Origin of the sequence: Citrobacter sp. S55_ASV_140, assembly GCF_018919505.1 — a bacterium.
In the GTDB taxonomy this organism is placed as follows: domain Bacteria; phylum Pseudomonadota; class Gammaproteobacteria; order Enterobacterales; family Enterobacteriaceae; genus Citrobacter; species Citrobacter werkmanii.
Genome location: NZ_JAHLQZ010000004.1, coordinates 1 through 56,359 on the forward strand (window position 1 = coordinate 1; position 56,359 = coordinate 56,359).

Annotated in this window: 59 protein-coding genes and 1 pseudogene (1 of these 60 cut by a window edge); 24 read left to right on the plus strand and 36 right to left on the minus strand. The window is 51.5% G+C overall.

Annotation, left to right across the window (positions count from 1 at the left end; translation table 11 throughout):
• The first annotated feature begins 89 nt into the window (after window positions 1–89).
• The 4 genes from KQJ18_RS01385 (at window position 90) to KQJ18_RS01400 (ending at window position 4,794) form a co-directional block, all read left to right on the plus strand.
• Window positions 90–1,259, plus strand: coding sequence for an ABC transporter substrate-binding protein (locus KQJ18_RS01385; protein WP_129694904.1), 1,170 nt, complete (start codon window positions 90–92; stop codon window positions 1,257–1,259).
• On the plus strand, window positions 1,232–2,767 hold the full coding sequence (locus tag KQJ18_RS01390) for a thiamine ABC transporter permease (protein WP_216421272.1): 1,536 nt from the start codon (window positions 1,232–1,234) through the stop codon (window positions 2,765–2,767). The genes KQJ18_RS01385 and KQJ18_RS01390 overlap by 28 nt, the downstream gene beginning before the upstream one ends.
• Complete coding sequence (locus tag KQJ18_RS01395; RefSeq protein WP_085049508.1) at window positions 2,767–3,399, plus strand: ATP-binding cassette domain-containing protein; 633 nt, start codon at window positions 2,767–2,769, stop codon at window positions 3,397–3,399. The genes KQJ18_RS01390 and KQJ18_RS01395 overlap by 1 nt, the downstream gene beginning before the upstream one ends.
• Before the next feature lie 87 nt (window positions 3,400–3,486).
• Entirely contained in the window at window positions 3,487–4,794 is a 1,308-nt protein-coding gene (locus tag KQJ18_RS01400; RefSeq protein WP_185655735.1) for a sulfurtransferase, read from the plus strand.
• A gap of 44 nt (window positions 4,795–4,838) precedes the next feature.
• Here the strand turns inward: KQJ18_RS01400 and KQJ18_RS01405 are convergent, their stop codons facing one another.
• Window positions 4,839–5,462, minus strand: coding sequence for a CDP-alcohol phosphatidyltransferase family protein (locus KQJ18_RS01405; protein WP_069324283.1), 624 nt, complete (start codon window positions 5,460–5,462; stop codon window positions 4,839–4,841).
• The gene (locus tag KQJ18_RS01410) at window positions 5,455–6,024 is read right to left on the minus strand and encodes a carboxymuconolactone decarboxylase family protein (RefSeq protein ID WP_069324284.1); all 570 of its coding nucleotides are present in this window, start codon (window positions 6,022–6,024) and stop codon (window positions 5,455–5,457) included. Before KQJ18_RS01410 ends, KQJ18_RS01405 begins: the two co-directional genes overlap by 8 nt.
• 79 nt (window positions 6,025–6,103) lie before the next feature.
• On the opposite strand from KQJ18_RS01410, the gene KQJ18_RS01415 reads away from it, so the two are divergent.
• A complete protein-coding gene (locus KQJ18_RS01415; RefSeq protein ID WP_170973238.1) occupies window positions 6,104–6,517 on the plus strand; it encodes a pyrimidine (deoxy)nucleoside triphosphate diphosphatase in 414 nt (137 codons plus the stop codon).
• Here KQJ18_RS01415 and KQJ18_RS01420 read toward each other — a convergent pair.
• A complete protein-coding gene (locus KQJ18_RS01420) occupies window positions 6,477–6,752 on the minus strand; it encodes a YnjH family protein (protein ID WP_038640091.1) in 276 nt (91 codons plus the stop codon). The genes KQJ18_RS01415 and KQJ18_RS01420 overlap by 41 nt on opposite strands.
• A 237-nt stretch (window positions 6,753–6,989) precedes the next feature.
• Between KQJ18_RS01420 and gdhA the strand changes: the two genes are divergently transcribed.
• Window positions 6,990–8,333, plus strand: coding sequence for an NADP-specific glutamate dehydrogenase (gdhA, locus tag KQJ18_RS01425; RefSeq protein WP_038640089.1), 1,344 nt, complete (start codon window positions 6,990–6,992; stop codon window positions 8,331–8,333).
• Window positions 8,334–8,422: 89 nt separating this feature from the next.
• On the opposite strand, the gene topB is transcribed toward gdhA, so the two are convergent.
• From topB to KQJ18_RS01440, 3 genes are all read right to left on the minus strand, one after another.
• Window positions 8,423–10,369, minus strand: a complete 1,947-nt coding sequence (topB, locus tag KQJ18_RS01430) for a DNA topoisomerase III (protein WP_038640087.1) — start codon at window positions 10,367–10,369, stop codon at window positions 8,423–8,425.
• 4 nt (window positions 10,370–10,373) lie between these two features.
• Complete coding sequence (gene selD / locus KQJ18_RS01435) at window positions 10,374–11,417, minus strand: selenide, water dikinase SelD (protein WP_199980039.1); 1,044 nt, start codon at window positions 11,415–11,417, stop codon at window positions 10,374–10,376.
• Window positions 11,418–11,533: 116 nt separating this feature from the next.
• The gene (locus tag KQJ18_RS01440) at window positions 11,534–12,085 is read right to left on the minus strand and encodes an NAD(P)H nitroreductase (protein WP_038640085.1); all 552 of its coding nucleotides are present in this window, start codon (window positions 12,083–12,085) and stop codon (window positions 11,534–11,536) included.
• A 174-nt stretch (window positions 12,086–12,259) separates the two neighbouring features.
• Here KQJ18_RS01440 and sppA point away from each other — a divergent pair, with 174 nt between their 5' ends.
• Window positions 12,260–14,116, plus strand: coding sequence for a signal peptide peptidase SppA (gene sppA / locus KQJ18_RS01445; protein ID WP_216421274.1), 1,857 nt, complete (start codon window positions 12,260–12,262; stop codon window positions 14,114–14,116).
• On the opposite strand, the gene KQJ18_RS01450 is transcribed toward sppA, so the two are convergent.
• Both KQJ18_RS01450 and KQJ18_RS01455 read right to left on the minus strand, forming a co-directional pair.
• Window positions 14,113–15,204, minus strand: a complete 1,092-nt coding sequence (locus KQJ18_RS01450; RefSeq protein ID WP_038640083.1) for a helix-turn-helix domain-containing protein — start codon at window positions 15,202–15,204, stop codon at window positions 14,113–14,115. The two genes, sppA and KQJ18_RS01450, sit on opposite strands and share 4 nt — an antisense overlap.
• Complete coding sequence (locus tag KQJ18_RS01455) at window positions 15,201–16,136, minus strand: DMT family transporter (RefSeq protein ID WP_253297433.1); 936 nt, start codon at window positions 16,134–16,136, stop codon at window positions 15,201–15,203. Before KQJ18_RS01455 ends, KQJ18_RS01450 begins: the two co-directional genes overlap by 4 nt.
• Before the next feature lie 200 nt (window positions 16,137–16,336).
• On the opposite strand from KQJ18_RS01455, the gene ansA reads away from it, so the two are divergent.
• On the plus strand, window positions 16,337–17,353 hold the full coding sequence (gene ansA, locus KQJ18_RS01460) for an asparaginase (RefSeq protein ID WP_038640081.1): 1,017 nt from the start codon (window positions 16,337–16,339) through the stop codon (window positions 17,351–17,353).
• Window positions 17,354–17,361: 8 nt separating this feature from the next.
• Window positions 17,362–18,006: a bifunctional nicotinamidase/pyrazinamidase gene (gene pncA, locus KQJ18_RS01465; protein ID WP_121528951.1), complete on the plus strand. Its 645-nt coding sequence runs from the start codon at window positions 17,362–17,364 to the stop codon at window positions 18,004–18,006.
• Between the two features lie 37 nt (window positions 18,007–18,043).
• Here the strand turns inward: pncA and KQJ18_RS01470 are convergent, their stop codons facing one another.
• The 8 genes from KQJ18_RS01470 to KQJ18_RS01505 form a co-directional block, all read right to left on the minus strand.
• Window positions 18,044–19,402, minus strand: a complete 1,359-nt coding sequence (locus tag KQJ18_RS01470; protein WP_216421275.1) for an MFS transporter — start codon at window positions 19,400–19,402, stop codon at window positions 18,044–18,046.
• 140 nt (window positions 19,403–19,542) lie between these two features.
• Window positions 19,543–20,301 carry a DeoR/GlpR family DNA-binding transcription regulator gene (locus KQJ18_RS01475; RefSeq protein ID WP_032943120.1) on the minus strand — a complete coding sequence of 253 codons (759 nt, stop codon included), beginning with the start codon at window positions 20,299–20,301 and terminating at the stop codon, window positions 19,543–19,545.
• Between the two features lie 135 nt (window positions 20,302–20,436).
• Entirely contained in the window at window positions 20,437–21,420 is a 984-nt protein-coding gene (locus KQJ18_RS01480; RefSeq protein WP_216421276.1) for an aldo/keto reductase, read from the minus strand.
• Between the two features lie 9 nt (window positions 21,421–21,429).
• The gene (locus tag KQJ18_RS01485) at window positions 21,430–22,377 is read right to left on the minus strand and encodes a sugar kinase (protein WP_137350552.1); all 948 of its coding nucleotides are present in this window, start codon (window positions 22,375–22,377) and stop codon (window positions 21,430–21,432) included.
• A gap of 4 nt (window positions 22,378–22,381) precedes the next feature.
• Window positions 22,382–23,218 carry a ketose-bisphosphate aldolase gene (locus KQJ18_RS01490; protein WP_137347180.1) on the minus strand — a complete coding sequence of 279 codons (837 nt, stop codon included), beginning with the start codon at window positions 23,216–23,218 and terminating at the stop codon, window positions 22,382–22,384.
• A gap of 20 nt (window positions 23,219–23,238) precedes the next feature.
• Window positions 23,239–24,282, minus strand: a complete 1,044-nt coding sequence (locus tag KQJ18_RS01495; protein ID WP_069324293.1) for an NAD(P)-dependent alcohol dehydrogenase — start codon at window positions 24,280–24,282, stop codon at window positions 23,239–23,241.
• 17 nt (window positions 24,283–24,299) lie between these two features.
• A complete protein-coding gene (locus tag KQJ18_RS01500; protein WP_085049516.1) occupies window positions 24,300–25,679 on the minus strand; it encodes an MFS transporter in 1,380 nt (459 codons plus the stop codon).
• Between the two features lie 26 nt (window positions 25,680–25,705).
• Window positions 25,706–26,782 carry a zinc-binding dehydrogenase gene (locus tag KQJ18_RS01505; protein WP_085049517.1) on the minus strand — a complete coding sequence of 359 codons (1,077 nt, stop codon included), beginning with the start codon at window positions 26,780–26,782 and terminating at the stop codon, window positions 25,706–25,708.
• Between the two features lie 295 nt (window positions 26,783–27,077).
• Here KQJ18_RS01505 and KQJ18_RS01510 point away from each other — a divergent pair, with 295 nt between their 5' ends.
• Complete coding sequence (locus tag KQJ18_RS01510; protein ID WP_216421279.1) at window positions 27,078–28,331, plus strand: glycoside hydrolase family 18 protein; 1,254 nt, start codon at window positions 27,078–27,080, stop codon at window positions 28,329–28,331.
• A 94-nt stretch (window positions 28,332–28,425) separates the two neighbouring features.
• On the plus strand, window positions 28,426–28,770 hold the full coding sequence (yajD, locus tag KQJ18_RS01515; protein WP_038640066.1) for an HNH nuclease YajD: 345 nt from the start codon (window positions 28,426–28,428) through the stop codon (window positions 28,768–28,770).
• A gap of 43 nt (window positions 28,771–28,813) precedes the next feature.
• On the opposite strand, the gene KQJ18_RS01520 is transcribed toward yajD, so the two are convergent.
• Window positions 28,814–29,089 carry a YeaC family protein gene (locus KQJ18_RS01520; protein ID WP_003030693.1) on the minus strand — a complete coding sequence of 92 codons (276 nt, stop codon included), beginning with the start codon at window positions 29,087–29,089 and terminating at the stop codon, window positions 28,814–28,816.
• A 42-nt stretch (window positions 29,090–29,131) separates the two neighbouring features.
• Entirely contained in the window at window positions 29,132–29,545 is a 414-nt protein-coding gene (msrB, locus tag KQJ18_RS01525) for a peptide-methionine (R)-S-oxide reductase MsrB (protein ID WP_006684886.1), read from the minus strand.
• Between the two features lie 341 nt (window positions 29,546–29,886).
• Between msrB and gapA the strand changes: the two genes are divergently transcribed.
• Window positions 29,887–30,882, plus strand: a complete 996-nt coding sequence (gapA, locus tag KQJ18_RS01530; RefSeq protein ID WP_003030697.1) for a glyceraldehyde-3-phosphate dehydrogenase — start codon at window positions 29,887–29,889, stop codon at window positions 30,880–30,882.
• A 198-nt stretch (window positions 30,883–31,080) separates the two neighbouring features.
• Window positions 31,081–31,965: a D-hexose-6-phosphate mutarotase gene (locus tag KQJ18_RS01535; RefSeq protein WP_087857699.1), complete on the plus strand. Its 885-nt coding sequence runs from the start codon at window positions 31,081–31,083 to the stop codon at window positions 31,963–31,965.
• 62 nt (window positions 31,966–32,027) lie between these two features.
• On the opposite strand, the gene KQJ18_RS01540 is transcribed toward KQJ18_RS01535, so the two are convergent.
• The 4 genes from KQJ18_RS01540 to KQJ18_RS01555 all read right to left on the minus strand — a co-directional run bounded on the left by KQJ18_RS01540 (window position 32,028) and on the right by KQJ18_RS01555 (window position 34,984).
• Entirely contained in the window at window positions 32,028–32,882 is an 855-nt protein-coding gene (locus KQJ18_RS01540) for an aldo/keto reductase (RefSeq protein ID WP_204577986.1), read from the minus strand.
• A 180-nt stretch (window positions 32,883–33,062) separates the two neighbouring features.
• Entirely contained in the window at window positions 33,063–33,413 is a 351-nt protein-coding gene (locus KQJ18_RS01545; protein WP_042308899.1) for a hypothetical protein, read from the minus strand.
• A 10-nt stretch (window positions 33,414–33,423) separates the two neighbouring features.
• A complete protein-coding gene (locus KQJ18_RS01550) occupies window positions 33,424–33,666 on the minus strand; it encodes a hypothetical protein (protein ID WP_038640050.1) in 243 nt (80 codons plus the stop codon).
• Window positions 33,667–34,237: 571 nt separating this feature from the next.
• Window positions 34,238–34,984, minus strand: coding sequence for a MipA/OmpV family protein (locus KQJ18_RS01555; protein ID WP_038640047.1), 747 nt, complete (start codon window positions 34,982–34,984; stop codon window positions 34,238–34,240).
• A 433-nt stretch (window positions 34,985–35,417) separates the two neighbouring features.
• Between KQJ18_RS01555 and yeaG the strand changes: the two genes are divergently transcribed.
• The 5 genes from yeaG (at window position 35,418) to KQJ18_RS01580 (ending at window position 41,614) form a co-directional block, all read left to right on the plus strand.
• Window positions 35,418–37,352: a protein kinase YeaG gene (gene yeaG / locus KQJ18_RS01560; RefSeq protein WP_038640044.1), complete on the plus strand. Its 1,935-nt coding sequence runs from the start codon at window positions 35,418–35,420 to the stop codon at window positions 37,350–37,352.
• 202 nt (window positions 37,353–37,554) lie between these two features.
• Window positions 37,555–38,838, plus strand: coding sequence for a YeaH/YhbH family protein (locus KQJ18_RS01565; RefSeq protein ID WP_085049522.1), 1,284 nt, complete (start codon window positions 37,555–37,557; stop codon window positions 38,836–38,838).
• A gap of 154 nt (window positions 38,839–38,992) precedes the next feature.
• Window positions 38,993–40,483, plus strand: a complete 1,491-nt coding sequence (gene dgcJ, locus KQJ18_RS01570) for a diguanylate cyclase DgcJ (protein WP_087857702.1) — start codon at window positions 38,993–38,995, stop codon at window positions 40,481–40,483.
• A 44-nt stretch (window positions 40,484–40,527) separates the two neighbouring features.
• A complete protein-coding gene (locus tag KQJ18_RS01575; protein ID WP_038640035.1) occupies window positions 40,528–41,031 on the plus strand; it encodes a YbaK/prolyl-tRNA synthetase associated domain-containing protein in 504 nt (167 codons plus the stop codon).
• 136 nt (window positions 41,032–41,167) lie between these two features.
• A complete protein-coding gene (locus tag KQJ18_RS01580) occupies window positions 41,168–41,614 on the plus strand; it encodes a DUF441 domain-containing protein (RefSeq protein WP_085049524.1) in 447 nt (148 codons plus the stop codon).
• Here KQJ18_RS01580 and KQJ18_RS01585 read toward each other — a convergent pair.
• A pseudogene (locus KQJ18_RS01585) lies at window positions 41,597–42,389 on the minus strand (helix-turn-helix transcriptional regulator); the annotation flags it as partial. The gene KQJ18_RS01580 and the pseudogene KQJ18_RS01585 sit on opposite strands and share 18 nt — an antisense overlap.
• Before the next feature lie 99 nt (window positions 42,390–42,488).
• Here KQJ18_RS01585 and KQJ18_RS01590 point away from each other — a divergent pair.
• Window positions 42,489–43,676 (plus strand): CynX/NimT family MFS transporter, encoded by a 1,188-nt coding sequence (locus KQJ18_RS01590; RefSeq protein WP_150344944.1) that lies wholly within the window; start codon window positions 42,489–42,491, stop codon window positions 43,674–43,676.
• Window positions 43,677–43,713: 37 nt separating this feature from the next.
• On the opposite strand, the gene KQJ18_RS01595 is transcribed toward KQJ18_RS01590, so the two are convergent.
• Window positions 43,714–44,421, minus strand: coding sequence for a CTP synthase (locus KQJ18_RS01595; protein WP_087857705.1), 708 nt, complete (start codon window positions 44,419–44,421; stop codon window positions 43,714–43,716).
• 198 nt (window positions 44,422–44,619) lie between these two features.
• On the opposite strand from KQJ18_RS01595, the gene KQJ18_RS01600 reads away from it, so the two are divergent.
• Window positions 44,620–44,967, plus strand: a complete 348-nt coding sequence (locus KQJ18_RS01600; RefSeq protein WP_137347171.1) for a DUF488 domain-containing protein — start codon at window positions 44,620–44,622, stop codon at window positions 44,965–44,967.
• A 7-nt stretch (window positions 44,968–44,974) separates the two neighbouring features.
• Here the strand turns inward: KQJ18_RS01600 and KQJ18_RS01605 are convergent, their stop codons facing one another.
• A complete protein-coding gene (locus tag KQJ18_RS01605) occupies window positions 44,975–45,226 on the minus strand; it encodes a DUF333 domain-containing protein (protein WP_087857707.1) in 252 nt (83 codons plus the stop codon).
• Window positions 45,227–45,412: 186 nt separating this feature from the next.
• Here KQJ18_RS01605 and KQJ18_RS01610 point away from each other — a divergent pair, with 186 nt between their 5' ends.
• Genes KQJ18_RS01610 through yoaJ form a run of 3 tightly spaced genes read left to right on the plus strand, consistent with a single transcriptional unit; the run spans window position 45,413 to window position 46,661 of the window.
• Window positions 45,413–46,438: a sensor domain-containing diguanylate cyclase gene (locus tag KQJ18_RS01610; RefSeq protein ID WP_087857708.1), complete on the plus strand. Its 1,026-nt coding sequence runs from the start codon at window positions 45,413–45,415 to the stop codon at window positions 46,436–46,438.
• A gap of 47 nt (window positions 46,439–46,485) precedes the next feature.
• Window positions 46,486–46,584, plus strand: a complete 99-nt coding sequence (locus KQJ18_RS01615; RefSeq protein ID WP_038640017.1) for a YoaK family small membrane protein — start codon at window positions 46,486–46,488, stop codon at window positions 46,582–46,584.
• Window positions 46,585–46,586: 2 nt separating this feature from the next.
• Entirely contained in the window at window positions 46,587–46,661 is a 75-nt protein-coding gene (yoaJ, locus tag KQJ18_RS01620; RefSeq protein ID WP_099530266.1) for a protein YoaJ, read from the plus strand.
• Between the two features lie 48 nt (window positions 46,662–46,709).
• Here the strand turns inward: yoaJ and KQJ18_RS01625 are convergent, their stop codons facing one another.
• Window positions 46,710–46,958 carry a GlsB/YeaQ/YmgE family stress response membrane protein gene (locus KQJ18_RS01625; RefSeq protein WP_216421281.1) on the minus strand — a complete coding sequence of 83 codons (249 nt, stop codon included), beginning with the start codon at window positions 46,956–46,958 and terminating at the stop codon, window positions 46,710–46,712.
• Between the two features lie 362 nt (window positions 46,959–47,320).
• Between KQJ18_RS01625 and fdhF the strand changes: the two genes are divergently transcribed.
• Window positions 47,321–49,468: a formate dehydrogenase subunit alpha gene (gene fdhF, locus KQJ18_RS01630; protein WP_038640011.1), complete on the plus strand. Its 2,148-nt coding sequence runs from the start codon at window positions 47,321–47,323 to the stop codon at window positions 49,466–49,468.
• 52 nt (window positions 49,469–49,520) lie between these two features.
• On the opposite strand, the gene KQJ18_RS01635 is transcribed toward fdhF, so the two are convergent.
• From KQJ18_RS01635 to KQJ18_RS01680, 10 genes are all read right to left on the minus strand, one after another.
• Window positions 49,521–50,165, minus strand: coding sequence for a hypothetical protein (locus tag KQJ18_RS01635; RefSeq protein WP_085049529.1), 645 nt, complete (start codon window positions 50,163–50,165; stop codon window positions 49,521–49,523).
• 218 nt (window positions 50,166–50,383) lie between these two features.
• Entirely contained in the window at window positions 50,384–50,566 is a 183-nt protein-coding gene (locus tag KQJ18_RS01640) for a DUF1869 domain-containing protein (protein ID WP_003832433.1), read from the minus strand.
• Between the two features lie 3 nt (window positions 50,567–50,569).
• Window positions 50,570–50,932, minus strand: coding sequence for a DUF1971 domain-containing protein YeaR (gene yeaR, locus KQJ18_RS01645; protein ID WP_121528941.1), 363 nt, complete (start codon window positions 50,930–50,932; stop codon window positions 50,570–50,572).
• A 173-nt stretch (window positions 50,933–51,105) separates the two neighbouring features.
• Entirely contained in the window at window positions 51,106–51,744 is a 639-nt protein-coding gene (gene leuE / locus KQJ18_RS01650; RefSeq protein ID WP_032940118.1) for a leucine efflux protein LeuE, read from the minus strand.
• 138 nt (window positions 51,745–51,882) lie between these two features.
• Entirely contained in the window at window positions 51,883–52,533 is a 651-nt protein-coding gene (gene zinT / locus KQJ18_RS01655; RefSeq protein WP_216421288.1) for a metal-binding protein ZinT, read from the minus strand.
• An 88-nt stretch (window positions 52,534–52,621) separates the two neighbouring features.
• Window positions 52,622–53,212 carry an ATP-binding cassette domain-containing protein gene (locus KQJ18_RS01660; protein ID WP_121528939.1) on the minus strand — a complete coding sequence of 197 codons (591 nt, stop codon included), beginning with the start codon at window positions 53,210–53,212 and terminating at the stop codon, window positions 52,622–52,624.
• Window positions 53,196–53,990 carry an ATP-binding cassette domain-containing protein gene (locus KQJ18_RS01665; RefSeq protein WP_087857710.1) on the minus strand — a complete coding sequence of 265 codons (795 nt, stop codon included), beginning with the start codon at window positions 53,988–53,990 and terminating at the stop codon, window positions 53,196–53,198. Before KQJ18_RS01665 ends, KQJ18_RS01660 begins: the two co-directional genes overlap by 17 nt.
• Complete coding sequence (locus tag KQJ18_RS01670; RefSeq protein WP_069324310.1) at window positions 53,984–54,796, minus strand: ABC transporter permease; 813 nt, start codon at window positions 54,794–54,796, stop codon at window positions 53,984–53,986. The genes KQJ18_RS01665 and KQJ18_RS01670 overlap by 7 nt, the downstream gene beginning before the upstream one ends.
• Window positions 54,786–55,760 (minus strand): ABC transporter permease, encoded by a 975-nt coding sequence (locus KQJ18_RS01675; RefSeq protein WP_085049564.1) that lies wholly within the window; start codon window positions 55,758–55,760, stop codon window positions 54,786–54,788. The genes KQJ18_RS01670 and KQJ18_RS01675 overlap by 11 nt, the downstream gene beginning before the upstream one ends.
• Window positions 55,760–56,359, minus strand: the 3' portion of a protein-coding gene (locus KQJ18_RS01680; RefSeq protein ID WP_087857711.1) for an ABC transporter substrate-binding protein. It continues 987 nt past the right edge of the window; only the last 600 of its 1,587 coding nucleotides appear in the window; the start codon falls outside the window, past its right edge — the gene reads right to left on this strand; it ends in the stop codon at window positions 55,760–55,762. The genes KQJ18_RS01675 and KQJ18_RS01680 overlap by 1 nt, the downstream gene beginning before the upstream one ends.

The window sequence follows — 56,359 nt, forward strand, 5'->3', positions numbered from 1 at the left end:
CGTGGTGATTGCAGTAGCAAGAAGCCTTTACCTGGAGCGTCAACGGAAAAAAACCTGAGACATACGCCATTTTTAGCAATGGAGATATTATGCGTTACTGCTTATTGTGCCTGAGTTTGCTGCTCTGCCCGCTGGCGGCTTTTTCCCAGGACGCCAGCTGGCAGCAAATCAAAAATGACGCCCGCGGTCAGACGGTATGGTTCAATGCCTGGGGTGGCGATAACGCCGTTAACCAGTATCTCGACTGGGTTAGCGGTGAGATGAAAACGCACTATGCCATTAACCTGAAAATTGTGCGGCTGGCGGATGCCGCCGACGCCGTTAAACGCATCCAGACCGAGGCGGCGTCCGGGCGAACAACCGGCGGATCTGTCGACTTATTGTGGGTAAACGGTGAAAACTTCCGCACATTAAAAGAAGCGGGTCTGCTGCAAACCCAGTGGGCGCAGGCGTTACCTAACTGGCGCTATGTTGATACCCGGAAACCGGTCAGTGAAGACTTTGCCATCCCCACGGAAGGGGCAGAATCGCCATGGGGCGGCGCACAGCTAACCTTCATTGCCCGGCGCGATCTCACCGCCCAGCCGCCGCAATCCCCGCAGGCGTTGCTTGAATTTGCGCAGGCGCACCCTGGCACAGTTACCTACCCGCGCCCGCCAGACTTTACCGGAACGGCTTTTCTCGAGCAGTTGTTGATTATGCTCACCACGGAACCGCAAGCATTGAAAGTTGCGCCCGATGCCGCCACATTCGCCAACGTTACCGCTCCGTTATGGCATTATCTTGACGCTCTACACCCTTCACTATGGCGTGAAGGCAAAGATTTTCCTCCCACGCCTGCGCGGATGGATGCGTTGCTGAATACCGGTACGCTGCGCTTATCATTGACCTTTAACCCAGCCCACGCGCAGCAAAAAATGGCCAGCGGCGAATTGCCTAAAACCAGCTATAGTTTTGGTTTCTCACAGGGCATGATCGGCAACGTGCATTTTGTCACTATTCCGGCAAATGCTCGCGCCAGCGCCGGAGCAAAAGTCGTGGCAAACTTCCTGCTTTCTCCCGAAGCGCAGTTGCGTAAAGCTGACCCTGCTATCTGGGGAGACCCTTCGGTGCTTGATCCGCAAAAACTGCCAAACGAACAGCGTAACGCACTGCTGGCGTATACCCCGCAAGGACTCCCTGCCGTGCTGCCAGAACCACATGCTGCCTGGATAAATGCACTGGAACAAGAATGGCTACGCCGCTACGGTACGCATTAATTCTGTTGCTGTGGGGCATCATGACGGCAGTTTATCTGCCGCTGGTGCCAGCAACGTTCTCTCTGCTAGCCCCAGCGCTTCGCACCACGCACTGGCTGGCGCTCTTTGACGATCCTCAACTCTCGCAGGCGTTGCTGGCAACGCTGGTTTCCGTAAGCCTCGCGGCTCTGGGTGCCCTGACCATTACGCTGTTGGCGATCCTCTTTTTGTGGCCTGGCGCTGGCTGGGCGCGATTGTGCACGCGCCTGCCCTTGCTGCTGGCGATCCCGCACGTCGCATTCGCGACCAGCATGCTGTTGATTTTTGCCGAAGGCGGCATGCTCTGGCAGTGGCTGCCCTTTCTCAACTCGCAACTGGACCGCTATGGGGTTGGGCTTGGCATAACGCTGGCGGTGAAAGAGAGCGCCTTTTTGTTGTGGATCCTCTCAGCCCTGCTGAGTGAAAAACAACTTTCACAGCAGGTTATCGTCCTGGATTCGCTGGGTTACAGCCGTTTGCAATGCCTGAACTGGCTGGTACTGCCCTCCATCGCCCCTGCGTTAGGCAAAGCCATGCTGGCCGTCGTGGCCTGGTCACTCTCCGTTGTGGATGTGGCCATCGTCCTTGGCCCCGGCAACCCGCCCACGCTTGCTGTGCTGAGCTGGCAATGGCTCAGCCAGGGCGATGCCGAACAACAGGCCAAAGGCGCACTCGCCAGCCTGCTGCTGGTGTTGCTGCTATTTATCTTCGCGCTGGTGGGCTATCTGTTCTGGCGTGGCTGGCGGCGCACAATTCCGGCAGTAAACGGAATACGCCTGCGTTTTTCGTCCACAACAATCGCACGGCCGCTGGTACAACTTTTGCCCATCAGCGGAGTAGTATGCGCCCTGGTGCTGGCGCTTTCCGCCAACTCTTCATCGCTCAACAGCGACGCGCTCAGTAACAGTCTGCAACTGGGGCTCATCTCCAGCGTGCTGGGGTTACTGATGCTCTTTGCGTGGCTGGAATGGGGACCGCAAACCGGACACCGTTGGGTCTGGCTGCCCATTATCCTACCCGCGCTGCCGCTGGTCACCGGACAGTATCTGTTGGCATTATATACCGGACAAGATGGGCTGATGACGACCATCATCTGGGGCCACCTGCTGTGGGTGATGCCGTGGATGCTGTTTGTGCTCAAACCGGCGTGGCAACGCATTGACCCACGATTGATTTTGATTGCACAAACGCTGGGCTGGACACGAGGTCGCATATTTTGGCGGGTTAAATGCCCGCTGCTGTTACGCCCGGCACTGATCGCCTTCGCGGTTGGCTTCTCGGTCAGTATTGCCCAATATATGCCAACGCTATGGTTAGGGGCCGGACGCTATCCCACCCTGACCACCGAGGCGGTGGCATTAAGCAGCGGCGGCAGCACGGCTGTTTTAGCGACACAGGCGCTATGGCAGTTTCTGTTACCGCTATTCGTTTTCGTACTGGCGGCGCTTTTCGCCGCGTGGCTCGGCCGCTTTCGACAAGGACTCCGTTAATGCTCATCGTTCAAAGCCTTTCAGTGTACCGGGGCGCGACAACGCTACTGAAAGATGTGAACTTCCAGGTTAGCAAAAGTGACATTGTCACTATTATGGGGCCTTCCGGTAGCGGTAAGTCTTCGCTTTTTTCGTGGATGGTCGGCGCATTGTCTCCTCAGTTTCAAGCTTCAGGCGAACTGTGGCTCAACGAACGGCGTATAGACACGCTGCCCACCGCGCAGCGCCAGATTGGCATTCTGTTCCAGGATGCGTTGTTGTTTGACCATTTCAGCGTTGGGCAGAATTTACTGCTGGCCTTACCCGCCAGCCTGCAAGGATCCGCCAGACGCCATACTGTTGAAAACGCCCTTACGCGCGCGGACCTTGCTGGATTTTATCATCGCGATCCGGCCTCGCTCTCCGGCGGCCAACGATCGCGTGTCGCCCTGCTGCGCGCCCTGCTGGCTCAGCCTCAGGCGCTGCTGCTCGATGAACCCTTTAGCAGACTGGATGCGTCGCTACGCGATACCTTTCGCCAGTGGGTCTTTACCGAGGTGCGCAAGCTGAATATTCCGGTGGTACAGGTTACGCATGACGCGCAGGATGTCCCGTCAGCAGGCCGTGTATTACAGATGGAAAACTGGGCGTGAATGTGGCGATATGCTGCGTTAACGCAAGGTTTTTACTTAACCGGCGGCACAGAATGTCGTCTTCTTTTTTCAACGTCGGGCTATTCGATGAAACGTGTTTCTCAAATGACCGCGCTGGCACTGGCTTTAGGGCTCGCTTGCGCTTCTTCCTGGGCTGCTGAAACAGCACAGACGCTCACCCTCAACCAGTTACAGCAAAAGCAAGGCGCGGCGATCGATACCCGTCAGAGCGCTTTTTACAACGGCTGGCCACAATCGCTCAATGGTCCTTCCGGACACGAACCCTCCGCACTGAATCTGTCTGCCGCCTGGCTCGACAAAATGAATGATGAACAACTCAATGCCTGGGTGAAGGCGCATCAGCTAAAAACCGATGCGCCGGTGGCGTTGTATGGTAGCGATAGCGAGATGCAGGCCGTTAAATCCCGCCTGCAGAAAGTCGGTTTTAGCCATATTTCAACCCTCAGCGACGCCCTTGCGGATCCTGGCCGCCTGCAACGTCTGCCGCACTTCGAACAACTGGTTTACCCGCAGTGGCTGCACGACCTGCAGCAGGGAAAAGAAGTGACCGCTAAACCTTCGGGTGACTGGAAAGTGATTGAAGCCGCCTGGGGCGCGCCGAAGCTGTATCTGCTCAGTCATATTCCCGGTGCAGGATACATTGATACCAACGAAGTCGAGAGCGAACCACTGTGGAATAAAGTTTCCGACGTGCAACTCAAAGCCATGCTGGCAAAACATGGTATTCGCCACGACACCACGGTGATTTTATACGGTCGTGATGTCTATGCCGCCGCGCGCGTGGCGCAAATCATGTTGTATGCAGGCGTGAAAGATGTGCGTCTGCTCGACGGCGGGTGGCAAACCTGGTCAGATTCAGGTTTACCGGTGGAACGCGGAACGCCGCCGACGGTGAAAGCGGCTCCTGATTTTGGCGTTGCTATCCCTGCCCAACCACAACTAATGCTGAATACGGAACAGGCTCGCGGCCTGCTGCATCGCCAGGATGCGTCGCTGGTCAGCATCCGCTCGTGGCCTGAGTTTATTGGTACCACCAGCGGCTATAGCTACATCAAGCCAAAAGGTGAGATCGCAGGCGCACGCTGGGGCCACGCGGGGAGTGATTCCACGCATATGGAAGATTTCCATAACCCGGACGGCACCATGCGCAGCGCGGATGATATCGCCGCCATGTGGAAACAGTGGAATATCACGCCAGACCAGCAGGTTTCTTTCTACTGCGGCACCGGCTGGCGTGCTTCAGAAACGTTTATGTATGCCCGCGCGATGGGCTGGAAAAACGTCTCTGTTTACGACGGTGGCTGGTATGAGTGGAGCAGCAATCCGAAAAACCCGGTCGCCAGCGGTGAACGGGGTCCGGACAGCAGCAATTAAGATTGGCATTATTGCCGGATAAGCGCATCCGGCAACACAAGACCTTACGCCTGACGCTGAACCGCTTTCAGCGTCAGATATCCGCTCCAGATCCGAGTGAACGTCGTCATCCAGCACAGCGCGCCAAAGACCCACGCCAGCACGGCAAAAGATTCCGGGAACAAACAGCCCAAAACAAACAGCAAAATAGTCTCAGTGCCTTCGGTTAGCCCCCCCAGATAATAAAACGATTTATGCGCGTAGCCTGGGTTATCAATATCGTGTTTCGCTGCCAGGGCCGCGAAGGCGAGGAAGCTGCTGCCAGTGCCAATAAACGCAAACAACAGCCAGCCCCCAGCCAGTGCATTCTGCGCAGGTGCGGCAAGAATAAAACCAAACGGTACTAAGGCGTAAAACAGAAAATCGAGTGAGATATCGAGAAATCCTCCCGCGTCGGTTAGCCCTCTGCGCCGCGCCAGCGCGCCGTCCAGCCCGTCAAACAAGCGATTAAGCACAATGACCACTAGCGCCGCCAGATACCAGCCTAACGCCAGAAATGGCAGGGCCAACACGCCAATAGCAAAACCAACCAGCGTCAGGCCATCCGGGGTAATCGCAGGTTTATCAATAATGCCCACACAGCGATGCAACAGCGGTTTTAACCGTGGATGAAGATGACGGTCAAGCATGCGGACGTCCTTTAAAACTGTCGCACAATCCTTGCGCAGGAATATCGAGGGCGGCATTAAAACGCGCCGAGAGATTTTGAAACGCAATCAGCGCGGTCATTTCAGTAATGACGTCATCGGTAAAATGCTGCTTCATTTGCGTTTTCAGCGCATCGTCAACCTGCGGTGGCGTGGCGGTCACCGCATCCGCATAGGCCAGCGCTATGCGCTCTTCTGCGTTAAACAGCGCTGATTCTTGCCAGTTGGCGACCTGCAAGACTTTATCCAGCGCGCCACAGCGTTCCGCCAGCCGTAAGCTGTTGGCATCAACACAGAAGGCGCAATGACATACCTGAGAAACGCGGGTCATTAACAATGCGCGCATCACCGGCGTTAAGCGCGCCTTTTTACGCTCCAGAAACCCGACAAACAGCGCCACCAGCCAGAACAGAAACGGCATCCGCCCCCACCAACGCGTGGGATGCAGCACATCGCCATAATGTTTTTTCTGCGTCGCGACGAGCGGTTGCAAACTGGAGGGAATACGCGTTAACGGACTTACCCACGAGTGAGGATCGTTCAACGATGACTCCTGAATACTTTAGATAACTCAAAGATAAATATAGTATGTCATTTTCTGCTGTTAGATCTTGATGAATATGATGAAAACCCTCGACGTGGTCGCCGCTATCATTGAACGTGATGGCAAAATTTTACTGGCTCAGCGTTCGCCGGATGCGGATCAGCCAGGCATGTGGGAATTTGCTGGCGGTAAAGTTGAGTCGGGCGAAAGTCAGCCTCAGGCTCTGGTGCGTGAACTGCGTGAAGAATTAGGCATCGACGCAGTCGTTGGGCGCTATATCGCCAGCCATCAACGTGAGGTTTCGGGCCGGCTGATTCATTTACATGCCTGGCATGTACCGTCTTTTCAGGGAGAACTGAATGCGTATGAACACCAGAATATGGTCTGGTGTTCACCCGAAGAGGCGCGGCGTTATCCGCTGGCGCCTGCCGATATCCCGCTGTTAGAAGCCTTTATTCTTTTACGCGCCGCCAGACCAGCGGATTCGTGCTGATCGTTTTATCATCGCGTTGGCACTGAAGCAGCACACCATCCGCTTTGATCACCGCCCCTTCGGAATAGTTTTGATCCTGATAAATACAGCACTGACTACAAGGCTGCGCTCGCTGCCCGCTGGAACTGAACACTTCCGGCGGCACATTCACCTGCACATCCGGGCGATAAAGCTGATTTGCCAGCGTCGCGCTGGACACCAGTACCAACGCTCCTGCCATGATTAAACGGCGCATATTCTTTCCTTTGTGACTGACAGTTATGCTCAGTATAACGGTATAAATCGGCAGAAACTTTAGTCCCGCCCGTCATCGTTTTTGGTTATGACCCACGCCGCGATATTAATTTACTTAGCGGGGTTAATTTTTTCTTGCGTCCCGTCACGCTGCTGGTGGTATAGTCAAAAACTGCAAAACACTTAACACAAATATCAAAAATATAACCATATCAATACATAAGAGGTTTTTATATCTATGGATCAGACATGTTCTCTGGAGTCGTTTCTTAACCATGTACAAAAGCGCGACCCAAACCAAACCGAGTTCGCGCAAGCCGTTCGTGAAGTGATGACGACGCTGTGGCCCTTCCTTGAGCAAAACCCACGTTATCGCCAGATGTCGCTGCTGGAGCGTCTGGTTGAGCCGGAGCGCGTGATCCAGTTCCGCGTAGTCTGGCTCGACGATCGTAATCAGGTGCAGGTTAACCGTGCGTGGCGCGTGCAGTTTAGCTCCGCCATTGGCCCATACAAAGGCGGTATGCGTTTCCACCCTTCCGTAAACCTGTCGATCCTGAAATTCCTCGGTTTCGAGCAGACCTTTAAAAATGCCCTCACCACGCTGCCGATGGGCGGGGGTAAAGGCGGGAGTGACTTCGACCCGAAAGGTAAAAGCGAAGGTGAAGTGATGCGTTTCTGCCAGGCGCTGATGACCGAGCTGTTCCGCCATTTAGGTCCCGATACCGACGTTCCGGCGGGCGATATCGGCGTGGGTGGTCGTGAAGTCGGCTTTATGGCCGGGATGATGAAAAAACTGTCCAACAACAGCGCCTGCGTCTTTACCGGTAAAGGTCTCTCTTTCGGCGGCAGCCTGATCCGCCCGGAAGCGACCGGCTATGGCCTGGTGTACTTCACCGAAGCGATGCTTAAACGTCATGGCCTCAGCTTTGAAGGCATGCGCGTGGCGGTCTCTGGCTCCGGTAACGTTGCACAATTCGCCATTGAGAAAGCCATGGAATTTGGCGCCCGGGTGGTGACCGCTTCCGACTCCAGCGGCACTGTGGTCGACGAAAGTGGATTTACCAAAGAAAAACTGGCGCGTCTGTGCGCGATCAAAGACAGCCGTGACGGTCGCGTGGCGGATTACGCCCGGGAGTTTGGCCTGACCTATCTCGAAGGCAAGCAGCCGTGGTCGGTTCCGGTCGATATCGCCCTGCCGTGCGCCACCCAGAACGAACTTGATGTCGACGCGGCGCGCGTACTGATCGCCAACGGCGTGAAAGCTGTCGCCGAAGGGGCCAACATGCCGACCACCATCGAAGCCACCGACCTGTTCCTCGAAGCGGGCGTTCTGTTCGCGCCGGGTAAAGCCGCCAACGCCGGTGGCGTAGCGACCTCCGGTCTGGAAATGGCGCAAAACGCCGCACGTCTGGGCTGGAAAGCGGAGAAAGTGGACGCGCGCCTGCACCACATCATGCTGGATATTCACCATGCCTGCGTTGAATACGGCGGCGAAAGCAAACAAACCAACTACGTACGTGGCGCCAATATCGCGGGCTTCGTGAAGGTTGCCGACGCGATGCTGGGCCAGGGTGTGATTTAATATTGTCTCTGTAGAACCGTAGGCCGGATAAGGCACGGGTGCCGCATCCGGCAAAGCCTGATGGCGCTACGCTTATCAGGCCTACAGACTTACACGCCTGCCTCTTCGGATGGCGGGCTTTTTTTCGCCGGGCGTTTACGCGGCGCGCTCTTTTTCTTATCGCCACCACTGCCACCCGGCGCGACAATTCCCCGGAAGCGCCGTACCGGCGTACTGCGCGCCTGATCGATGAGCTGATACAGCGTTCCCACCAGCGGCTGCATGAAATCCTGATAACGACACTGTTTTTCGCTGATTTGGGTCAGAATAGATTCCCAGTGCGCGGTCATATCCGGACGCGTCGCCATTTCCGGCAGCGAGTGAAACAACGCTTTTCCGGCATCGGTCGAATGGATATAGCGCCCTTTTTTCACCAGGAATCCGCGTTTAAACAGCAGCTCGATAATCCCGGCGCGCGTCGCTTCCGTACCCAATCCATCCGTGGCGCGCAGGATCTTTTTCAGATCTTTATCCTGCACAAAGCGCGCAATCCCGGTCATCGCTGACAGCAACGTCGCATCGGTAAAATGGCGTGGCGGCTGAGTCTGACGTTCAACCACTTCGCCTTTTTCGCACAGCAATTCATCGTCTTTAGCCACCACCGGCAACGGCGTCCCGTCGTTATCTTCATCACGCTCCTTATTGCCAAGCAGCGTGCGCCATCCGGCCTCCGCCAGAAAACGCGCTTTGGCGACAAACTTGCCTTTGGCAATATCCAGCTCAATAACGCACTTGCGGAATACCGCATCCGCACAAAACTGCATCAGATACTGACGGGCAATCAGGTTGTAAATTTTCGCTTCGTTGTCATTCAGGTTGATGGACGAACTGCGCGCGGTAGGAATGATGGCGTGGTGGGCATCCACCTTTTTATCGTCCCAGCAGCGGTTTCGCGTATCGGGATCCACCGCGGGTTGCGGAAGCAGATCCGGCGCATGAACGCTAATTGCGTTCATTACCGCATGACGTCCGGCAAAATGTTCTTCCGGCAGATAACGGCTATCCGAACGCGGATAGGTAATCAGTTTATGGGTTTCATACAGTTTCTGGCAGATATCCAGAACGTTCTGCGCGCTCAAACCAAAGCGTTTCGCCGCTTCAATCTGCAACGCCGACAGCGAAAACGGCAGCGGCGCGGATTCTGATTCCCGTTTATCGTTATAGCTGGTAACGAGCGCCGGCTGCCCGCTAATACGGTTCACTACGTGTTCGGCCAGCGTACGATTCAGCAAGCGCCCTTCTTCGTCCTGATACGGCTCACATGCTTCGCTGGGCTGCCAGATAGCGGTAAACCGCTCATCGGCGGGCGTCACGATATGCGCTTTCACTTCAAAGAAATCTTTGGCGACGAAGTTTTCAATCTCTTCATCGCGACGCACAACCAGGCCGAGCACCGGCGTCTGTACGCGCCCGACCGAGAGCACACCCTGATAGCCTGCGTTTCGCCCAAGAATGGTGTAAGCACGGGTCATATTGATGCCGTACAGCCAGTCGGCCCGCGCGCGCGCCAGGGCCGACACGCACAGCGGGATGAACTCACTGTTGGCCCGCAGACGCTCAATAGCCCGTTCGACGGCCTGCGGGTTGAGGTCGTTAATCAGACAACGTTGCACCTGCTGGCGCTTTTCAGGAGCCAGTTGCAGGTAATCCAGCACTTCATCCACCAGCAGTTGTCCTTCACGATCGGGGTCTCCCGCGTGAATAACCTCGCTGGCTTCATGTAAAAAGCGCTTGATAACGTTGAGCTGTTTGGTCACCGAAGGACGTGGCTGCAGTTGCCACTTTTCCGGGACAATCGGCAGATCGACCAGACTCCAGCGCGCATAACGGCTGTCGTAGGCGTCTGGCTGCGCCTGTTCAAGCAGGTGACCAATACACCAGGTCACCACTTGTCCGTTTCCGCATTCAATAAAGCCGTCACCTTTGCGATGCGGCTTTGGCAGCACATCGGCGATAGCGCGCGCCAGACTCGGTTTTTCGGCAATAAACAACCGCATCGAGTTAACGGATCTCAACCATGGCGCGACCGCCACGAGCTTCCACTAACTCACCAATCGCAGTGAGATCGATACCAAACTGCGCCGCTGCCGCTTTCACTTCGGCTTCCGCTTCCGGCGTTACCGCCAGCAGCAAACCACCGGAAGTTTGCGGATCGCAGAGCAGGTCGCGAACCGGCTGCGGCATTTCACCCATCAGGTGTCCGTAGCTGGCAAAGTTACGCTGGGTACCGCCCGGCACCGCGCCCTGCGCGATGTACTCTTCAACGCCAGGAAGCTTAGGAATATCCTGGTAAATAATCTGCGCCTGAATGCCTGCGCCCTGACACATCTCGCTCAGATGTCCCAGCAGACCAAAACCGGTAACGTCGGTCATGGCTTTCACGCCCTCGATATCGGCAAATGCCGCGCCGGCAATGTTCATCCGGCACATCACTTCCGTCGCCAGCCCTTTGTGCTCCGGCTTCAGCAGCGATTTTTTCTCTGCGGTTGTCAGGACGCCAATGCCCAGAGGTTTGGTCAGGAACAGCTTGCATCCCGCCTCGGCGGTGCTGTTTTTCTTCACGCGTTCAGTCGGCACAACGCCGGTAACCGCAAGACCGAAGATAGGCTCCGGGGCATCGATAGAGTGACCGCCCGCCAGCGCGATACCCGCCTGACGGCAGGCAAAGCGTCCGCCTTCGGTCACTTCACGGGCGATTTCCGGCGCCAGCTTATCCAGCGGCCAGCCCAGAATAGCAATTGCCATAATCGGTTTGCCGCCCATAGCAAAAATATCGCTGATGGCGTTGGTGGCGGCAATACGGCCAAAATCAAACGGATTATCGACAATCGGCATAAAGAAATCGGTGGTGCTGATAACGCTGGTGCCATTACCCAAATCGTAGACAGCGGCGTCATCGCGGGTTTCATTACCCACGAGTAAGTTTGGATCAACGAACTTCGCCTGCTCGCTGTGCAGGATGGTTTCCAGCACTTTAGGGGAAATTTTACAACCGCAACCGGCTCCGTGGCTGTATTGCGTTAAACGAATAGCTTGCTCGCTCATGGACATCTCCTGTCATTGCAATTCGGATATGGTAGCGCTCATTCCATGATGTGGTAAGAGTGACTGTCTGAATTCAGGTGTCTTTGCTCATAATCCAGACAGTTTTGCCGTTGATATCAGAAATAACGAACAAAAGCGCTCGGATCGGCCAGGCTAATGGTCGTGGACGCTTTTAGCTGCGGCGTACCCAGATAGAGAAAACCGACGATCTTATCCTGCGGACGACAATCAAACGCTTCGCGAACTTCCGCGCTTTCCGTTAATGCGCCGCTACGCCAGATACCGCCAAAGCCCTGAGCAACAGCGGCCATCTGCATGGCCATTACCGCGCAACCGGCAGACATTTCCTGTTCCCACAGCGGAACCTTGTCGTTTTCTTCACATTTCGCGACGACGGTAATGATCAGCGGGGCGCGAAACGGCGCCGTCCGCGCTTTTTCCTGAGCTTTCTCGTCGCTGCCTGCGGCAATAGCGCCTTTTTCAAGCACGGCGCTAAAGCGCTCGCGCCCTTCGCCCTCAATGACAAAGAACTGCCACGGTTGCAGCGTTTTGTGGTCTGGCGCGCGCATTCCCGCCCGCAGAATGTTTTGCAGTTGCTCTCCCGCCGGTGCCGGTTCGACAAGACGAGAAGCGCTACGACGGGTGATGAGTAATTCGAGTGCATCCATTTGTTTAACTCCAACAATGAGATTTATTCACAAAATTAACACGTGAGCGGATTTTGTTACAGCACAGGCGGTGATTCCTGCTGACAAGTGCCCGTTGGGTCATTACGATAGCCACATCTTAACGCCTTTTTCGGGATAACCGGGTGGCGTGTTGTTAATCGGTAGGGAGAATACATGCGAACCCTGTGGCGATTTATTGCCGGATTTTTTAAATGGACATGGCGATTACTCAATTTCGTCCGTGAATTTGTGCTTAACCTGTTCTTTATCTTCTTGGTGCTGGTTGGCGTGGGGATCTGGATGCAGGTCAGTAGCAGCAACACCAGTGAACATGCTGAACGTGGCGCGCTGCTGTTGGATATCTCGGGCGTGATTGTCGACAAGCCTTCAAGCACCAGTCGCTTGAGCGCCATTGGTCGTCAACTGTTTGGCGCCAGTTCTGACCGACTGCAGGAAAACTCCCTGTTTGATATCGTGAATACCATTCGCCAGGCGAAAGATGACCGCAACATCACCGGCATCGTGATGGATTTGAAAAACTTTGCCGGGGCCGACCAGCCTTCAATGCAGTACATCGGTAAAGCGCTGCGGGAATTCCGCGACAGCGGCAAACCGGTCTTTGCCGTGGGCGATAACTTCAGCCAGGGGCAATATTACCTCGCCAGTTTTGCCAACAAAATTTACCTTTCTCCGCAGGGTTCCGTTGATCTGCACGGTTTTGCCACTAACGGTCTGTACTACAAGTCCCTGCTGGATAAACTGAAAGTCTCAACGCACGTGTTCCGCGTCGGTACCTATAAGTCTGCGGTAGAACCCTTCATCCGCGATGATATGTCCCCTGCCGCGCGCGAGGCCGATAGCCGCTGGATCGGCGAGCTGTGGCAGAACTATCTCGATACGGTAGCCGCAAACCGTCAGATCCCGGCCCAACAGGTGTTCCCCGGCGCGCAAGCGATGCTGGACGGTTTGACAAAAGTCGAGGGCGATACCGCAAAATACGCGCTCGACAACAAACTGGTGGATGCACTCGCCTCCAGCGCTGAAGTCGAAAAAATGCTGACCAAACAGTTCGGCTGGAGCAAAGCGGATAAAAACTTCCGCGCCATCAGCTACTACGATTATTCGCTGAAAACCCCGGCGGATACCGGAGAGAGCATTGGCGTCATCTTCGCGAATGGCGCGATTATGGACGGCGAAGAAACCCCAGGGAATGTGGGCGGCGACACCACTGCCGCACAAATCCGCGAAGCGCGTCTTGATCCGAAGGTGAAAGCCATTGTTCTGCGAGTGAACAGTCCTGGCGGCAGCGTCAGCGCCTCCGAAGTGATCCGCGCTGAACTGGCTGCGGCCAAAGCGGCGGGCAAACCGGTCGTCGTGTCAATGGGCGGTATGGCGGCATCAGGCGGTTACTGGATCTCCACGCCAGCCAGTTACATTGTGGCTAACCCCAGCACACTGACCGGTTCAATCGGGATCTTTGGCGTGATCAACACAGTGGAAAACAGTCTGGATTCCATTGGCGTACATACCGACGGCGTAGCCACCTCTCCGCTGGCGGACATTTCCATCACTAAAGCGTTACCGCCGGAAGTACAGCAAATGATGCAACTGAGCATCGAGAACGGCTATAAGCGCTTTATCACGCTGGTCGCGAATGCACGTAAGACAACGCCAGAGCAGATTGACAAAATCGCTCAGGGCCACGTCTGGACCGGCCAGGATGCGAAAGCCAACGGTCTGGTCGACAGTCTGGGGGATTTTGACGACGCCATCGCGAAAGCGGCTGAACTGGCCAAACTGAAACAATGGCACATTGAGTATTACCAGGACGAACCCACATTCGTGGATATGGTCATGGACAGTATGTCAGGTTCGGTTCGCGCCATGCTGCCCGCCGCCATTCAGGCAATGCTTCCGGCTCCGCTGGCTTCTGCGGCAAGTACGGTAAAAGCTGAAAGCGATAAGCTGGCCGCGTTTAACGATCCGCAAAACCGCTATGCGTTTTGCCTGACCTGCGCCAACGTTCGTTAACCGTCAAATGCTGCCCCGGATGGGGCAGCATTGATTCGGGTATTCCGACAATCCCCAGGCGTACAGCCAAATTCCCGACTAAACATGCGAATAAAGTGCGCGCAGTCGCTAAACCCCAGACGCAGCGCAATCTCCGTTACGCTCTCTCCAGAATTTATCAGTAGCCAATGGGCATAACGCAATCGGGCGCTACGGATAAACTCCCCCGGCGACTGAGAAAACTCAGCATTAAACAACCGGGTCAACTGCCGTGGACTCAGATTGACTTCTGCGGCAAGCCATTGGGTGGAGATAGGTTTAACCAACCCTTTCTCAATCAAAAATACGGCCTTACGTAAGCGGCTATCGCTCACATGTGTAAAGCCTATCGCTCTGGAAACCGCCACGGAAGTGCCGTCTATTCGGTTAGGCACTGACATCTGGAAAATGGCTTTTGTCGCTCTGTCGGGGCCACAGTGTCGGCGAATAAGCTCCGTCGCCAGTCCGATCGTTGAGATACCGCCCGGGCAAGTCAGTATCCCCTTTTCTTCATGGAAATCGACGCCGGTTCGGGCGGTCAACAGAGGAAATTGCGTCTTAAAATCGTTCAGATGCCAGGGATGAACCGCCGCAGTTAATCCCTGTAGAAAACCCTCCTGCGCCAGAACAAAGCTGCCCGTACAAACACCGACCAGCGGGATATTCCGCTGATGGGCAAGATGCAGATAACGCCGCGCGGCAGGGTCCGCTTTTGCCATACTGCGCAATAGCCCACCGATCACCACGATATAATCGAACTGTTCCGGGGTAACGAATGCGCTATCCGGCATCATCGCCATGCCCGAACTGCTTAAAACAGGCTGTTCTGGCGTAGCGCTCATCAGACGCCAGGAACAGCGGATCTTCTGGCTGTCATCCCCCATATCCGCCGCGTGACGCAGCGCATCCGTCAACCCCGCCAGTGCCAGTAAAGGAAATTCAGGCCATAGTACAATCCCGACATTTAATTGCGGCCTGAGGGGCATCGCTGTCTGGTTCGCATCAATGGCGGTGATAATATCGCGATCCGCTTTTCCACCTGGGGGCAACGCAATGTTGTTTTTCTTCACTTCAGGCTCCGGTTTAAACCCGGGCGATGGCGCAAAATTGCCCGGGACGGTAATGACACACAAAGCAATCCTGTCAGTATCAACAGCGCCCCTACGATAAACGCAGGCTGTAGCGATTCTCCCAGAAACATCACACCGGCGATAATCCCCATCGCAGGCGTCATCAGAACCAGCGTTCCCAGCGAAGCAACATGATAATTACGCAGCAGAGTAAACCAGATTAGATAGCTTGAAAATGCGACGACCAGCGTCTGGAAAGTCAGACTAGCCATCAATGTCGAGGTCATATGTATCGTCGTTTCACCCAGCATCAAACCAATAAGCAATAACACAATACCGGTGATAGCGAGTTGATAAAACAACGTACACGATGAAGGGATGGTAGCAAGACGACTGCAGCGAATCACAACGCTGGACGTTCCCCAGGCAATGCCCGCACACAGCCCGCACAAATCGCCTGCCAGACTCCACTGCGTATTCCCGTCATGCGCAACCCACATCACGGCGACGGCAATCCCGAAAAAGGCGATGCCCAACCCGCACCACTGCAGACGGCTCAGGCGTTCCTCAGGCAAAATAATATGTAACCCGACAGCGGAAAACAACGGCGCGGTGTACAGATAAAGCGCCATATGAGAGGCAGTCGTCAGCGTTATTCCGACAGAAACCAACACGAACTCAAGCGCAAAAAGCAGCCCAACGATAGTACCCATTCTGGCAATACTGCGCTCACGCAGGCGGCCAAATATATTATCCCGGCGGTGAAAAAGCAGTCCAATCAGCAGCGCGGCGATTGCAGAACGCAACCCCACCTGAAGAAACGGCGACATATCATCAGCCGCGGATTTAATCGCAACCTGTTGACTACCCCAGACACCGCAAATCACCACCATCAGCAAAATAGCGGCATTATCGATTCTCTTTCTGATCATTTCTCGATCCGTAAAAGTACGCGTAAAAGAAGGTCGATACTGTAGGACTGAGGGGGGAGAACCACACTGTATAATCGGGACAACGCACTGAACGTAAATGACATATTGATCAGACAACCGGTATGCGTCATTTGCGCTGTCTTTTTTCAGGAGGGACTTTATACTGCGCCTGTTCATGCACAACTTAATCTGTGACGCCCATGCAAAAGAAATCGATTTACGTTGCCTATACCGGCGGTACCATTGGTATGCAGCGCTCAGAACAGGGTTATATCCCCGTTTCTGGTCATCTTCAGCGCCAGTTGGCATTGATGCCAGAATTCCACCGCCCTGAGATGCCAGACTTCACCATCCATGAATACGATCCGCTGATGGATTCTTCCGATATGACGCCGGAAGACTGGCAGCATATTGCGGAAGACATTAAATCGCACTATGACGATTACGATGGTTTTGTCATTCTCCACGGTACCGACACCATGGCGTTTACCGCTTCGGCGCTCTCTTTCATGCTGGAGAATCTCGGCAAGCCGGTGATTGTGACAGGGTCACAAATACCACTGGCAGAATTACGCTCCGACGGACAAATTAATTTGCTGAATGCGCTCTACGTTGCAGCGAATTATCCGATTAACGAAGTGACCCTGTTCTTCAATAATCGACTGTTTCGCGGCAACCGTACTACCAAAGCGCATGCCGATGGTTTTGACGCCTTTGCCTCACCCAATCTTTCCCCTCTCCTGGAAGCGGGTATCCATATCCGTCGACTGGGAACACCACCTGCGCCACACGGTACGGGCGAACTGATTGTTCACCCTATCACGCCACAACCGATTGGCGTGGTGACTATTTATCCTGGGATTTCTGCCGATGTGGTACGCAACTTCTTGCGCCAGCCGGTTAAAGCGTTAATTTTACGCTCTTACGGCGTGGGCAATGCGCCGCAAAATAAAGAGTTTCTGCAAGAGCTTGAAGATGCCAGCTCACGCGGCATCGTGGTGGTTAACCTTACGCAGTGTATGTCCGGCAAGGTGAACATGGGCGGTTATGCGACGGGGAACGCACTGGCGCATGCTGGCGTTATCGGCGGCGCGGATATGACAGTCGAAGCAACGCTGACCAAACTGCACTATTTGCTGAGTCAGGGGCTGGACACGCAGAGCATTCGTCAAGCAATGTCGCAAAACCTGCGTGGCGAGCTCACGCCAGACGAATAAAGGAGTTAATGCCCATGGCCCGAGCCTTACTGTTGGTCGATTTACAGAATGACTTTTGTGCCGGCGGCGCCCTCGCCGTCCCGCAAGGCGACAGCACCATCGATATTGCTAACCGCCTGATCGACTGGTGCGCCCCGCGCGGCGACACCGTCGTCGCCAGTCTCGACTGGCATCCGGCTAATCATGGTAGTTTTGCCAGCCAGCACCAGGTTGAACCTTACAGCCAGGGGCAACTGGACGGCCTGGCGCAGACGTTCTGGCCCGACCATTGCGTGCAAAACAGCGAAGGGGCAGCCCTGCATCCTTTGCTGAACCAGCGCGCGATAGCGCAAACCTTCACTAAGGGCGAAAACCCGCTGGTCGACAGTTATAGTGCGTTTTTTGATAATGGTCGTCGTCAGGCAACCGCACTGAACGCATGGCTGCTCGAACATCGCGTTGCCGAGCTCATCATCATGGGGCTGGCGACCGATTATTGCGTAAAATTTACCGTTCTGGATGCGCTCGATCTGGGTTACGCCGTCAGTGTCATTACCGACGGTTGTCGTGGCGTCAATATTCACCCCCATGACAGTGCAAACGCCTTTATGGAAATGGCGGCGGCGGGTGCGACGTTGTATACGCTGGATGACTGGCTGGAAACCCAACCGTAAGCGACGCCGACAGGATCGCTCCTGTCGGCACGTTATTTCAGGCCAGGGTTGAAATCTCTTCCAGAGAAACTTTGCGTGTTTCGATGCCAAAGCACAACAGAATCAGTGCGCAGAGCACCAGCATAACGCCCAGCACGATAAAGACAGTGCTCGAGCCGTAGCGTGTCAACAGAATAGCGACGCCATAAGGCGTAAACACCGCGACAATCCTGCCCACCGCATTCACAAAACCCGATCCTCGCAATCTCAGATGTGTCGGCCACAACTCCGGGACATATACCGCAGAGGCAAAGCAAACATACATATACAGAAAAAAGATCATCACCAACCCGTAGCTCAAAATGGCCCACTCTTCAGTTTGAATCGAATAGAAATATCCGAGCAGCGCGATAATAACGAGTAAGAATGAACCAAACAGCCTCCGTGGAAAACGATCGATAATCATCGCGGCAATAAATATTCCAACGGGCGCGCCAATCATAATTATCGCGGTCATAAAGATAGACTTCGTCACATCGATTCCCGAATTAACAAAAATCGTTGGGATCCATACTGTGATGGTATAGAGCGAAATATTCATCGCGATAAGCACAGTGATCGCCACCAGCGTACAGCGCAACATCGGCCCCTTGAACAGTAGCCAAAATGAACCACTTTCCACGCCAGAGTGCACAGCCAGGCACTGGCTCTGACAGGAGGGTAAGGTGATATTTTTCTCTGTCTCAATCTGCGACTCCACCAGTATCAGGTGTTTTTCAGCTTCACTTCTCTGTCCCTTACCAGCCAGCCAACGGGGAGATTCGATAAAGTACTTTCCGGACAGATACCAGGCCAACAGCATTGTCGCGCCACCGAGCAGAAACATCACCCGCCAGCTTAACCAGGCAATAACCACGACGCCAACAGCCGCGGACAGCATCGGCGACCAGTTACCAACAAATGACAGGCGGGCAGACCACTTTCCACGTACTGCAGGCGGAATAAATTCGGTAAACGAAGCATAGCCCACCATAATCAGCGCGCCCATTCCGATCCCCATCAGGCAACGGAAAAAAATAAGCCAGTACATGTTGGGCACAAACGTTGCCGCGCAAGCAGAGACCCCAACAATCAGCAAATTAATGCGGAATGCCTTGCGTCGACCGAGATAATCACCAATAAAGCCCCCGGTTAGCGAACCGACAAAATAGCCAAACATCAGCGCCGAGGTAAATGCTGCGTTGAGATAATTGTTAGACCAACCAGTACTGACTAATTTTGCCAATACCACATTCCCGGAATAACTGAGGAAACCGGTGACTAATAAACTAAAACTTATAATGCCAAAAATACGAAAATGAAATCGCGATAAGGGTAAACGATCTAATCTTGCACAGATAGGGTCACATTGTTCCATCTGGATGCCTCAAATTCAACTAAACAGAAAGTATGGCGCTCGCGGCAGTGGTAATTTTGCCGCGCCATCCATCATCATTAGATTTTTATGGCATTATCCAGGTGCAAACTAAAATAATATCGACACGAGTAACGTTAAAATTAATAAACGAGTTGAATATTATTCTCTTTACAAAACGCAATCCACTCTGCACCCGGTGCCTTATTGGTTATAAGGTAGTTAATATGGCTAAAGTCCACGAGCTGGACGAAAGCTTTACGATCAAACTTTGAGTGATCAACCAACAGGGCCACCTCAGTCGCCTGGCGGATCATGGTTTTTTTGATTTCCGCTTCTGCTTCGTTAGAGTCAAGCGCCCCACTTTGCATATCCAGACCTTTGCAGCTCATCACCATAATATCAACATGATAGCGACTGATGATCTCCTTGGTGATCCTTCCCTGCAACGACAACGTATTCTTATTCAGCTCGCCGCCCGTAGAAACGACGTTAATTTCTGACTGCGCCAGTTCATGAAATGCTTCAGCCGAGTTGGTTAGCAGCGTCAGATCGTTTCTTTCCTTTAACAGCTTTAATAATTCCATCGCCGTACTGCTGGAGTCAGCGGCCATTGTGGTCTTATTTTTAATAAACGGTAATGCATTACGAGCAATGATCTGCTTCTCTTCAAAAAAAGACTTTGCACGTTTATAAAAATGAATATTGTCAGACAACGCGGTGGTATTAAGTACCGCACCACCATATGTTCGGGTCAAAAAACCTTCATCTTCCAGCTTCTCGAGATCGCGGCGAATTGTTTCCTCAGTTACCTGAAAGATGGAACTTAAATTAGATACCGCCACTTTCTTATCATTAGCCACCATTTGCTTAATGGCCTGAATCCTGTCTTTTGCCGCCACGATGACACCTCTGTTTCCTGCAAAGTAATAATAAGACCCTAGTATCTCACAGGCTATGTTTATTTTCAAAAGAACATGTCTGAATCACAGATTTAGTACTCTTTTACACAGAAACAGAGGTCATTGCCAGCTGGATTATTTTATATCCAACGCTTCTGCCATTTGTCTCATCAATGATGAATCGCCATCAGTCAGGGCAACGGTCAGCGCCTCGACGTTTTCGCGAACCTGTTCAGGCGCGGTCGCTCCGCTCAGTAAGGTGATTAAATCGCTTTGCTTCAAAATCCACGCCAACGCCAGCGCGGGGATCGTGCAACAGTATTTTTCACACAATGGCCGCCATTGCTCGAGCATATCAATCACCCGCAGCATATTTTCCCGTTGGAACCAGACTTTGTTGGCCCGTGCGCCGCCAGGAATATAATCCCGCGCGATTGTTCCAGTCAGTAAACCCTGTTCGAGCGGTGAATAAACCTGCACGACGATGCCATGCTGCTGACATAACGGCAACAATTCAGCTTCCAGTCCGCGATCAAGGATGCTGTACTTAGCCTGCACGATATCCAATTGGCCGTGTTTAAGATACTCCCTGATATGCCCTGCATCCACGTTGGCGGCACCGATAGATCGAATCTTGCCTTCTTTCTTAAGTGCGTTCAGCGTGTCTACGGTTTCCGCAATCGGTGTAAAACAGGGTTCGACCGATTGCCAGTGGGTCATATAGATATCAATGCTTTCTATACCCAACCTTTGCAAACTGGCATCGACCTCTTCACGAATCGACTCGGGCGTGAGGTTTTTATACAACTGGCGATCGCCCACTTTGTTAAAAAGGCTGCCTGTCCGCTCCCAGACAATGCCGCATTTAGTTTCAACCACGATATCTTTACGCGGTAACTTTTTCAGCGCCTGCCCAACAATGACTTCACTATTACCAAAGTTGTAGCCTGGAGCGGTATCAATCAGATTAATACCGCAGCGATGCGCCTCGACAATGGTATCGATACAAACCTGCAGATCGAGATCGCCGTTCCATGCCGGACCGCCGCCAATGGCCCATGTCCCTAATCCCATGCGGGAAAGCATAATATCCGTACTGCCTAAAGGAATCTTTTTCATCTGCCGTTATTACCCTTCATATTCATCAAGAAGTTGTTCAACCAGCTTTCTGTTTTTTACGCCCGTTGTGGCGCCCACGCTCAGTACCGATATTGCTGCCGTTGCGTTAGCAAACAGTGCGCACTCGCGCAGCGACTTGCCTTCAAGTAACGCGGAGATAAATCCCGAGGCAAAATTATCTCCCGCGCCGATGGTGTCGATAGCGGTAATTCCTGAAACCGCCGGCACCTCCATTTTCATATCGGTACGCTTGATAAAGCAGCCTCTTTTACCGGTCTTAATCACTACCGTTTTTACGCCACAGCTCAGGAAACTGTCGGCAATTTCATCCAGCGTCTCTTTGCCGGTAAGCTGTTTTGCTTCCTCAAAATTAGGAAACAAATAGTCTACGTAGCTCAAAGCCTGGCGAATATCGTTCAGCGTTTCATTAAGTCGTGGCTTAATCATATCGGCACAAATAATTAACCGATGTGCTTTCGCCTGAGTGAAGATCGTCGTTAATGCTTCGCCGTCGAGTAGCGGGCTGTTAAAAATACTCGCCAGCGACAGCAGCTTTACCTGAGAGAAGCGGTCAAAATCAACATCGTTTATATTCAGCTTCCACAGGCTACCATTGCGGTTGGTGACGAAGGTGCGTTCGCCATCAGCCGTAACCAAACCCACGTTAATAGAAGTATCAATATCCGCATCCTGTTTCAGACTTTGAATATCAATGTTCTCCCGACGACAGTGGTCGAGAATAAAATGACCTGCCGCATCCTCCCCTACCCGACTAATTAACGCAGTACGATGCCCAAGGCGAGAAATAATAGTCGCTTCATTAATCGCGTCGCCCCCGATGGTCATGGTAATACGTTCTAACGGATAAGAATCTACATCAAAGATATTTTTACTCACTGGCTGTAAGGGGATATCAACAATTGCCGCCCCTATACAAATAACCTCGATATTATCCATATTATCATTCCGCTTTACCGTCAGAGCCAAACAGTTTGATTTTTTCCATCGCTCGCTCTTTTACTGCTTTACGAACTTCACGTTCAACATGCAGGAATGGCTGGTTCTGGTTCTCCTGCACCGCCACCATTGCCGCCTGACACAGTTCGGTATGAATATTGATTTTAGAGATGCCTAATGAGATGGCTTTTTTAATATCCGCATCGCTAATGCCGGATGCCCCGTGCAGCACCAGCGGAACAGAAACCGCTCGGCGTACGCGCTCAACCACCTCGAAATTGAGTTTCGGCTCGGAGGTATATACGCCATGCTGGTTGCCAATCGCCACCGCCAGAGAGTCACAGCCGGTACGCTCGACAAATTCCGCCGCCTGGCTCGGGTCGGTATAGTGATAACCCGCCAGCGCCTCTTCGTAGACCGTCTCATTGCCCACGTGGCCCAGCTCCGCTTCGACCGGAATGCCTAACGGATGAAAGAAGTCCACAGCCTCTTTGGTCAGACGAATATTCTCTTCAAAATCAAAGGCGGAGGCATCGCGCATCAGAGAGTTCATGCCATGAACCCAAGCGTTGTGAATAATCTCCATGCTACGTCCGTGATCCCAATGAGTAATAACCGGTACCGAGGCCTTTTTCGCCATCGAAACCATCATGTGCGAAAAATCTTCAAACGAGGTATTCCCCACAAATCCGGTGCCAAAAGAGATAATTACCGGCGATTTAGCCTCTTCTGCCGCATCAATGACCCCCATTAGCATTTCCGCATTCCACACGTTAAAGTGAGCAATCGCATAATGTTTATTCTGAGCATCGTTTTCCCAATATTTAATATCTGCCAGCATGGTGTTTCTCCCTATTTAAATTAATGGTTAATTTTAATAACGCCTTTAATAATCTCGCGTTTGTTATTGACGGATTCGTCAAACGCGCGCTGAACATCTGCATAATCATAAATATGCGTCACCATCGACTTCACATCGAAACGCCCGGAGGAAATGGCTTCAATGGTGACCGGGTAGCGATTGGCATAGCGGAAAACAGTTTGTATTGAGACTTCACGATTAATTTTGAGGAAGTTAATCGCTGAATCGCCAGGCACCGTGCCCACGATCATGATTTTCCCACCGCGCATTACCAGATATGGCGCCTGCTTAACCGTGATGGCCGAACCGGCAGTTTCGAAAACAATGTCTGCCCCCATATCGCCGGAAAACTGTTGGCAGCAGGCAACGGTGTCCTCCTTCGCACCGTTAATCACGACCGTCGCGCCAAGCTGCCCGGCCATCGCCAGACGTTTATCCAGGACATCAACAACAGCGATGTCGGTAGCCCCCAAACATTTACAGGCTTGCAGGGTCATTAAACCAATACAGCCAGCCCCCAGAATGACGATTTTCTTGCCCGGCTTAACGTCCGCCAGCATTGCGGCATGCATCCCTACCGCCGCAGGCTCTACCAGAGCGCCTTCCATGGTGTCCATATTGTCCGGCAGCTTGTAAGTAAAGCTTTCCGGGTGGCACAGATAGTACGTTAGCGCACCGCGATAATTTGGCTGTGTGGCCATAAAATCGACGTCAGGACAGATGTTGTATTTCCCTTCCAGACAGTAGCGGCAGTGGCCACACGGCACGCCGGGTTCAATGTTGACCCGGTCGCCCGGTTTAAATTTACTAACGCGACTTCCCACTGCCACCACCGTACCGGCGCATTCATGCCCAAGACCTATTTCCTGATTGGGATCTTTCGGCGGAATAAAGGGGCCCGATTCAAAACCGTGAACATCTGAACCGCAAATACCAACATATTCAACTTTAATTAGCACTTCATGCTCTTTAGGTACCGGAATATCGGCGGCAATGATTTTCATCGTGCCCGGCGTTTTTAATATCGCTTTTGAATTTTTCATTTTATTTCCCGTCAATATTATTTGCTGGTAACGGCATCAATACCGAGACTCTCGACAGAGACGCCTTTTGTTTCAATTCCAATGGTGGCAATAGCAACAGCGACAATAATTGAGACTGCGCCCAGCAGTACAAATACGCCCGTCACGCCATAACTATTAAGTAATACAGCAACCGCATAAGGCGCGGCGATACCGCTGATACGCCCTATCGCGTTAGCAAGCCCAGACCCGCGCAGCTTCGCTTCAGTCGGCCATATCTCTGGAACATATACCGCGGAGGCATAGCAAACGTACATATACACAAAGGTAATCAGGAAGAAACCAATTAATGTGATTAGCAACATGCTGGTTTGCAGCGAATAGATATAACCCAGCACGGCAATTAACACTAATAACCCCACCCCCATCGTTTTCCTCGGAATTTTATCCATTACCAGCATGGCGATGAAAATCCCAAACGGCGCACCGAACATACTCATGGTATTTAAGACTATGGAGTCTTTCAGATTAATCCCCTGAGTCATAAATATTGTCGGTAACCAGTTAATTAAGGTGTACTGCACAACGTTCATGGCAATCAGAACAAAGGAGCCCAGAATCACCCGCTTTAATAAAACTCCCGTTAATAAGGCGGAGTACGGCACTGAACGCGGTTGTTTGTCATCATCTTCTGTCACGACCGGCGGTAGTGGCTTACCTGTCTGTCGAATGACACCGTCTTCAATGGCCCGCATCACCTGTTCAGCTTCCTGATAGCGTCCACGAGACTCCAGCCAGCGGGGCGACTCCGGGAAACTGCGCCATGCAATAACGGTTGCAATGAGCGACAGCACAGCCGGAATCAACAACTGTACGCGCCAGTTCCATTCCGCGCTGATCAGTGGCGTTAACCCCATCGCAATCAGTGAACAGAGCGGATAAGACCAGTTGCCGATAAACGAGACCCGACTGGACCAGGTGCCACGATTCCGTCCTGGCATATATTCGGTAAACCCGGCAAAAAGGGTTACCAGCAACGCGCCTAAACCCACCCCCATAACAAAACGACAGGCGATCAGAAAGGTCATATTGGGTGAAAACGCGCCAATTACCATGGAAATAATATGAATCGCTTCATACAGGATAAACGCGTTTTTACGCCCGGTTTTATCACCGATAATTCCGCCACCCAGTGCACCAAGAAACATACCCGCCGTAGTAATGGCGGAAAACGTGGCGGTGGTAGAATTATCGGTCCAACCAAGTTCTTTTAGCTGCGCGAGAATTAATCCGCCAACGGCATTACTCCAGCAAACCAGTAATCCGAAGGCTACCATAGCGAACATCGACGTATGCCAGCGGCAGTCAGGCAGCCTGTCCAGCCTGGCGCCGCAGTGCGGTTTTGCAATCTGTTCCATGCGATAACGTCCCTTTAATAAACATGTTATTCATCAAAGTCGTAAGTCATGATGACTTTAATCGCGGTTTTATCGACCATGGCGTCAAAACCTTCGCGCCATTGCGATAAGCCGATACGGTGAGTGATCATCGGTTTGACTTTAATCGCACCGCTCGCAAGCAGACGAATGGCGTTACGCCAGGAAGTGGAGTCGTAAGCCATATGACCAATAATGCTTTTGTTCCACGCGGTAATATCATTAATGGAGAAGTCGAGTGGTTTGAAACCCATCCCTACGCGGACAACTTCACCGTTGGGACGCAGCATTTCAATAGCTTGTTTCAGGGCAATATTGGCGCCGGAACATTCGATAACTAATCCCAGATTGTCTTTGCCGCAGATTTCCTGACAACGGGCGACCACATCTTCGTTCGAACCGTTGACGACCGCCGTTGCCCCCAACTCTTTGGCGATAGGAAAGCGCACCGCGACATCCTCTTCCAGCCCGACCATGACGATATTAACGGCCCCCATAATGCGTGCCATTTGCACGGAAAAGAGACCTAGCGGGCCAGTACCGAAAACCACCACGTCCTGACCTGGGAGAAATTTGGACTGTTGGGCGATAGATTTGTAGGCATTACAGATGGGGTCTAGGACTGCCGCCTCTTCATAATCAACACCAGGCGGGATTTCCCACAGCGCATGACGGTGAATTTTGAGGATTTCCCCAGGAACCAGACAATATTTCGAAAACCCACCGCCCCAGGTATTGTTGTCCAAGCCTAAATTCACCTTTTCTGTACAACAAAGAAAATCACCTTGTTCGCAGGCAGGACAGACACCGCAAACGTGCCCGCTGTTGTCAGAAACCACGCGCTGACCCACTTTCCAGTCCTTAACCTTGTCGCCGACCTGGACAATTCGACCGGCAAATTCGTGACCACGAATCGAATTAAACTGGTCGGAACCACTGTCAACGTTATAGTGCTTCATATCTGCGCCACAGATAGCAGCTGCCCTGATTTCAATCACAACGTCATCCGGACCACATACCGGCTCCGGAACATCAATCATCTTGTAGCCACCAAAGGCCTTGCCAAATCTTGCCAGTGCTTTCATTGAATTTTCCTTTGTGTTTAGTTTTGCATCAGTGGTCATCATACTTATCCATGTAATTTTTGAGGTCAACACAAAATCTTTAAAACACAGATTAAGATCTGCATTTCACAACTCAGATCACAAATAAGTGCAAAGATGTACTGAAACCTACAGAAACGTGGAGGCCGCTTCGCCTGTACGCCGTGAACCCCTTCGCATTTTTTCTGTTATGAAACGGTTAATCTGTAAGAGCTGTTTTTTTCGCCACGCCTTTCCGTGGCGTGTTTACTTGTTTAAATGTCAAAGAGGAACACCGATGAAACTATTGCCTTTGTTGGCAGCATTCCCCCTGCTCTGCGCCAGCGTTGTTTCCGCCAATTCACTGATGTCAGTTGGCTACTTTAATGGCGGTGGCGATGTCACTGCCGGTCCAGGCGGCGATATCAATAAACTGGATGTGCGCCAGATAACCCACCTCAACTATTCGTTTGGTCTTGTCTACAACAACGAGAAAGACGAAACCAATGACGCCCTAAAAGACGCCAGCAAGCTGCATCAGATTTGGCTTTCAGAGAAAGTGCAGGCTGATTTGCAGAAAATCCCGGAGCTGCGTAAGCAGAATCCGAATCTGAAAGTTCTGCTTTCTGTCGGGGGTTGGGGGGCGCGTGGATTCTCAGGCGCGGCAGCAACGAAAGAAACACGAGCGATATTCATTCAGTCTGCGCAGGAAATCATTGAGAAATACGGTCTGGATGGTATCGACCTCGACTGGGAATATCCGGTCAATGGCGCATGGGGACTGGTCGAAAGCCAACCAACCGATCGCGCTAACTTTACCGCGCTGTTAAAAGAGCTGCGGGCAGCATTAGGGCATAAAAAGCTACTGACCATTGCCGTGGGTGCGAATGCGGAAAGTCCGAAAAGTTGGGTGGATGTAAAAGCCATTGCGCCATCACTCGACTACATCAATTTGATGACCTATGACATGGCCTACGGCACTCAATATTTCAACTCCAACCTGTATGATTCGACGAAATGGCCGACCGTCGCCGCCGCAGATAAGTACAGTGCGGATTTTGTGGTCAATAACTATCTCGCCGCCGGGTTAAAGCCGAGTCAGATGAATTTGGGTATTGGTTTTTATGGACGCGTACCAAAACGCGCCGTTGAACCGGGAATTGACTGGAGCAAACCTGACGCGCAGAAGAACCCTGCCACCCAGCCCTATTTCGAAGCAGCACAAATTGCGTTGTTCAAATCACTGGGCGTCGATCTGAGCAAAGATACCTATGTGAAGTACAACGACATCGTGGCGAAGCTGATCAACGATCCGCAGAGGCGCTTTAGCCAGCATTGGGATGATGAGGCGAAAGTACCGTGGCTGTCGGTACAGTCAGCAGACGGGAAAGCGCTCTTTGCCCTCTCCTATGAAAACCCGCGCTCGGTGGCGATTAAAGCCGACTACATCAAGAGTAAGGGGCTGGGAGGCGCCATGTTCTGGGAATACGGTGCGGATGACAACAATCAACTGGCTAAACAGTTAGCCGATTCATTGGGCATCAAACACTGATCCCAACGCCTGACACAATAGGTTATGATTACCGAATTACGCTGCGCCAGCCTTTGGCGCAGCTATTCATTTTCTATTGGAGGCATGAGCTTTTATGGCTTTTATCCCTAAAAATTACGCTCGTCTGGAAGTTGGTTACCGGGAAAAAGCGCTTAAGCTCTTCCCCTGGGTCTGCGGACGCTGTTCCCGCGAGTTTGTCTATTCAAATTTGCGCGAGTTGACGGTACACCATATCGATCACGATCACTCCAATAACCCGGAAGATGGTAGCAACTGGGAAATGTTGTGCCTGTATTGTCACGATCACGAGCATTCTAAATATACGGAAGCGGACCAGTATGGTTCAACGGTGATTGCCGGAGAAGATGCGCAGAAGGCTGTTGGCGAAGCGAAATATAATCCGTTTGCCGATCTGAAGGCGATGATGAACAAAAAATAACAGCGACTGCGGGCCCGACATCATGACTGCCGGGCCAGGATTATCAGGATTTGAAGGTTGCTATAGGCTCAGGCGTAATACCAAATTCAACCTTTAGCTGCTGCTTGCTCTTCATCACCATCTCACCATTGGTATCAATCGTCATATGTTGCGCATCAATGTTGTTGCGCGCCTGCCATAACATCACCAGTTGTAAGCTGTTCTCTTTTTGTTCTGCCGTTAGCGCCACGCCATCCGGCCATTTTCCGAGTTCAACGGCGGTAGATAAGCGCTGATAAACTTCCGGCGTCATGCTGTTGATCATCTCATCAAGATTCATGTTAAATCCTCTCTCCGTAGAATAATTTGCTGAATCGTTTCTTCAGCCTTTAATTTGTTCACCGTTTTCGCCATCGGTAAAGTTCAAAGAGGCTGAGTTGACACAGTAGCGCTCACCGGTAGGTTTTGGGCCATCCGGGAAGACGTGTCCCAGGTGCGCATCACAGTTCCCACAGCGGATTTCAATGCGCTGCATACCATGCGAGGTATCTTTTATGTAACGGATAGCCTCTTCGCTGACCGGCTCGTAAAAACTGGGCCAGCCGCAGCCAGAGTCATATTTTGTCTCGGAACGAAATAGCGGTTTATCGCAGATCAAACAGTGGTAGATGCCGTCACGCTTGTTATGCAGCAAACGCCCGGTAAATGGCGGTTCTGTCCCGTGATTCTGCGTCACGTAGAACTGCATTTCTGTTAAATTTTTTTTCAGCTCTTCTGGAGAAGGTTGATTAGCCATTTGCTCACATCTCGCTTTATCTAAACTCACATCGCGAGACAGATTCTAACAAAACATTAACACCGGAGTGCGAACTTTTGTTCTAAACTTGATCCTTGCGAAATGGCAGCCTGCAATTCGTGATCATAATCACGTTTTTATCTTGATTGCCCTTTAAAATTCGGGCCGCCGACCCCATGTGGTTTCAAGCCCAAAGGAAGAGTGAGGCGAGTCAGTTGCGCAAAGCTTAGGCAGCAGATTGATTTGTCGCAATGATTGACACGATTCCGCTTGACGCTGCGTAAGGTTTTTGTAATTTTACAGGCAACCTTTTATTCACTAACAAATAGCTGGTGGAATATATGACTATCAAAGTAGGTATCAACGGTTTTGGCCGTATCGGTCGCATTGTTTTCCGTGCTGCTCAAGAACGCTCTGACATCGAGATCGTTGCAATCAACGACCTGTTAGACGCTGACTACATGGCTTACATGCTGAAATATGACTCCACTCACGGCCGTTTCAACGGTACCGTTGAAGTGAAAGACGGTCATCTGATCGTAAACGGTAAAAAAATCCGTGTTACCGCTGAACGTGATCCGGCTAACCTGAAATGGGACGAAGTTGGTGTTGACGTAGTAGCTGAAGCTACTGGCCTGTTCCTGACAGATGAAACCGCTCGTAAGCACATCACTGCTGGCGCGAAAAAAGTGGTTCTGACTGGTCCGTCCAAAGATAACACTCCGATGTTTGTTAAAGGCGCTAACTTTGACAAATACGAAGGTCAGGACATCGTTTCTAACGCTTCCTGCACCACTAACTGCCTGGCTCCGCTGGCTAAAGTTATCAACGACAACTTCGGCATCATCGAAGGTCTGATGACTACTGTTCACGCGACCACCGCTACTCAGAAAACCGTTGACGGCCCGTCTCACAAAGACTGGCGCGGCGGCCGCGGCGCATCCCAGAACATCATCCCGTCCTCTACCGGCGCTGCTAAAGCTGTAGGTAAAGTACTGCCAGAACTGAACGGCAAACTGACTGGTATGGCGTTCCGCGTTCCTACCCCGAACGTATCCGTTGTTGACCTGACCGTTCGTCTGGAAAAAGCTGCTTCTTACGAAGAAATTAAGAAAGCAATCAAAGCTGCTTCCGAAGGCCCGATGAAAGGCGTTCTGGGTTACACCGAAGACGACGTAGTATCTACCGATTTCAACGGTGAAGTTTGCACTTCCGTGTTCGATGCTAAAGCAGGTATCGCACTGAACGACAACTTCGTGAAACTGGTATCCTGGTACGACAACGAAACCGGCTACTCCAACAAAGTTCTGGATCTGATTGCTCACATCTCCAAATAAGTTGAGATGAAACAGTAATCTGTAAGAGCGACTATGGTCGCTCTTTTTTTTGCCTGAAGATACCCGTCATACTTCGAGTTGCAGGTGTGTTGGCTACGCTCTCTCACCCGAATCACTTACTACAGTAAGCTCATCGGGGTTCGTTCACTTGCCGCCGTCCTGCAACCCGAATTATTTAGGGTTAAAAAGGATTGCGTAATGATTAATAAAATTTTTGCACTTCCGGTAGTCGAACAAATTGCCCCGGTACTCTCCCGCCGTCAGCTTGATGAGCTTGAGGTCATTGTTGTCGATCACCCGCAGGTTAAAGCCTCTTTTGCGCTGCAGGGCGCACATCTTCTTTCCTGGAAACCAAACGGTGAAGAAGAAGTCCTGTGGTTAAGTAACAATACGCCGTTTAAAACCGGTGTTGCGCTGCGTGGCGGCGTACCGATTTGCTGGCCGTGGTTTGGCCCTGCCGCTCAGCCAGGCCTGCCGTCTCATGGTTTTGCACGTAACCTGCCCTGGACGCTGAAGGCGCATAACGAAGACGAGAAAGGTGTCGTACTGACGTTCGAACTGCAAAGCAGCGCTGAAACGCGTCAGCTTTGGCCGCACGAGTTCTGCCTGCTGGCCCGTTTCAAAGTGGGCGCCACCTGCGAGATGGAGCTGGAAGCGCACGGTGAGTTTGAAACCACCTCCGCGCTGCATACCTATTTCAATGTGGGTGATATTGCGGCGGTGAAAGTCAGCGGTCTTGGCGATCGTCTGATCGATAAAGTGAATGATGCCAAAGAAGACGTACTGGCTGATGGTATCCAGACCTTCCCGGACCGTACCGATCGTGTCTATCTGAATCCGGAAGCGTGCAGCGTCATTCATGATGATGCGCTGAATCGCAATATTGACGTAATCCACCACCACCATCTGAATGTCGTGGGCTGGAACCCAGGCCCGGCGCTGTCTGTCAGCATGGGCGACATGCCGGATGACGGCTACAAAACATTTGTTTGCGTAGAAACGGCTTACGCCACGGCACCGCAGAAAACCACCGAAGAAAAACCGTCTCGTCTGGCACAAACGATTCGTGTTGCTAAGCGCTAAGATCGTGTCAGTTGCCTGATAGTGTTTGCGCCATCAGGCAACTCAGCGCGCCATGCAGCAAATCAGGCCATATCCAGCGCCGTTTTACCTTTTGGCGCCGGATATTCCTTATCTAACTGCGTCAGCTCATCGGCAGAGAGCGTTATCTCCAGTGCCGCGGCATTCTGTTCGACATGCGCCACATTCGCGGCTTTCGGAATGGCTATCACCCCCGAAAGACGAATAACCCATGCCAGTAAAATCTGCGCAGCGCTGGCATTGTGGGCGCGCGCAATGTCATTGACCACAGGGTTAGAAAGCAAGTCCCCCCGGAGCCGTCCTGCCTGAGCCAGCGGACTGTAGGCCATAACCGGCATCTGCTGTTGCTGGCACCATGGCAGTAAATCATATTCAATGCCGCGTGATGCTAAATGATAGAGCACCTGATTAGTTGCACAGTGTCGTCCACCTGCAACCTGCCATAATGCCTGCATATCATCGTAATCAAGATTAGAGACGCCCCAGCGGCGGATTTTGCCCTGCGCAATAAGCGTTTCCATAGCGTCGACGGTGTCAGCAAATGAAAAGTCTCCCGTCCAGTGCAACAAATAGAGATCCAGATAATCGGTTTTCAAACGACGCAGGCTGGCTTCGCAGGCGGCAATCGCTTTCTTGCCCGCGGCATTCCATGGATAAACCTTCGAAACTAAAAAAGCGCTATCACGCCGACCTGACAGCGCCTCGCCAACAACCTCTTCCGCTGCACCATCTGCGTACATTTCGGCTGTATCAATCAATCGCAGGCCAAGATCCAGCCCAGCCCGTAACGCGGCGACTTCATCCCGACGTCGGGCTGAATCCTCGCCCATGTACCATGTTCCCTGCCCAATCGCAGGAAGCGATACCTGCTCCGTAAACATCACCTGTTTCGCTGTCATCGCACCCTCCTGTGTTAATGCACCACAGTAAAGCAAAACAACAGACATGTGTCCTGTTATGGTGCACAAATTGCACCATCATAGTTTGGCGTGTCGCCCGTTAATGCGATTAAAGTCAAAGGCCCGGGATCTGATGCAGATCACGGACCTAAATAATGCAAAATTTTCACTAGCCAGCGCTTATTTCAACCGACCTAAATATTTGCCCTCTTTCATGGCGTTAATTTTTCCGTTTTTATAGACAATGACGGAAATCAAACCCGCACTGTAAGTTTGTGCATCGGCATTATTTTCATCATTTGCCGCAGGGTTGCCATTAATATATGCAATACCATCAGCGCCACGTTTAAAGTCCACGCCCAGCTTATTCACATGCACGGATGTGGTTTTGCTGGCGTGCACCGGGGCATTAGCGTCGCTGACCTGAGTTTTGTGTTCATGCTGTAATTGCTGACGATATGCTTCGCTGATAGCATAAGCAGGCGCAGCAGATGAAGCCACCAGCGCAGCGATAATAATCAATTTCTTCATGAGTTAAACCTTAGTATTTATCGTGTTTGTGGTGATGGTCGGGATGGGTGCCATCAGAGCTATACAGATTTTGCGCGTTTTCCAGGGCCTGTTTTTCAGCCGCGGCATTGATTGTCGCCTGACGGTTTTGTTCGGCGATGTAGCAGGCATCGCGGCTGATCCCTTTGTTTTCGCATGCACTCATGCGTGAAGCCTCGCTGGTGCATCCAGCCAGGACCCCGCCCATCACAGCTATCATGATTAACTTTTTCATTATTTATACCAGGTTTTTACTCAAGATATCCCCGTGGCATATTTAAGGCCTTACCACGAGAGTTGCTATCATTACTTTTAAAGTTTAATGAATATCGGCAATAGGATATTTAATGTCAATTTTAATTTTTTCAGACAAATACCTAAAGGATGTAAAATAAAAACAAATGATTAATTTTTTATTTTTTCACCTGAAAGTTAACATTCAAAATAAGCCAAAATAGTTATCAGTTATCTTTATGCCACTTGAGAATAAATATTCCGCGCATCGCAATACAATAAACCACAGTATTATCAATAAATTATAAACCCAGAAAACGACAGACCAGAGCAATAAATCATTAAGACATAACGATATTACCTCATGAAAAAAACAATAGCTATCAGGCTAATAAAATGAGAGGTTTATTTTTAGTAACGGCAAAAGAAATACCAGGTTAAATAATCGTTACGGCCAGGCGAAACATAAAACCACTATAAAAATGCAATCTCATGTTTTAGATCAATATTCATCCCCACGAAGCATAAAAAAGCCCGCATCTCTGCAGGCTTGTATTTGACACGCAATAGCATCAGAACTTGTAGGTTACACCCACCGAGAAGATGCCAGACCAGGATTTATCGACCATCGGGCTATCCTTCACTTCATCACTCAAACGCACATAACGGCCAGTGCCGTATACGTTCCAGTTGCCAAGGAAGTTATAGCTTGCAGTCAACTCCAGGTATGGATCCCATCCATCGTCAGCGCTGTAGCTTTTCAGACCACTGCGGCGAGACTCGTGATTGGACACGCCATAATAATAGTCGTTGTAGTTTTCGCTGCTGTACTGCACACCGATACCCGGCGTCAAAGTCAGCGCACCGTTAGTGTAACGGTAGAGCCAGGCCAGATCCCAGATAAAGCCGTTGCTATTATCCAGGGTATCACCCGCCAGAGCGGTACGCAGGAAACCATACTGGGTGTTATGTACATACGAGAGGCCAGCCATCAGGCTGCTTTTACGCTTGTCGAGTTGGCGCAAAGCATGGCTGTCGCTGTCACCCGGCTTGAAATGCGTCGGATCATAGTACGCCATGATGGAGAGCTTATCTGCCGTATCATTCCACAGATAGTAGCCGCCACCCAGACCGTGGAACCAGACGTTATCGCCTTCATAGGTGACAACCGGAACGGGATAAACATCGCGGTCATACTGTTTGTACGGGCTGTTAATCACGCCGACACCTGCACCAACAGTCCACTGACTTTCCGCGTGTGCGGTGCTAACTGCGGTTGCGGCAAGCACGCCAAGTGCCAGAAGTTTGAGTTTGGTCACAATCCATAATTCCTTATTCAAATGTGTAGCGGTCAAAGTGTAACCGCCAATACGCTTCAGCCCAACTATTTTACGTATTAGTCCAGGAATGTAACCCCCTAATTTCTCAGCGAGTGATGACATTTTGCTTGCAGGATAGTGAACACCACATGAATCCCGCCCCATTTCTTTACATAAGATGTGCTTTTTTTGCTGATGAGTTATTGATATGCCATTGAAATTCATTTGCGCACCCAGGCAAGTTTTGCAAATGCCATCTACGCTTAATTTTAGAAGGTGTATCACCGAATACGTTGATCTCCTGACCATCAAAATGGCATGAGAGTTGCTTATTTCTTCAGCAGCGACGTCGTTCAGTTTACCTCTTCAGGGGCCTCTACTATTCATATGAACGGCTCTTAACATGTGCTAAAAAACGAAAGGACGGCATACCATGAATATATTCGATCACTATCGCCAGCGTTACGAAGCTGCCAAGGACGAAGAGTTCACGCTGCAGGAGTTTCTTACCACTTGTCGGCAAGATCGCAGTGCTTATGCCAACGCGGCAGAGCGGCTATTAATGGCTATTGGTGAGCCTGTCATGGTTGACACTGCCCACGAACCTCGTCTTTCTCGACTCTTTTCGAATCGGGTAATTGCACGCTATCCCGCTTTCGAAGAGTTTTACGGCATGGAAGATGCCATTGAGCAGATTGTTTCTTATTTGAAACATGCAGCTCAGGGGTTAGAAGAGAAGAAACAGATTCTGTATCTGTTGGGGCCTGTGGGAGGGGGGAAATCATCTCTCGCTGAGCGACTCAAGTCGCTGATGCAGAGAGTTCCGATTTATGTCCTGAGCGCCAATGGCGAACGTAGCCCGGTTAACGATCATCCGTTGTGCCTGTTTAATCCACAGGAAGATGCGCAGATCCTGGAAAAAGAGTATGGGATCCCGCGTCGCTACCTCGGGACGATCATGTCGCCATGGGCGGCGAAACGCCTGCACGAATTTGGCGGGGACATTACAAAATTCCGCGTCGTCAAAGTCTGGCCGTCTATTCTGGAGCAGATCGCTATCGCCAAAACGGAACCTGGCGATGAAAACAACCAGGATATCTCTGCGCTGGTCGGGAAAGTGGATATTCGTAAACTCGAACACCACGCCCAGAACGATCCTGATGCCTACGGTTACTCGGGAGCGTTGTGCCGCGCTAACCAGGGGATTATGGAGTTCGTAGAGATGTTTAAAGCACCGATTAAAGTGCTGCATCCTCTGCTGACCGCCACCCAGGAAGGTAACTACAACGGGACGGAAGGTATCTCTGCCCTGCCGTTTAACGGAATTATTCTTGCCCACTCGAACGAGTCCGAATGGGTGACGTTCCGCAACAACAAAAACAATGAGGCGTTCCTTGACCGTGTTTACATTGTCAAAGTGCCTTATTGCCTGCGGATCTCCGAAGAGATCAAAATTTACGAGAAATTGCTTAATCACAGTGAGCTGACCCATGCGCCTTGCGCACCAGGCACGCTGGAAACGCTCTCCCGTTTCACCATTCTTTCTCGTCTGAAAGAACCTGAGAACTCGAGCATTTACTCGAAGATGCGCGTTTACGATGGCGAAAGTCTGAAAGATACCGATCCAAAAGCGAAATCCTATCAAGAGTATCGGGATTACGCCGGGGTCGATGAGGGAATGAACGGTCTGTCCACGCGTTTCGCGTTTAAGATCCTCTCTCGCGTCTTTAACTTTGATCATGCCGAAGTCGCGGCGAACCCGGTGCATCTGTTCTACGTCCTGGAACAGCAAATCGAGCGTGAACAGTTCCCTCAGGAGCAGGCAGAACGTTATCTTGAGTTCCTGAAAGGCTACCTGATCCCGAAATATGCTGAATTTATTGGCAAAGAGATTCAGACAGCTTATCTCGAATCCTATTCCGAATACGGACAGAACATTTTCGACCGTTACGTCACCTATGCGGATTTCTGGATTCAGGATCAGGAGTACCGTGACCCGGATACCGGTCAACTGTTCGATCGCGAGTCGCTGAACGCAGAGCTGGAAAAAATTGAGAAGCCAGCGGGTATCAGTAACCCGAAAGACTTCCGTAACGAGATCGTCAACTTTGTTCTGCGCGCCAGAGCGAATAACAGCGGTCGCAATCCAAACTGGACCAGTTACGAAAAACTGCGCACGGTGATTGAGAAGAAAATGTTCTCCAATACCGAGGAGTTGCTGCCGGTTATATCGTTCAACGCCAAAACCTCGACTGACGAGCAGAAAAAACACGACGATTTTGTCGACCGTATGATGGAAAAAGGCTACACGCGTAAACAGGTGCGTTTACTGTGCGAATGGTATTTGCGCGTACGTAAATCGTCTTAAGAGCATAAATGGCCCGGAAAATTTATCCGTTTACCGGGCCAATATTTCTTCTGTACGCGAAATCATTCAAGAGGTATCAAGGCGGCAAATGAGTGAATTCCCAGGAGCGTACATAAGTACATGACTGGGTGAGCGAATGCAGCCAACGCGGAGACAACTTGAAGGATGAAGCGTAAGTTGGCAAATGCAGTACGGGGGGCTTATGACCTGGTTTATTGACCGGCGTCTTAACGGCAAAAACAAGAGCACGGTAAACCGCCAGCGCTTCTTACGCCGTTATAAATCGCAAATTAAACAGTCGATCTCCGAGGCCATTAACAAGCGTTCGGTGACTGATGTGGATAGCGGCGAATCTGTCTCTATTCCGACTGATGATATTAGCGAACCGATGTTTCATCAGGGGCGCGGTGGCTTGCGCCATCGTGTGCATCCGGGTAATGACCATTTTGTGCAGAATGACCGTATTGAACGTCCACAGGGCGGAGGCGGCGGTTCGGGAAGCGGACAAGGCCAGGCGAGTCAGGATGGCGAGGGTCAGGATGAATTCGTCTTCCAGATTTCTAAAGATGAATATCTCGATCTGCTTTTCGAAGATTTAGCACTGCCAAACCTTAAACAGAATCAGCAGCGTCAGCTAACGGAGTACAAAACGCACCGGGCTGGTTTTACCTCTAACGGTGTGCCGGCCAACATCAGCGTGGTGCGCTCCCTGCAAAATTCACTGGCGCGTCGCACGGCAATGACGGCAGGTAAGCGTCGCGAACTGCATGCGCTCGAAGCGGATCTTGAGACCATCGAGAAAAGTGAACCGGCTCAGTTGCTGGAAGAAGAACGGTTACGCAAAGAAATTGCCGAACTACGGGCAAAAATCGAACGCGTGCCGTTTATCGACACCTTTGACTTACGCTACAAGAATTATGAAAAACGGCCCGATCCTTCCAGCCAGGCGGTGATGTTCTGTCTGATGGACGTCTCCGGTTCGATGGATCAGTCGACCAAAGATATGGCAAAGCGTTTTTATATTCTGCTGTATCTGTTCTTAAGCCGCACCTATAAGAACGTGGAAGTGGTTTATATTCGCCACCACACCCAGGCGAAAGAGGTAGATGAGCATGAGTTCTTCTACTCTCAGGAAACCGGGGGAACTATTGTCTCCAGCGCGCTGAAGTTAATGGATGAAGTGGTGAAAGACCGCTACGACCCTGCTCAGTGGAATATCTATGCCGCGCAGGCGTCGGATGGTGATAACTGGGCGGATGATTCACCGTTGTGTCATGAGATTCTGGCGAAAAAACTGTTGCCGGTAGTGCGATATTACAGCTATATCGAAATTACCCGCCGCGCGCACCAGACCTTATGGCGTGAATATGAACATCTGCAATCAACCTTTGAAAATTTTGCGATGCAGCATATCCGCGATCAGGATGATATTTATCCGGTATTCCGCGAACTGTTTCATAAGCAAAGTACCACCAGCAATAATTAAGTAACCACTTTCGGCCGAGGCTCAGGCTTCGGCTGATTACATTACCCTGTATCATGATCGTGACATTTTGCAATGGTTTATCCCGCCGCTTCGTTAGAGCGAATGTGGAGCATGTGGTAAAATCGCATCTCTAACCTATGGGCTGTAATTCATTATGAAGTTGCATCATAAAGCGCTCAGGCTCTTTATCTCAGTCAGCGTTGTTGTTTTGACATCTTCTTTTTTAGTTTATGAACTCATTGCCAGCGATAAGGCAATGAATGCCTATATGCGCTATATCAATGAGAAAGCCGACTCCTCCTTTCTCTATGATAAGTACACCAATCAGAGTATTGCAGCCCATCTGATGCGCACATTTTCATCCCCTAAGGGACCCGCATCTGTCGAACAACAAAAAGCGTTCTGCGATGCTTTCGATAGCGTTAACGGTACACATGGGCTCAATCTCACAGCGCATAATTATCTGCCATTACACGGTACGTTGCAGACCACCTCTACGAAATGTAGCGGGCAACTTGAAGACGTATTCCTGTTACCCTCTTTTGACCGGGCGGTGAACGTCAATCGCCTGCAAAAGGATTATGGGCAGGGATTAGGGACGCTGGAGTATAAATTTCGCTACTACGTCGATCTGAAAAATAACTACGTCTATTTCTATGACCTGATCGACTCACGGAAATTTGCGATACACAACTGGACATTTTTGCAAAAAGGCTCGCTGGGAATCGATCAGAATGATATTGACGGTATTTTCACTGGTCGTACGGTGATCTCCAGTATTTATGAGGATAACCTGACCGAGAAAAAGGTGATGAGTTTTTTAACGCCGGTCTACTATGCCGGTAAGCTAAAAGGCGTGGTGATGGTGGATATTAACAAAGAAAATTTAAAAAATATCTTTTATACCAGCGACCGCCCTCTCGTCTGGCGTTTTCTTAACGTGACGCTCTCGGATATCAGCTCAGGAAAAGAGATTATTGTTCACCAAAGTGAGACCCATTTATTCCGCTACGTTCACTACGAGAAGGACATCCCTGGCGGCATACGCGTCACGTTATCTCTTGATTTTATGTACTTTATCGTCTCATCATGGAAAATATTCGCCTTTTATCTTCTGGCAACGATATTGCTGCTGAATATGGTCAGAACTCATTTTCGGTTGTATCACAACGTCACGCGGGAAAATATCAGCGATGCGATGACCGGACTCTATAACCGTAAAATTTTGACGCCGATGCTCGAACAGCGTTTGCAGCAGTTGGTCAACACGGGAACCCTCGTGACCTTTATCGCCATTGATTGCGATAAGCTTAAAGTGATTAATGACACATTGGGGCATAAGGAAGGCGATCGCATTATCACCCTTCTGGCTAAAGCCATTCAAACCTCGATTCGCAAAAGCGACTATGCTATCCGACTCGGCGGGGATGAATTTTGCATTATCCTCATCGATCATCCCAGTGAATTAACACACCGCGTGCTGGAACGGATTCGCTACAACTTACAAATTATTGCGCAAGATATATCAATCAGCTTCTCTGCCGGAATTTATAATATGCAGCCAAACGACACCATTGATGATGCTTACAAAGCATCGGATGCCCAACTCTATCTGAACAAACAGAAAAAACGCACCGATGCGTAATCATTTTTCAGCCAGGATTTTCATTGTTGTACCAGGAGCAAGTCATGACGGAAGTGAACAAAGGTAACGCAACGCATCAGCGTTTAATTTCGTTATTATCAGAACAAGGCGCGACGTATCGCGTGGTTAGCCATGAAGCCGTCGGCAAATGTGAAGCGGTCTCTGAAATTCGCGGTACTGCACTGGGCCAGGGCGCAAAAGCGCTGGTCTGTAAAGTAAAGGGTAACGGCGTTAATCAGCATGTTCTGGCGATTCTCTCTGCCGACCAGCAGGCCGACCTGAGCCTGTTGGCCGGCCATATCGGCGGGTTGAGAGCGTCGCTCGCCAGCCCGGCGGAAGTCGATGAACTGACGGGTTGCGTATTTGGCGCCATCCCACCATTTAGTTTCCATCCGAATCTCAAACTGGTCGCCGATCCGCTGTTGTTTGAACGTTTTACTGAAATTGCGTTCAATGCCGGAATGCTGGAAAAATCCGTGATCATGGATACTGCTGATTACCTGCGAATTGCACAACCGGAATTAATTTCGTTCCGCCGCGTTCAATAACAGCCGAGTTAGCAGTAAATAACGCCGCATCGTGCATTAGCTCAAAAAAATCATAATTATTAAATAAAGCCTGTTCCGTCACGCGTTTACGCGTACAGTAAGCAGGCTTATTTTTTCTTTTGGCAAGGAAACTACGATGTTTGATGTCACTCTGCTGATCCTCCTCGGACTGGCAGCTCTGGGCTTTGTCAGCCACAACACCACTGTCGCTGTTTCAATTCTGGTGCTGATCATCGTCCGTGTAACCCCTCTGAATACGTTCTTTCCGTGGATTGAAAAACAGGGACTGACCATCGGGATTATTATTCTGACTATCGGCGTAATGGCACCGATCGCCAGCGGAACGCTACCGCCCTCCACGCTCATTCACTCCTTTGTAAACTGGAAATCACTGGTCGCGATTGCCGTCGGCGTGGTTGTCTCCTGGCTTGGCGGGCGCGGCGTCACGTTGATGGGCAGCCAGCCCCAGCTTGTGGCCGGTTTACTGGTCGGTACGGTGCTGGGCGTGGCGCTGTTTCGCGGCGTACCGGTGGGGCCGCTTATTGCTGCAGGTCTGGTCTCGTTGATTGTTGGGAAGCAGTAGCAAGTCAGCTCAGATAACGGCCTGGGGTCTGCCCCAGGCCTTTTTTGAACATCGTGATAAATGCGGTGGTTGAATCATAACCGAGCATTTGCGCGACCTGCTGCACATTATGACCATCGATCAGCGCCTGCAGCGCCAGAATCAACTGCAACTGATGACGCCAGCGGCGAAAGCTCAATCCCGTTTCCTTGACGACCAGCCGGGCAAGGTTGCGCTCACTCATTGCAAATACGTCGGCCCACTGCCCCAGCGTCTGCCATTGGGCAGGCTCTCGCGCCATTGTCGCGACCATTCTGCGGATTTTCGGATGATCGGAAACCGGTAACTGCAGTTGCTCCTGCGGCTGCTGCGGGAGTTCATCAAACAACACCTGCGTCAGTCGCTGAGTTGACGGTTCCAATCGTTGGTCGTCCGTTTTCGACGCCAGCGAGAGAATGAGCTCCCGGCACAAGGGAGATATCTTTAGCGTACAACAACGCTCAGGCATCACGACGGCATGAGGTTCAATAAACAAGAAACACAATTGTGCGCCTACGGTTACATGGTTACTGTGCGGAATTTCACCAGGGATCCACACCGCATATTGGGGAGGTACCATCCACATGGCATTTTCGACCTCGCAGGTAATCGCGCCATGCAAAGCCAGAATCAACTGCCCCTTACGATGCTGATGCAGCGGACTAAAGAGTTCATCTTCCCGGGCCTGAATGCAGAACGCCACCGCGGCATCATGGTGAAGGTCAGGTTCATACCCATCCAATCTTAGTCCCAACATAAGAATGTCCGATTTTAGCGATAAACTGTCATTTTAACTTGATTCACTCATGGCGTAAAAACGCTAAGGTATCGCCTCGCCTGACAAGATGAGAAAAAAATGATAAATACGCCTTCCTCCCGCGGTAAAAACGCTGCTTTGCTGATCGCGGGTATCCTGATGATTGCCACCACGCTGCGCGTTACCTTTACCGGCGCCGCCCCGCTGTTAGATGCAATTCGTGCCGACTACGGTCTGAGTACCGCCCAAACGGGACTGTTGACCACCCTTCCGCTGCTGGCCTTCGCGCTGGTATCCCCTCTGGCCGCAGCCGTTGCGCGCCGCTGGGGCATCGAACGCAGCCTGTTTGCCGCTATGCTGCTGATTTGCGCAGGTATTACGATACGCTCGCTGCCCTCACCGGGATTGCTGTTTAGCGGCACCGCCATCATCGGGTGCGGAATAGCCCTGGGAAATGTCCTGTTGCCAGGGCTGATTAAGCGTGATTATGCCCAGCATGTGGCAAAACTTACTGGCGCTTACTCGCTGACCATGGGCGCAGCGGCGGCGCTGGGTTCAGCCATGGTTGTTCCGCTGGCGTTAAATGGATTTGGCTGGCGCGGCGCACTGATGGTACTGATGGTTTTTCCGCTGCTGGCGCTGGTTATCTGGTTACCCCAGTGTCGTCAGACGGGCAATGCCAGCCTGAGTAACTCACGCGCATTACATTCCCGTGCTATCTGGCGCTCCGGCCTCGCCTGGCAGGTGACCCTGTTTCTGGGAATCAACTCGCTTATCTATTACGTGATCATCGGCTGGTTGCCCGCCATTTTAATCAGCCACGGCTACAGCGAGGCGCAGGCCGGTTCGTTGCACGGTTTACTGCAACTGGCGACCGCCGCGCCAGGGTTATTGATTCCCCTCGTCCTGAACAGATTTAAGGATCAGCGTGCCATCGCCGCCCTGGTTTCAGTAATGTGCGCCGTTGGCGCGGCGGGATTCGCCATACTGCCCGACCAGGCCTTGCTGTGGACCATTCTGTTTGGCTTTGGCTCAGGTGCGACCATGATCCTCGGCTTGACCTTCATTGGCCTGCGCGCAAGTTCCGCACATCAGGCCGCGGCGTTGTCCGGAATGGCGCAGTCTGTCGGCTATTTACTGGCCGCCTGCGGGCCGCCCTTGATGGGTAAAATTCACGACCTCAACGGTAGCTGGCTGATTCCATTAGCGGGTGTCGCCGTGTTAGCGATGCTGATGGCCGTGTTTGGTCTGTGCGCTGGGCGCGATCGGGAGATCGCGAACGCATAATGTCGCGGGCAGGTTAGCTAACCTCCTGCCCGGCATTTTATCCCCGCGCCGCGCGGAGCATCGCCTGGACTAACGGCACGGGTTTTCCCGCCAGCGCGCCACGTTCATGTTGAAAGAGTGTGCCAACAAAGAAAGGATGCGTTACCAGTTCAATAGCACGAATATCCCCGGCATCATCCCAACCGGTCACCCGGAGATCGCCGCTCTCAAGCTCGGTGGCAAAAGCGTCCGACACACCATAATTGCAGTGATACCCCTCCGTGATAGCATCGCGTCCATAGGCTTTCGCAATCAGCGTATTGGCCCGGAGCTCAATATCATCCGTTTTTTCAACCAACGAGCAGGTCAACGGCGCGATCACCATTCGCCCAGCGGTATCCGTTTCAGCATGCGCGGCATCACTCCAGCCCAGCACGTTTCGGGCATACTCCAGTATGGCGTGTTGGAAACCACCACAGGTGCCTAAAAATGGAATGCTGTTCTCGCGTGCGTAGCGTATCGCAATCAGCGCCCCTTCCGGGTGTCGATAGGGGCTGCCTGGCACGACCCAGATTGCATCATAGCCAATCAGATCTTCGCTGCTGTTGATATCAGAAGTGGTTAGCCAGTCATAATCAGCCACTAACTCCAGCACGGCAGCAGCATCATCAATGGCAAGGGGAATCGCCTGGTGCGCCACAATATCGGGGTTGTAATCGCCCACCAGCGCAATGCGAAGCGTATCTTTTATCGGGGAAATGTCCATTAAGGTTTCCTTATGTCCAGACAATAAGGGACAACATAAGGAGCCTCAGCCTACCGACTTTTCATCGGTATCACAATCCCTTAAATTGGGAGTCCAGGCTGGCAAAATGCTATAATGGTCACGTTTTAGGATCTTATTTAACCGTCATAAAAATGATGCTAAATACCAACGCGGCGGCTTAATGGAGCGGATGAAAAGATGAATATTCAGTGTAAACGCGTGTATGACCCGGCAGAAACAAGCGATGGTTATCGCGTTCTGGTCGATCGGTTGTGGCCACGGGGGATAAAAAAGACCGACCTTGCTTTCAATGAATGGAATAAAGCGCTGACGCCGTCATCAGATTTACGTAAAGCATTCCACGCAGAGCTGATTGATTTTTCTCACTTCTCCCAGCAGTACCGTAGCGAACTGGCCCAACGGCAGCAGGAAGGGAAGCGCCTCGCAGAAATTGCCCGGCAGCAAACCTTAACGCTACTGTATGCGGCGAAGAATACTCAGCAAAACCACGCGCTGGTGCTGGCTGAATGGCTACGTCAATGCTAACAGTGGATCACTTTCCCGCTGCCGGATGATCTCTACGCCAGAGTTCCCATTCATCTATCACTTCCCCTCCGGGGAGTTTGCAGTCAGACCTTACCCCTTGCGGAGTCTGCACCGCAATCAGCGAGCCGCCCTTTTGTTCGCAATACACCGATGCCGGATTCGCCATACCAATTTTCGGCGGCATTGGCGCTTCTGGTTGTGGGGTACTACAACCTGCCAGCACCAGCATGCCGGGCAAAATAACAGACGCCAGTTTCATATCAACTCCTGCTAAGAACGTTATCCGGCAAGATTACCCCGACTCCTCATATATCTCCATGTTTTACCACCGGGTTTCAATTTTATGTTTACATTTTAACCGGGAGCACGTGTTTCATCTTTCACCTTGATGTTCTATCATGCGGGCAACGCCAGCCTTGTCATTACTCAGGAGTATTTACACCTCATGTCGGACATGATCCTCGCCAGAGTCTCACAATCCTTAGCCACGGAGCAGTCTGTTGAGAGTCTGGTTCGGCAACTTCTGGAGATGCTGGAGGTGGTGACAGAGATGGAATCAACCTATTTAACCAAGGTCGATTTAGATGCTCGCCTGCAGCATATTTTGTACGCGCGCAATAGCAAACAAATGCAGATCCCGGAAGGACTGTCCGTCCCGTGGGATGAGACGCTATGCAAACGCGCCATCGAAGATAACTGTCTGTATAGCGACAACGTGCCCGCACGCTGGCCGGAATGCAGCGCAGCCCGCGCGCTGGAAATCACTACGTTTCTCAGCACGCCTGTTCATCTTCCGGACGGAACGTTTTACGGTACGCTCTGTGCCACCAGTCGCCGCCAGCAGGCATTGAGCGAGCGAGGTGAACAGGTGCTGAATCTGTTTGCCGGCCTGATCGCCCAGTCTATTCAAAAAGAGTCGCTGGTCGCTCAGTTACGCGAAGCCAACGCCGCGCTGATTGCGCATTCCTACACCGATGCGCTGACCGGGTTACCGAACCGGCGCTCGATTTTTGAAAATGTTGAAACCCTATTTTCGCTTGCCCGACATCTCCGGCAGAAGGTCGTCGTTGCCTATATTGATTTGGATGATTTCAAACTGATTAATGACCGCTTTGGTCATGAAGTTGGCGACCAGTTCCTGATCCAGATCGGACAGCGCCTGCTCCACGAATGCAGCGACAATGATATCCTTGGTCGACTGGGCGGTGACGAATTTTTAGTCGTTAGCCTGTCGCCGGAAGATGAAAGCGATCGGTGCGAGCGCCTGCAAAAGGTGAAAAATCAGCTGCAACAACGCATTTGCGGCGACTATCACTTGGGCAGCGTCCATCTGTTTTATCCTGGCGCCAGCCTGGGCGTGGTGGAAATTGATCCGCATGAGACCGATGTAAACTGTGCGCTCCACATGGCAGACAGCGCAATGTACAAAGATAAAAAGCGACAGGATAAAACCACTTTTGTCGTACATTAAGCCCTGCTATGCTGGCTCGTCTTTAAATAACTCTGGCAGATAATCCTATGCGACTCGGTATTATTTTCCCCGTCATTATTTTCATTTCCGCTGTCGTTTTCTTATCCTGGTTTTTTGTTGGCGGCTACGCTGCGCCGGGTGCATAACGATGAAAAAAACAACGCTCATTATGATTGGCGTGGCTATCATCGTGGTTCTGGGAACGGAACTGGGCTGGTGGTAACTAATAAAAAGGCCACATATCAGTGGCCTTTCCTCTCTGTATATTGAGTTAGCTTTTGATCTTTCTGTAGATAAACAGCACCACGATCGCGCCGATAACCGCTACGACGAAACTGCCTAAGTTGAAACCATCAACTTTGCCAAAGCCAAAGAAGGTACTGATCCAGCCGCCAACCACCGCACCAACAACCCCCAAGATAATGGTCATAAAGAATCCGCCGCCATCTTTACCCGGCATAATCCATTTTGCCAAAATCCCCGCGATAAGACCGAAAATCACCCATGAAATAATGCCCATTATTTTCCTCACTTATGTTTTTAAGTTAACGATTGACTCGTTGTATAAAAGCATAGCATAGCGCTGAAAAATTATAATTTGTGATCGGCATCACCTGTAATTTTCATCTTTTTCTGATGTTTCATAGAGTTAGCCCAACGACAAAACGGTGATATTTTTGACGCTTCTCGTCAATAGTGACGAATCGACAGTCATTCCTCTCTGCTCTCTGGGCAACAACCCCTGCCAATGCTGGTTTTTCATCTTTGGCATGCTTTATGCTTTAACAACCCGTCACTACGACACATCGTAGCCCGTGATATCTATTCACGTGGCTTCGTCTACAATTCGCGCTATTTCAGCATTTAACAGGTCTGTTATTGATGAAAAAAATCACCAGTGTATGCCCATACTGTGGGGCCGGGTGCAAGCTCAAGCTTGTTGTTGAAAATAACAAAATCATCCGCGCCGAAGCCGCTGAGGGTGTAACGAACCAAAATCAGTTATGCCTGAAAGGCTATTATGGTTGGGACTTTCTGAACGACACCCGCCTTCTGACTCCCCGTCTGACTCGCCCGATGATCCGTTATGAAAAAGGTGGAAAATTCACTCCCGTTAGCTGGGATGAGGCCATTCGTTACACCGCTAAACGCTTATCTGAAATCAAAAATACCTATGGTCCTCGCGCCATCATGACGACAGGTTCCTCCCGGGGAACAGGCAATGAGACCAACTACGTGATGCAAAAATTCGCCCGTGGGGTGCTCAACACCAACAATGTCGACTGCTGTGCCCGCGTCTGTCACGGCCCTTCCGTTGCGGGTCTCCAGGAAACGCTGGGCAATGGCGCAATGAGCAACTCCATCAGCGACATTGAAAACTCAAAATGCCTGCTCATCTTTGGTTATAACTGCGCGGACTCACACCCCATAGTGGCCCGTCGGGTGATTAAAGCTCGTCAGAACGGCGCGAAAATCATTGTTTGCGACCCTCGCCGTATTGAAACCGCCCGTATCGCCGATCAGCATTTGCAGTTAAAAAATGGCTGCAACATGGCGTTGGTCAACGCTTTTGGCCATGTGCTTATTGAAGAGCAGCTTTACGATCGCGAGTACGTGCATAAACATGCCGAAGGTCTGGAAACATACTGGGAAACCGTTAAGGACTATGCCCCTGAAGCCGTAGAACATTTAACCGGCGTCCCTGCACAACAGGTTCGTCAGGCGATGCGTACATTTGCCGCGGCGCCATCGGCAACCGTGATGTGGGGGATGGGCGTCACGCAGTTTGGCCAGGCCGTTGATGTGGTGCGTGGACTGTCGAGCCTGGCCTTACTGACCGGGAATCTGGGACGTCCAAACGTCGGCGTTGGCCCGGTACGCGGGCAAAATAACGTGCAGGGCGCATGTGATATGGGCGTACTGCCTAACCAGTTTCCGGGGTATCAGGACGTGACCGATTTTGCCGTCAGGGAGAAATTCGCCACCGCCTGGGGGATTGACGTTAATCAGATGGATGACAAGGTCGGAACGCGCATCACCGAAGTTCCGCATCTGGCGATTGAGGGCAAAATAAAAGCCTACTACATCATGGGTGAGGATCCGCTGCAAACCGAGGCTGATTTGGGGCTGGTCCGGGAAGGATTTAACGCGCTCGATTTTATCGTCGTGCAGGATATCTTCATGACCAAAACGGCAGAGATGGCCGACGTCCTGTTGCCTGCAACATCATGGGGCGAACACGGTGGCGTCTTTACCTGCGCCGATCGTGGTTTCCAGCGTTTTGAGAAAGCGATTGAACCCCACGGGGATGTTAAACGTGACTGGGAAATTATCAGTCTGTTGGCCAGCGAAATGGGCTATCCGATGCAGTATCAAAATAATCAGCAAATCTGGGATGAGATGCGCGAACTGTGCCCGCTATTCTATGGCGTGACCTATGAGAAAATGGGTGAGATGGGCCATGTTCAGTGGCCTTGTCCGGATCTCGATCACCCGGGCACACCGTATCTTTACGCACACAGCCAGTTTGATACCGCGAATGGCAAAGGCAAACTGTTTGCCGCTCCGTGGCGCGCTCCTGCTGAAGTCCCTGATGAGAACTATCCGCTGGTGTTGTGTACTGTGCGCGAGGTCGGACACTACTCCTGCCGCTCCATGACCGGCAACTGCGCGGCATTACAGGCGCTGGCTGATGAGCCAGGGTATGTTCAAATCAACACCGATGATGCAGAAAAACTGGGTATCCGTCATCGTGACCTGGTGTGGGTAAGCTCGCGCCGAGGCAAGGTCATCAGCCGTGCGGATGTATCTGAGCGTATTAATGCCGGCACAGTGTATATGACCTATCAATGGTGGATTGGCGCGTGTAATGAGTTAACACAGGATAACCTTGATCCGATCTCGAAAACGCCCGAAACCAAATATTGTGCTGTCAAAATTGAGCACATTACCGATCAGGGATGGGCGGAGAAGTATGCCGCACAAACGTACAGCGAAATGAAATCACGCTTGTGTGAGGCCATTGCGTAAATTATCGCCCTGACCGCCTGAGTCTGGCCTTCCAGACTCAGGCCTTTTCCAACTACTTCGCCAGATGTGGTTCACTGAAGCAAATAGCGGCAGACTCATGCTGTTTATCCCGCTGCATAAAACCGAGGTTCATCAGAAACAATCCCACCATAAACGGCAGTTCGTACAATTCTTCAATCAAATCGCCGTAACTGGCGTTATGCAAAAAGACAGGCGCCAGCAGGCGATGATGCTCCACTGTATCGGAAATCAAAAATGCGCAGACGGTGATCGCCAGTAGCCACAGCGGTAGCGGTTCATTACGCAAGCGCCGGGCAATATCCTGGCGTAAGTGCTTCGACAGCAGGACCGGCAGAATAATCATCGCAATTAACACGACTGAGATAGCTCTGAACAGCAGTTTAGGATGCTCCGGGAAGTAATCACGGCCCCAACTGGTGCTTCGGCCCAGTAATACCAGCCACCATACCGCCGCCCAAAGCCAAAATTGCTTCTCGCCTGCAGGACGCGATAAAGGCCGGATGTAGCAGAAAGTAAATACAGCACCAAACAATAACCATAGCGCCTGGCCATTTTCAATCCATGTGACAACCGCGCCATTGAGCAGAGGAAGATGCCAGTTTGCGGTGAACGGGATCGCGACGAGGACCAGTCCAAGAATGAATGCGGATAATGTAAGTCGGGTATTCAATTTCATAAGCGCGAAGTTCTGTATTGTTACTGTTTCACGATCATAACCCCTATGAATGATCAACTATTAGCAAACGATGCGAATTTCTTAAGGTATTCTTAAGAAATCTTTTTCCGGACTGCGATCTATCCGGCGCAAATAAAAAACCGCCCTGCGTTATCAAAATGCAGTGCGGTTTTCAAGTTAAGAATCAATCAGTTCAAACGGTATCAGAAGTGAAAGCACTACCATCCGCAGACTTCATGCTCATTTTCGGTATCGTATGAACGGACGGTATTGACCAGGTCTTTGACCACTTCTGCCGCGACATCCGGAACCAATAATGTCATCGGCGCTTCGGTCTCGTAATCAACAGACACACCGTTGCTGTTATTGGTTACTGTGACGGTATAAGTTGCTTTGCCCATGATTTACTCCTTGCCAGTGCGCACGACTTTTCGTTGATTTGCACTCTCCATCAGTACTTCCGGGGCAACGAAAAAATCGATATTAAAGTAAGTGTCGTCGGTCATCACTTCGATGTTATGCCATTTTTCCGGCGGAAAAACGCAAAACTGACCGGCCTCAATAACCATCACCTCTACTGGCTCTGGGCTGTGTTCATCTGCGTAGCCGAGATATTTGACCGCCCCCTGCATAACTGACAGTCGAGGATAAACCCCGGCACGGGTGCCTTTATCAAGGTGGCGTTCGAAAATTCCGGCAGGTGCAGTTTGTTTGTTCCAGAACGGAGTTGAGCGTGTATGGATATGATTCTGTGGAATTTGAAGCATTTTTCTTCCCTTTTCCAGTCGACAACCAGCGAGTCTTATTGAACCGCTGCTGTGTACAGAGTACGCCTCAAAATATACATTTAAAATACCATTTATTGGTTATAACCATTAGCTGATATGTGTGGGGAAGAAAAGCTTAATATTGAAGCCCGCCATATTCAGCGGGCCAATGATTACGACTGAAGCGTCGCCAGACGGGCAGCAAAACCAACGAAAATCAGACCGATAAGGGAGTTACCCACCTTAGCCAACTTCTTCTTGGTACGAATGTACTGGGTCACAAACGCGCCGGAAAAAATAAGGAAACTCAGGTAGAAAAAGCTCACTATCTCAAGCGTTATAGCCAGAATAAAGAATGACAGCCCTGAGTGCGGCGCATTGACATCAATGAACTGCACGAAGAACGAAACATAAAACAGAATTGCTTTCGGATTAGTCAGGCTCAGAATTAAGGCGCGCTTAAAAATGGCGCCAAACGGGACTTCCTCAGCAGCGGCGTCGCTTGCCTTTGATTTCAGTGTGGCGTACAGGATCTTCGCACCGAGATACAGCAGATAAAAAGCGCCGAGATAACGAACGATATTAAATAAAACAGGCGTGGTTTTGATCAAGGCGGCAACACCGGCATAGGCCAAAAACATCAACACAGCATCACCGATAAACACACCGCTTGCGGCGAGATAACCGCCCTTCACTCCCCGACCAACGCTATTCTTCAACACAAATATCGTATTTGGCCCGGGAACCAGCACTATAAAAATAGCCCCCACCAGATATGTCCAGTAATTCAGAACTCCATACTCTGCAAACACGTTAACCTCTTCCTGAAAAAACACATGCACTTGCTGCAAGACAATATGCTAACGAATGCGCAAGGGGATGGAAAGAGAAGGTTGTTAATTAAAATACCCGCCACCGGCGGCGGGTATGTACCGTTAACTTAGGCCGGATTAATGGTGCAGCATCTCATCCACCACCTCTTCGCCTTTCAACTGATAAGGATAGTAGGTAGGCCAGTTCTCCATTTCTTCGAGCAAGGCTGCCTGCGAGGTATTTCCCATAAAAATATGGAAGTGGCTTGACTTGCGCGGAGCAATGATATGATCGCTGAACTGGACGTATTTAGGCGCTTTGCGATCAGCAGCTTTACACTCAAACAAATAACGTACACCTTTCTTGCCTGATTTATAGTGCAAGATTTTATATCCGGCATAATCGTATTTGCATGATGTAACCTGATTACCGGTATGAAATTCCATCACACCATTTTCAATGCCGATGGTGTCTACGTTAGTTGCATAGCCTTGACGGTAATAATCTTTAATCTGTTCTGCCGTTTTGCTTTTATCTTTCTCCGCTTTCTTTTTGAATACCAGATCAAGTTCGCCACTGACCAGATACGGATAGACAGATTGCCACATGCCATCCCAGTCAGTCAGCGCTCTGTTCTGTACCTGATTATCATCAAACACGCCTTCTGACGCCTTTTGTTCTGTTTCACTCATCGGAACACCATGGGAATGGTGACCGTGAGCCAAAACCTGACCACTGACCAAAATCATCCCCAGAGCGATTGTCAGTTTTTTAAAATGAATAGCCAAAATTTCACCCTCAAATCGTTTGCGAGTGAAATGTTATAATATAACATTACAATTTAATCAACGCCGTAACTTACCGGAACGGGGAAAATCACGGCGTGAGTAGCGCTCGCGTGCAAATCTGATCAAGCAGCGCCTGCTGATGGCTGATAATCAGTATGCCTAACGATCGACGCTGGCACTCTTCGAGCAGCAGCCCCCAGATATCTCTTTGAATGGAAGGATCGAGCTGGGCGGTAATCTCATCGGCAATAAGAAAACGGGTCCGCGGGTCCAGCGCGCGAAGTATGGCGATTCGCGCCAGTTCACCACCAGAAAGCTGTCCGGGGCGACGGGTTAGCCACTCCGGCTTGATATGCAGACGGGTAAGGATTTCCGCGTCGGGCCGCCAGGCGTCATGAACCGCATCGCCGGTGCTACGCCGTGGGTTAAAAGTTAATTCCGGATGCTGCGGTACCAGTTGCACCGGACAATATTGATGCATCGGTAGCGGCTGGTCATCGATAAGAATGTCGCCCGAGGTCGGCTTTTGCCAGCCCGCCAGCACACGTCCCAACGTCGTTTTGCCGGTTCCGCTGGGCGCACAAATCCCAATACGTTCACCGGGGTGCAATGAGAAAGAAAGGTTTTGCCACAGCACCTTCCCTCCCTGGCGAATCACGACATCACGACAGCACAGCATCGCGCACTCCAAACAATTGATTTCTCTCAGGCAGAGCCCGCCATTGACGTTGCAGATGCTCGCTAATTTCCCCGCGCAACAGCTGTTCACGACTAACGTTATCCGACACGCTTCCCTGATACAGCGCGACGATGCGATCCGCATGCTGGGCCGCCAGCGTGAGATCGTGCGTCACCCATAAAACACCAGCCCCTTGCTCACATAAACCACGCAACTGCTCAAGCAGTTGATTAGCCAATGGCGCATCAAGCCAGGCGGTAATTTCGTCAGCCAGAATATAGCGGGCCTGACTCAGCGACGCGTGACAGGCCAGAACACGTTTCGCCATACCGCCTGAAAGCTGACGTGGGAAGGCATCTAATACGCTGGTTTCCAGTTGACTACGCTGGAGCAATTTTTCTATTTTTCCGGCATTCCAGGTTTGGCCGGAGAGCTGACTTGCTCTGCGCAAATGCTTTTCAATTGAGAGCAGCGGGTTCAGGGCCTGAACGCCTTGCGGGACATAGCTGAAGGTATTGCCCCGACATTCGCGGATGTCATGACTGTTCAGCATTTTGCCATCAAGGGTTATGGCGCCGTGCAGACGCAAATTTTCCGGTAACAGATCGAGCAGACATTGCAGGAGCAGACTTTTCCCCTCACCACTTCCCCCAACTAAGGCCACCATCTGACCGGGCGCAACGTCGAAAGAGATATTCTGCAACATCGGAGACCATTTTCTCGCCCCGAACCAACGATAACGCGCTACGTCCAGCGAGACCTGTCTTAAACTCAACATATGTCACCTCGCAACCATAAACGATGCACTGCCCTCGCGAGCTGATCGAATAACATCACCAGGCTGAATAACATCAGCCCCGGAAACAACACTAACCACCAGTCCCCATGACTGATAAACCTCAGCGCATCCGCCAGCAGCAGCCCCAGCGACGGTTCATGCGGCGCCAGTCCAAAACCGAGGAAACTCAACGCCGCGCTGTGCAGCACCGCATGGGGGAACATCAGCAATGTCCCCGTGAGCCATTGAGGTAATAATGCCGGTAAATAGTGATGTCGCCAGCAGTAAAAATGACCATGTCCCAGACGCCATGTCAGCGTCAGATAATCGCTATGGGCAACGCGCTCGGCCTCTGCACGCAGAATCAGTGCGAGGCGCGGCCAGTGGGTTAGCGCTACTGCCATGATCACCCCACTTTTCCCACCGCCCAGCGTAAAACAAATCAAAATAAGCAGCAGCAGATGCGGCATCGACAGCATGGCATCAGTTATCAGACGCATAAGCACGTCCAGACGTGGATGCAGGCGCGACAACGCCGCCATCATTAACGCAATGAAGCCGCTGCACAAGGCTGCGCCAATACCAATTTGCAGACTGGTTAACGCCCCCTGAAAGCAACGCACCCACAGATCGCGACCGAGGTTATCGGTGCCAAACCAGTACAGCGCATCAGGGGGCAGATGACGGGCAAGCAGATTCACATTCAACGGGTTATCCAGCGTGGCCGCGCCATAAACCGCAATGAATAGCAGACAACTAAAAGAGAGCACCAGACGAATAAGCGTCGGCGTCGGATTATAGAGCATCGGGTCGCTCCAGAGCACGGTTCAACACGTGAACAAACCAGGTAGAAAGTGAATTGCCAATAAAAACCAGCACGGTGCTAAACAAGACGATCCCCATCAGTAACGGTAGATCGCCCCGCAAGCCGGCATCAATGGTCGCCTGCCCAAGTCCAGGATAAGCAAAGACCTTTTCTGCCAGCAGCGCGCCCCCCAACAGTTCTCCCAGCGAGGCGAACTGCAGGCACAGCGCGGGCGTGATAGCGTGACGCAGAACCTGATGGCGTAACAGTGACCAACCTTTGTCGCCCTGAGAGCGCGCAAAACGGACAAATTCGCTCTTCATTACGCTGGCGATACTTTCCCGCGTATGAAGCGTAATCTGCCCCAGCCCCAGTAAACTTAGCGCGCAAACGGGAAGCACCAGATGGCGCAGACGCTCGGTTAGTGTCGCCATATCGCTGTTGTTGCCCGGCTCCCACGCACAGCAGACCGGGAATACCGGCCAACGAACGGCAAATAACGCCAGCAGCAGCATGCCAATCCAGAAGGTCGGTAACGAGGAAAGCAGATAGCTGAGGCGACAAATTGCTTTATCCGGCCAGCGATTCAGGTAGCGTCCGGCGACAAATCCCATTGCCGTCCCCACTATACCGGAGAGCAGCCATGCGCCGCTAAGCAGCGCAAACGAGGTAGCAAAGCGCTCCTTGATCACGCTGGCAACCGGCGCATTAAACAACATCGAGTAGCCGAGATCGCCCTGCAATACCCGTATAAACCAGTTACCAAAACGCTCCCACAGCGGCTGATCCAATCCCCAGCGAGCGGCGATACGTGCATATTGTTCCGGTGGCACGTGCAGGAGATCGTTGCCAATATAAGCACGAATCGGATCGACCGGAGAAAAGCTGAGCAGCACAAAAGTGCCAGCCGCAACCAGCACTAATAACACCATCAGCCGGAGAAAATGGCCTACTACAGACTTCATCAACGGCAGGTCCAGGTCCATTCATCCAGATTATTGAGCAGTGACCAGCTCCCGTGAATTTCCGGTGCGCCTTTGCCTAAGTCAATACATGGATTTGCCAGGTAAGTGTGCTGAATATTCAATAACCATGCCCATGCGGCATCGCCCTGTACACCAGCGCCTTGCTTGCCATCCCACTCAACCTGTTGCCAGAAAGGCAGCGCTTTTTGCCAGTCCGGTGCATCAATAGCCTGTTTGAGATGCTCTTCAACGACAGAATTACTGTAGTAACCGGGGTTATAATACTCCACGCCCGCAGCCTGATTGCTGTAATGATGGAACAGCTCCATGGGATCCAGGCTTCCCCAGCCAAACAGCGTCGGGTTGGCATGCATATGACGCTCAACGGTTTCCCAGCTTCCGGATTGCAATGATACCTGGATACCCACAGGCTCCAGCATCGCACGTACGGCTTCGGCTAAATCCCGACGCGTACTGTCACCGCTGGCATACCATAAAGTCAGGCGCGCCTCTTTGCCATCTTTCACTCGTACACCGTCTTTACCCACTTTCCAGCCGGCGTCTTCCAGAATCGTCCGTGCTTTTTCGCTGTCGCCATC

What these genes read in the sequence shown, in the direction of transcription:
- gapA (WP_003030697.1), top strand. Translation starts at nt 29,887, where the DNA reads ATGACTATCAAAGTAGGTATCAACGGTTTTGGCCGTATCGGTCGCATT.
- KQJ18_RS01595 (WP_087857705.1), bottom strand. Translation starts at nt 44,421, where the DNA reads ATGGACATTTCCCCGATAAAAGATACGCTTCGCATTGCGCTGGTGGGC.
- KQJ18_RS01580 (WP_085049524.1), top strand. Translation starts at nt 41,168, where the DNA reads ATGTTTGATGTCACTCTGCTGATCCTCCTCGGACTGGCAGCTCTGGGC.
- KQJ18_RS01440 (WP_038640085.1), bottom strand. Translation starts at nt 12,085, where the DNA reads ATGGATGCACTCGAATTACTCATCACCCGTCGTAGCGCTTCTCGTCTT.
- topB (WP_038640087.1), bottom strand. Translation starts at nt 10,369, where the DNA reads ATGCGGTTGTTTATTGCCGAAAAACCGAGTCTGGCGCGCGCTATCGCC.
- KQJ18_RS01495 (WP_069324293.1), bottom strand. Translation starts at nt 24,282, where the DNA reads ATGAAAAATTCAAAAGCGATATTAAAAACGCCGGGCACGATGAAAATC.
- KQJ18_RS01660 (WP_121528939.1), bottom strand. Translation starts at nt 53,212, where the DNA reads ATGCTGTGCTGTCGTGATGTCGTGATTCGCCAGGGAGGGAAGGTGCTG.
- KQJ18_RS01385 (WP_129694904.1), top strand. Translation starts at nt 90, where the DNA reads ATGCGTTACTGCTTATTGTGCCTGAGTTTGCTGCTCTGCCCGCTGGCG.
- KQJ18_RS01490 (WP_137347180.1), bottom strand. Translation starts at nt 23,218, where the DNA reads ATGCTGGCAGATATTAAATATTGGGAAAACGATGCTCAGAATAAACAT.
- fdhF (WP_038640011.1), top strand. Translation starts at nt 47,321, where the DNA reads ATGAAAAAAATCACCAGTGTATGCCCATACTGTGGGGCCGGGTGCAAG.
- KQJ18_RS01505 (WP_085049517.1), bottom strand. Translation starts at nt 26,782, where the DNA reads ATGAAAGCACTGGCAAGATTTGGCAAGGCCTTTGGTGGCTACAAGATG.
- gdhA (WP_038640089.1), top strand. Translation starts at nt 6,990, where the DNA reads ATGGATCAGACATGTTCTCTGGAGTCGTTTCTTAACCATGTACAAAAG.
- KQJ18_RS01615 (WP_038640017.1), top strand. Translation starts at nt 46,486, where the DNA reads ATGCGACTCGGTATTATTTTCCCCGTCATTATTTTCATTTCCGCTGTC.
- KQJ18_RS01415 (WP_170973238.1), top strand. Translation starts at nt 6,104, where the DNA reads ATGAAAACCCTCGACGTGGTCGCCGCTATCATTGAACGTGATGGCAAA.
- KQJ18_RS01420 (WP_038640091.1), bottom strand. Translation starts at nt 6,752, where the DNA reads ATGCGCCGTTTAATCATGGCAGGAGCGTTGGTACTGGTGTCCAGCGCG.
- KQJ18_RS01395 (WP_085049508.1), top strand. Translation starts at nt 2,767, where the DNA reads ATGCTCATCGTTCAAAGCCTTTCAGTGTACCGGGGCGCGACAACGCTA.
- KQJ18_RS01510 (WP_216421279.1), top strand. Translation starts at nt 27,078, where the DNA reads ATGAAACTATTGCCTTTGTTGGCAGCATTCCCCCTGCTCTGCGCCAGC.
- KQJ18_RS01670 (WP_069324310.1), bottom strand. Translation starts at nt 54,796, where the DNA reads ATGCTCTATAATCCGACGCCGACGCTTATTCGTCTGGTGCTCTCTTTT.
- KQJ18_RS01455 (WP_253297433.1), bottom strand. Translation starts at nt 16,136, where the DNA reads ATGATCAGAAAGAGAATCGATAATGCCGCTATTTTGCTGATGGTGGTG.
- KQJ18_RS01590 (WP_150344944.1), top strand. Translation starts at nt 42,489, where the DNA reads ATGATAAATACGCCTTCCTCCCGCGGTAAAAACGCTGCTTTGCTGATC.
- dgcJ (WP_087857702.1), top strand. Translation starts at nt 38,993, where the DNA reads ATGAAGTTGCATCATAAAGCGCTCAGGCTCTTTATCTCAGTCAGCGTT.
- KQJ18_RS01610 (WP_087857708.1), top strand. Translation starts at nt 45,413, where the DNA reads ATGTCGGACATGATCCTCGCCAGAGTCTCACAATCCTTAGCCACGGAG.
- KQJ18_RS01600 (WP_137347171.1), top strand. Translation starts at nt 44,620, where the DNA reads ATGAATATTCAGTGTAAACGCGTGTATGACCCGGCAGAAACAAGCGAT.
- KQJ18_RS01605 (WP_087857707.1), bottom strand. Translation starts at nt 45,226, where the DNA reads ATGAAACTGGCGTCTGTTATTTTGCCCGGCATGCTGGTGCTGGCAGGT.
- yeaG (WP_038640044.1), top strand. Translation starts at nt 35,418, where the DNA reads ATGAATATATTCGATCACTATCGCCAGCGTTACGAAGCTGCCAAGGAC.
- KQJ18_RS01470 (WP_216421275.1), bottom strand. Translation starts at nt 19,402, where the DNA reads ATGGAACAATGTGACCCTATCTGTGCAAGATTAGATCGTTTACCCTTA.
- ansA (WP_038640081.1), top strand. Translation starts at nt 16,337, where the DNA reads ATGCAAAAGAAATCGATTTACGTTGCCTATACCGGCGGTACCATTGGT.
- KQJ18_RS01480 (WP_216421276.1), bottom strand. Translation starts at nt 21,420, where the DNA reads ATGAAAAAGATTCCTTTAGGCAGTACGGATATTATGCTTTCCCGCATG.
- KQJ18_RS01550 (WP_038640050.1), bottom strand. Translation starts at nt 33,666, where the DNA reads ATGAAAAAGTTAATCATGATAGCTGTGATGGGCGGGGTCCTGGCTGGA.
- yeaR (WP_121528941.1), bottom strand. Translation starts at nt 50,932, where the DNA reads ATGCTTCAAATTCCACAGAATCATATCCATACACGCTCAACTCCGTTC.
- KQJ18_RS01485 (WP_137350552.1), bottom strand. Translation starts at nt 22,377, where the DNA reads ATGGATAATATCGAGGTTATTTGTATAGGGGCGGCAATTGTTGATATC.
- KQJ18_RS01635 (WP_085049529.1), bottom strand. Translation starts at nt 50,165, where the DNA reads ATGAAATTGAATACCCGACTTACATTATCCGCATTCATTCTTGGACTG.
- KQJ18_RS01500 (WP_085049516.1), bottom strand. Translation starts at nt 25,679, where the DNA reads ATGGAACAGATTGCAAAACCGCACTGCGGCGCCAGGCTGGACAGGCTG.
- KQJ18_RS01400 (WP_185655735.1), top strand. Translation starts at nt 3,487, where the DNA reads ATGAAACGTGTTTCTCAAATGACCGCGCTGGCACTGGCTTTAGGGCTC.
- KQJ18_RS01575 (WP_038640035.1), top strand. Translation starts at nt 40,528, where the DNA reads ATGACGGAAGTGAACAAAGGTAACGCAACGCATCAGCGTTTAATTTCG.
- pncA (WP_121528951.1), top strand. Translation starts at nt 17,362, where the DNA reads ATGCCCATGGCCCGAGCCTTACTGTTGGTCGATTTACAGAATGACTTT.
- KQJ18_RS01675 (WP_085049564.1), bottom strand. Translation starts at nt 55,760, where the DNA reads ATGAAGTCTGTAGTAGGCCATTTTCTCCGGCTGATGGTGTTATTAGTG.
- KQJ18_RS01565 (WP_085049522.1), top strand. Translation starts at nt 37,555, where the DNA reads ATGACCTGGTTTATTGACCGGCGTCTTAACGGCAAAAACAAGAGCACG.
- sppA (WP_216421274.1), top strand. Translation starts at nt 12,260, where the DNA reads ATGCGAACCCTGTGGCGATTTATTGCCGGATTTTTTAAATGGACATGG.
- KQJ18_RS01535 (WP_087857699.1), top strand. Translation starts at nt 31,081, where the DNA reads ATGATTAATAAAATTTTTGCACTTCCGGTAGTCGAACAAATTGCCCCG.
- KQJ18_RS01640 (WP_003832433.1), bottom strand. Translation starts at nt 50,566, where the DNA reads ATGGGCAAAGCAACTTATACCGTCACAGTAACCAATAACAGCAACGGT.
- msrB (WP_006684886.1), bottom strand. Translation starts at nt 29,545, where the DNA reads ATGGCTAATCAACCTTCTCCAGAAGAGCTGAAAAAAAATTTAACAGAA.
- KQJ18_RS01405 (WP_069324283.1), bottom strand. Translation starts at nt 5,462, where the DNA reads ATGCTTGACCGTCATCTTCATCCACGGTTAAAACCGCTGTTGCATCGC.
- KQJ18_RS01390 (WP_216421272.1), top strand. Translation starts at nt 1,232, where the DNA reads ATGGCTACGCCGCTACGGTACGCATTAATTCTGTTGCTGTGGGGCATC.
- KQJ18_RS01625 (WP_216421281.1), bottom strand. Translation starts at nt 46,958, where the DNA reads ATGGGCATTATTTCATGGGTGATTTTCGGTCTTATCGCGGGGATTTTG.
- yajD (WP_038640066.1), top strand. Translation starts at nt 28,426, where the DNA reads ATGGCTTTTATCCCTAAAAATTACGCTCGTCTGGAAGTTGGTTACCGG.
- KQJ18_RS01545 (WP_042308899.1), bottom strand. Translation starts at nt 33,413, where the DNA reads ATGAAGAAATTGATTATTATCGCTGCGCTGGTGGCTTCATCTGCTGCG.
- KQJ18_RS01540 (WP_204577986.1), bottom strand. Translation starts at nt 32,882, where the DNA reads ATGACAGCGAAACAGGTGATGTTTACGGAGCAGGTATCGCTTCCTGCG.
- KQJ18_RS01665 (WP_087857710.1), bottom strand. Translation starts at nt 53,990, where the DNA reads ATGTTGAGTTTAAGACAGGTCTCGCTGGACGTAGCGCGTTATCGTTGG.
- KQJ18_RS01520 (WP_003030693.1), bottom strand. Translation starts at nt 29,089, where the DNA reads ATGAATCTTGATGAGATGATCAACAGCATGACGCCGGAAGTTTATCAG.
- selD (WP_199980039.1), bottom strand. Translation starts at nt 11,417, where the DNA reads ATGAGCGAGCAAGCTATTCGTTTAACGCAATACAGCCACGGAGCCGGT.